Annotated in this window: 50 protein-coding genes and 5 tRNA genes (1 of these 55 running past the window's edge); 28 read left to right on the top strand and 27 right to left on the bottom strand. The window is 43.4% G+C overall.

The window, feature by feature from the left end; genetic code table 11:
* Positions 1 to 2,840, top strand: the 3' portion of a protein-coding gene (gene lacZ / locus KEM09_RS18735) for a beta-galactosidase, LacZ type (protein WP_212230633.1). The gene continues 253 nt to the left of window position 1, outside the view; only the last 2,840 of its 3,093 coding nucleotides appear in the window; its start codon lies off the left edge, out of view; its stop codon occupies positions 2,838 to 2,840.
* A gap of 109 nt (positions 2,841 to 2,949) precedes the next feature.
* Here lacZ and KEM09_RS18730 read toward each other — a convergent pair whose 3' ends face one another.
* Positions 2,950 to 3,540, bottom strand: a complete 591-nt coding sequence (locus tag KEM09_RS18730; RefSeq protein WP_212230632.1) for a hypothetical protein — start codon at positions 3,538 to 3,540, stop codon at positions 2,950 to 2,952.
* 121 nt (positions 3,541 to 3,661) lie between these two features.
* On the opposite strand from KEM09_RS18730, the gene KEM09_RS18725 reads away from it, so the two are divergent.
* From KEM09_RS18725 to KEM09_RS18715, 3 genes are all read left to right on the top strand, one after another.
* Positions 3,662 to 4,216: an NUDIX hydrolase gene (locus KEM09_RS18725; protein ID WP_212230629.1), complete on the top strand. Its 555-nt coding sequence runs from the start codon at positions 3,662 to 3,664 to the stop codon at positions 4,214 to 4,216.
* Between the two features lie 73 nt (positions 4,217 to 4,289).
* The gene (locus tag KEM09_RS18720) at positions 4,290 to 4,937 is read left to right on the top strand and encodes an urease accessory protein UreH domain-containing protein (protein ID WP_212230627.1); all 648 of its coding nucleotides are present in this window, start codon (positions 4,290 to 4,292) and stop codon (positions 4,935 to 4,937) included.
* 143 nt (positions 4,938 to 5,080) lie between these two features.
* Positions 5,081 to 8,458, top strand: a complete 3,378-nt coding sequence (locus KEM09_RS18715; RefSeq protein WP_212230625.1) for a sensor histidine kinase — start codon at positions 5,081 to 5,083, stop codon at positions 8,456 to 8,458.
* A 66-nt stretch (positions 8,459 to 8,524) separates the two neighbouring features.
* Here KEM09_RS18715 and KEM09_RS18710 read toward each other — a convergent pair whose 3' ends face one another.
* Together KEM09_RS18710 and KEM09_RS18705 are read right to left on the bottom strand one after the other, a co-directional pair.
* On the bottom strand, positions 8,525 to 9,091 hold the full coding sequence (locus tag KEM09_RS18710; RefSeq protein WP_212230623.1) for a DUF4251 domain-containing protein: 567 nt from the start codon (positions 9,089 to 9,091) through the stop codon (positions 8,525 to 8,527).
* 49 nt (positions 9,092 to 9,140) lie between these two features.
* Positions 9,141 to 10,355: an acyloxyacyl hydrolase gene (locus KEM09_RS18705; protein ID WP_212230621.1), complete on the bottom strand. Its 1,215-nt coding sequence runs from the start codon at positions 10,353 to 10,355 to the stop codon at positions 9,141 to 9,143.
* Positions 10,356 to 10,527: 172 nt separating this feature from the next.
* On the opposite strand from KEM09_RS18705, the gene KEM09_RS18700 reads away from it, so the two are divergent.
* Positions 10,528 to 11,487, top strand: a complete 960-nt coding sequence (locus KEM09_RS18700) for a lipid A-modifier LpxR family protein (protein ID WP_212230620.1) — start codon at positions 10,528 to 10,530, stop codon at positions 11,485 to 11,487.
* On the opposite strand, the gene KEM09_RS18695 is transcribed toward KEM09_RS18700, so the two are convergent.
* Positions 11,477 to 12,373, bottom strand: a complete 897-nt coding sequence (locus KEM09_RS18695; RefSeq protein WP_212230619.1) for a DMT family transporter — start codon at positions 12,371 to 12,373, stop codon at positions 11,477 to 11,479. The genes KEM09_RS18700 and KEM09_RS18695 overlap by 11 nt on opposite strands.
* Positions 12,374 to 12,605: 232 nt before the next feature.
* On the opposite strand from KEM09_RS18695, the gene KEM09_RS18690 reads away from it, so the two are divergent.
* A complete protein-coding gene (locus KEM09_RS18690; RefSeq protein ID WP_212230618.1) occupies positions 12,606 to 13,313 on the top strand; it encodes a pseudouridine synthase in 708 nt (235 codons plus the stop codon).
* Here KEM09_RS18690 and KEM09_RS18685 read toward each other — a convergent pair.
* Together KEM09_RS18685 and KEM09_RS18680 are read right to left on the bottom strand one after the other, a co-directional pair.
* A complete protein-coding gene (locus KEM09_RS18685; RefSeq protein WP_212230617.1) occupies positions 13,276 to 14,193 on the bottom strand; it encodes a YitT family protein in 918 nt (305 codons plus the stop codon). The genes KEM09_RS18690 and KEM09_RS18685 overlap by 38 nt on opposite strands.
* A 71-nt stretch (positions 14,194 to 14,264) precedes the next feature.
* Positions 14,265 to 15,386 (bottom strand): GNAT family N-acetyltransferase, encoded by a 1,122-nt coding sequence (locus KEM09_RS18680; protein WP_212230615.1) that lies wholly within the window; start codon positions 15,384 to 15,386, stop codon positions 14,265 to 14,267.
* 121 nt (positions 15,387 to 15,507) lie between these two features.
* Between KEM09_RS18680 and KEM09_RS18675 the strand changes: the two genes are divergently transcribed.
* The 4 genes from KEM09_RS18675 (at position 15,508) to KEM09_RS18660 (ending at position 20,333) form a co-directional block, all read left to right on the top strand.
* Positions 15,508 to 16,578: a DUF3810 domain-containing protein gene (locus KEM09_RS18675; RefSeq protein ID WP_212230613.1), complete on the top strand. Its 1,071-nt coding sequence runs from the start codon at positions 15,508 to 15,510 to the stop codon at positions 16,576 to 16,578.
* 97 nt (positions 16,579 to 16,675) lie between these two features.
* Entirely contained in the window at positions 16,676 to 17,053 is a 378-nt protein-coding gene (locus KEM09_RS18670) for a hypothetical protein (protein ID WP_212188153.1), read from the top strand.
* A 317-nt stretch (positions 17,054 to 17,370) separates the two neighbouring features.
* Positions 17,371 to 18,819, top strand: a complete 1,449-nt coding sequence (locus KEM09_RS18665; protein ID WP_212230611.1) for a TrkH family potassium uptake protein — start codon at positions 17,371 to 17,373, stop codon at positions 18,817 to 18,819.
* A gap of 62 nt (positions 18,820 to 18,881) precedes the next feature.
* Positions 18,882 to 20,333 (top strand): TrkH family potassium uptake protein, encoded by a 1,452-nt coding sequence (locus tag KEM09_RS18660; protein WP_212230609.1) that lies wholly within the window; start codon positions 18,882 to 18,884, stop codon positions 20,331 to 20,333.
* Positions 20,334 to 20,339: 6 nt separating this feature from the next.
* Here the strand turns inward: KEM09_RS18660 and KEM09_RS18655 are convergent, their stop codons facing one another.
* The 7 genes from KEM09_RS18655 to KEM09_RS18625 all read right to left on the bottom strand — a co-directional run bounded on the left by KEM09_RS18655 (position 20,340) and on the right by KEM09_RS18625 (position 22,481).
* Positions 20,340 to 20,684, bottom strand: coding sequence for a helix-turn-helix domain-containing protein (locus KEM09_RS18655; protein ID WP_212230605.1), 345 nt, complete (start codon positions 20,682 to 20,684; stop codon positions 20,340 to 20,342).
* A gap of 582 nt (positions 20,685 to 21,266) precedes the next feature.
* Positions 21,267 to 21,881, bottom strand: a complete 615-nt coding sequence (locus KEM09_RS18650; RefSeq protein WP_212230604.1) for an L-threonylcarbamoyladenylate synthase — start codon at positions 21,879 to 21,881, stop codon at positions 21,267 to 21,269.
* 88 nt (positions 21,882 to 21,969) lie between these two features.
* A tRNA-Tyr gene (locus KEM09_RS18645) sits at positions 21,970 to 22,055 on the bottom strand.
* Between the two features lie 45 nt (positions 22,056 to 22,100).
* Positions 22,101 to 22,173 (bottom strand) — tRNA-Gly (locus KEM09_RS18640).
* A 17-nt stretch (positions 22,174 to 22,190) separates the two neighbouring features.
* A tRNA-Thr gene (locus tag KEM09_RS18635) sits at positions 22,191 to 22,264 on the bottom strand.
* A gap of 7 nt (positions 22,265 to 22,271) precedes the next feature.
* Positions 22,272 to 22,354, bottom strand: a tRNA-Tyr gene (locus KEM09_RS18630).
* Between the two features lie 53 nt (positions 22,355 to 22,407).
* Positions 22,408 to 22,481, bottom strand: a tRNA-Thr gene (locus KEM09_RS18625).
* A gap of 322 nt (positions 22,482 to 22,803) precedes the next feature.
* Between KEM09_RS18625 and KEM09_RS18615 the strand changes: the two genes are divergently transcribed.
* The 3 genes from KEM09_RS18615 to KEM09_RS18605 are packed head-to-tail and all read left to right on the top strand — an operon-like array spanning position 22,804 to position 25,020.
* Positions 22,804 to 23,343: a DUF4199 domain-containing protein gene (locus KEM09_RS18615; RefSeq protein ID WP_212230603.1), complete on the top strand. Its 540-nt coding sequence runs from the start codon at positions 22,804 to 22,806 to the stop codon at positions 23,341 to 23,343.
* A 7-nt stretch (positions 23,344 to 23,350) separates the two neighbouring features.
* Positions 23,351 to 24,301: a glycosyltransferase family 2 protein gene (locus tag KEM09_RS18610; protein WP_212230602.1), complete on the top strand. Its 951-nt coding sequence runs from the start codon at positions 23,351 to 23,353 to the stop codon at positions 24,299 to 24,301.
* On the top strand, positions 24,301 to 25,020 hold the full coding sequence (locus KEM09_RS18605) for a class I SAM-dependent methyltransferase (protein ID WP_212230600.1): 720 nt from the start codon (positions 24,301 to 24,303) through the stop codon (positions 25,018 to 25,020). Before KEM09_RS18610 ends, KEM09_RS18605 begins: the two co-directional genes overlap by 1 nt.
* On the opposite strand, the gene KEM09_RS18600 is transcribed toward KEM09_RS18605, so the two are convergent.
* The 3 genes from KEM09_RS18600 to KEM09_RS18590 form a co-directional block, all read right to left on the bottom strand.
* A complete protein-coding gene (locus KEM09_RS18600; protein WP_212230598.1) occupies positions 25,010 to 25,459 on the bottom strand; it encodes an NUDIX hydrolase in 450 nt (149 codons plus the stop codon). The genes KEM09_RS18605 and KEM09_RS18600 overlap by 11 nt on opposite strands.
* Positions 25,460 to 25,528: 69 nt before the next feature.
* Positions 25,529 to 26,437 carry a tRNA (adenosine(37)-N6)-dimethylallyltransferase MiaA gene (miaA, locus tag KEM09_RS18595; protein WP_212230597.1) on the bottom strand — a complete coding sequence of 303 codons (909 nt, stop codon included), beginning with the start codon at positions 26,435 to 26,437 and terminating at the stop codon, positions 25,529 to 25,531.
* 7 nt (positions 26,438 to 26,444) lie between these two features.
* Complete coding sequence (locus tag KEM09_RS18590) at positions 26,445 to 26,993, bottom strand: IS1096 element passenger TnpR family protein (protein ID WP_212230594.1); 549 nt, start codon at positions 26,991 to 26,993, stop codon at positions 26,445 to 26,447.
* Positions 26,994 to 27,134: 141 nt separating this feature from the next.
* On the opposite strand from KEM09_RS18590, the gene KEM09_RS18585 reads away from it, so the two are divergent.
* From KEM09_RS18585 to cobA, 11 genes are all read left to right on the top strand, one after another.
* Entirely contained in the window at positions 27,135 to 27,611 is a 477-nt protein-coding gene (locus tag KEM09_RS18585; protein WP_212230593.1) for a DUF302 domain-containing protein, read from the top strand.
* 34 nt (positions 27,612 to 27,645) lie between these two features.
* A complete protein-coding gene (locus tag KEM09_RS18580) occupies positions 27,646 to 28,065 on the top strand; it encodes a c-type cytochrome (RefSeq protein ID WP_212230592.1) in 420 nt (139 codons plus the stop codon).
* Positions 28,066 to 28,122: 57 nt separating this feature from the next.
* Complete coding sequence (locus KEM09_RS18575) at positions 28,123 to 29,358, top strand: PLP-dependent transferase (RefSeq protein WP_212230584.1); 1,236 nt, start codon at positions 28,123 to 28,125, stop codon at positions 29,356 to 29,358.
* A 9-nt stretch (positions 29,359 to 29,367) separates the two neighbouring features.
* A complete protein-coding gene (locus KEM09_RS18570; RefSeq protein ID WP_212230582.1) occupies positions 29,368 to 30,534 on the top strand; it encodes a BamA/TamA family outer membrane protein in 1,167 nt (388 codons plus the stop codon).
* Positions 30,535 to 30,742: 208 nt separating this feature from the next.
* Complete coding sequence (locus KEM09_RS18565; protein ID WP_212230580.1) at positions 30,743 to 31,162, top strand: RrF2 family transcriptional regulator; 420 nt, start codon at positions 30,743 to 30,745, stop codon at positions 31,160 to 31,162.
* Between the two features lie 19 nt (positions 31,163 to 31,181).
* A complete protein-coding gene (gene cysK, locus KEM09_RS18560) occupies positions 31,182 to 32,105 on the top strand; it encodes a cysteine synthase A (RefSeq protein WP_212230578.1) in 924 nt (307 codons plus the stop codon).
* Positions 32,106 to 32,380: 275 nt separating this feature from the next.
* Positions 32,381 to 34,180 carry a diflavin oxidoreductase gene (locus KEM09_RS18555; RefSeq protein ID WP_212230576.1) on the top strand — a complete coding sequence of 600 codons (1,800 nt, stop codon included), beginning with the start codon at positions 32,381 to 32,383 and terminating at the stop codon, positions 34,178 to 34,180.
* 18 nt (positions 34,181 to 34,198) lie between these two features.
* Positions 34,199 to 35,917 carry an NADPH-dependent assimilatory sulfite reductase hemoprotein subunit gene (locus tag KEM09_RS18550; protein WP_212230575.1) on the top strand — a complete coding sequence of 573 codons (1,719 nt, stop codon included), beginning with the start codon at positions 34,199 to 34,201 and terminating at the stop codon, positions 35,915 to 35,917.
* A gap of 6 nt (positions 35,918 to 35,923) precedes the next feature.
* On the top strand, positions 35,924 to 36,151 hold the full coding sequence (locus tag KEM09_RS18545) for a DUF2061 domain-containing protein (RefSeq protein WP_212188133.1): 228 nt from the start codon (positions 35,924 to 35,926) through the stop codon (positions 36,149 to 36,151).
* A gap of 11 nt (positions 36,152 to 36,162) precedes the next feature.
* A complete protein-coding gene (locus KEM09_RS18540; protein ID WP_212230574.1) occupies positions 36,163 to 36,672 on the top strand; it encodes a precorrin-2 dehydrogenase/sirohydrochlorin ferrochelatase family protein in 510 nt (169 codons plus the stop codon).
* A 19-nt stretch (positions 36,673 to 36,691) separates the two neighbouring features.
* On the top strand, positions 36,692 to 38,407 hold the full coding sequence (gene cobA / locus KEM09_RS18535; protein WP_212230573.1) for a uroporphyrinogen-III C-methyltransferase: 1,716 nt from the start codon (positions 36,692 to 36,694) through the stop codon (positions 38,405 to 38,407).
* 87 nt (positions 38,408 to 38,494) lie between these two features.
* Here cobA and KEM09_RS18530 read toward each other — a convergent pair whose 3' ends face one another.
* From KEM09_RS18530 to KEM09_RS18505, 6 genes are all read right to left on the bottom strand, one after another.
* Entirely contained in the window at positions 38,495 to 40,558 is a 2,064-nt protein-coding gene (locus KEM09_RS18530; RefSeq protein WP_212230572.1) for a peptidylprolyl isomerase, read from the bottom strand.
* Positions 40,559 to 40,674: 116 nt separating this feature from the next.
* On the bottom strand, positions 40,675 to 41,937 hold the full coding sequence (locus KEM09_RS18525; protein ID WP_212230571.1) for a hemolysin family protein: 1,263 nt from the start codon (positions 41,935 to 41,937) through the stop codon (positions 40,675 to 40,677).
* Positions 41,938 to 41,990: 53 nt separating this feature from the next.
* On the bottom strand, positions 41,991 to 42,572 hold the full coding sequence (gene lptC / locus KEM09_RS18520; RefSeq protein WP_212230570.1) for an LPS export ABC transporter periplasmic protein LptC: 582 nt from the start codon (positions 42,570 to 42,572) through the stop codon (positions 41,991 to 41,993).
* 4 nt (positions 42,573 to 42,576) lie between these two features.
* Positions 42,577 to 43,932, bottom strand: a complete 1,356-nt coding sequence (locus KEM09_RS18515) for a tetratricopeptide repeat protein (protein WP_244825104.1) — start codon at positions 43,930 to 43,932, stop codon at positions 42,577 to 42,579.
* Between the two features lie 25 nt (positions 43,933 to 43,957).
* Complete coding sequence (gene bamG, locus KEM09_RS18510; protein ID WP_212230568.1) at positions 43,958 to 45,301, bottom strand: BamG family beta-barrel-assembly machinery protein; 1,344 nt, start codon at positions 45,299 to 45,301, stop codon at positions 43,958 to 43,960.
* Positions 45,285 to 46,016 carry a type III pantothenate kinase gene (locus KEM09_RS18505; protein WP_212230566.1) on the bottom strand — a complete coding sequence of 244 codons (732 nt, stop codon included), beginning with the start codon at positions 46,014 to 46,016 and terminating at the stop codon, positions 45,285 to 45,287. Before KEM09_RS18505 ends, bamG begins: the two co-directional genes overlap by 17 nt.
* A gap of 99 nt (positions 46,017 to 46,115) precedes the next feature.
* On the opposite strand from KEM09_RS18505, the gene KEM09_RS18500 reads away from it, so the two are divergent.
* Entirely contained in the window at positions 46,116 to 47,150 is a 1,035-nt protein-coding gene (locus KEM09_RS18500; RefSeq protein ID WP_212230564.1) for a response regulator, read from the top strand.
* On the opposite strand, the gene mfd is transcribed toward KEM09_RS18500, so the two are convergent.
* Positions 47,151 to 50,507: a transcription-repair coupling factor gene (mfd, locus tag KEM09_RS18495; protein WP_342344013.1), complete on the bottom strand. Its 3,357-nt coding sequence runs from the start codon at positions 50,505 to 50,507 to the stop codon at positions 47,151 to 47,153.
* A 135-nt stretch (positions 50,508 to 50,642) separates the two neighbouring features.
* Positions 50,643 to 51,668, bottom strand: coding sequence for a class 1 fructose-bisphosphatase (fbp, locus tag KEM09_RS18490; protein WP_212188122.1), 1,026 nt, complete (start codon positions 51,666 to 51,668; stop codon positions 50,643 to 50,645).
* A 162-nt stretch (positions 51,669 to 51,830) separates the two neighbouring features.
* Between fbp and KEM09_RS18485 the strand changes: the two genes are divergently transcribed.
* Positions 51,831 to 53,090, top strand: coding sequence for an aspartate kinase (locus KEM09_RS18485; protein WP_212230562.1), 1,260 nt, complete (start codon positions 51,831 to 51,833; stop codon positions 53,088 to 53,090).
* Positions 53,091 to 53,219: 129 nt separating this feature from the next.
* Here KEM09_RS18485 and KEM09_RS18480 read toward each other — a convergent pair whose 3' ends face one another.
* From KEM09_RS18480 to KEM09_RS18470, 3 genes are all read right to left on the bottom strand, one after another.
* Entirely contained in the window at positions 53,220 to 53,735 is a 516-nt protein-coding gene (locus KEM09_RS18480) for a hypothetical protein (RefSeq protein ID WP_212230561.1), read from the bottom strand.
* A gap of 169 nt (positions 53,736 to 53,904) precedes the next feature.
* Positions 53,905 to 55,242, bottom strand: a complete 1,338-nt coding sequence (locus KEM09_RS18475; protein WP_212230560.1) for a dihydroorotase — start codon at positions 55,240 to 55,242, stop codon at positions 53,905 to 53,907.
* 165 nt (positions 55,243 to 55,407) lie between these two features.
* Positions 55,408 to 56,142, bottom strand: a complete 735-nt coding sequence (locus KEM09_RS18470; RefSeq protein ID WP_212230559.1) for a polyprenol monophosphomannose synthase — start codon at positions 56,140 to 56,142, stop codon at positions 55,408 to 55,410.
* Positions 56,143 to 56,604: 462 nt separating this feature from the next.
* Here KEM09_RS18470 and KEM09_RS18465 point away from each other — a divergent pair, with 462 nt between their 5' ends.
* Both KEM09_RS18465 and KEM09_RS18460 read left to right on the top strand, forming a co-directional pair.
* Entirely contained in the window at positions 56,605 to 56,862 is a 258-nt protein-coding gene (locus KEM09_RS18465; protein WP_212230558.1) for a hypothetical protein, read from the top strand.
* A 252-nt stretch (positions 56,863 to 57,114) separates the two neighbouring features.
* Positions 57,115 to 57,390 carry a hypothetical protein gene (locus tag KEM09_RS18460; protein WP_212230557.1) on the top strand — a complete coding sequence of 92 codons (276 nt, stop codon included), beginning with the start codon at positions 57,115 to 57,117 and terminating at the stop codon, positions 57,388 to 57,390.
* The last annotated feature ends 281 nt before the right edge of the window (positions 57,391 to 57,671 follow it).

The following is a 57,671-nucleotide window of genomic DNA, read 5'->3' as shown; positions in this document are numbered from 1 at the left end:
TCTACCGCAGCGATTACGATGTTTCAAAGTGGGACAGCATTAAGGTACCCTCTAACTGGGAGGTCGAAGGCTATGGCATTCCTATTTATGTGAATACCACCTATCCCTTTGCCATGCGCAACCCGCAGCCACCCACCATCCCTGATGGCTGGAACCCGGTTGGCTCCTATAAGCATCACTTTACTATTGATGCTAATTGGAAGAGTAAGCGGGTCTTTATCCATCTGGGAGCTGTTAAATCGGCCATGTACCTGTGGGTAAACGGGCAGAAGGTGGGCTACTCGCAAGGCTCCAAGCTGCCCACTGAGTTTGAAATTACCAACTACATCAAGGAAGGTATGAATGACCTGGCACTGGAGGTGTACCGCTGGAGTGATGGTTCCTACCTGGAGTGTCAGGATTTCTGGCGCCTGTCGGGTATCGAACGTGATGTGTACCTCTATGCCACCAACGATGTGCGCATGCGCGATATACGCTTTAACAGTGAGCTCGACTCGGATTATAAAGATGCCACCATTGATGTTGAGGTGGAGCTGTCGGCCCGACAATCTGCCGGTGCCTACAATGTAGAGGTGGTGCTAAAAGATGGCAATAAAATTCTGTTTACAGGTAAGGAACAGGTGCAGGTGGCAGATAAGCAGGCAGCCATCAAGGTGAAGGGCCAGGTCGGTAATCCCTTGAAGTGGACGGCCGAAACGCCTTATCTCTATGATTTGCAGGTGGCCTTGAAAGATGCGAATAATACAACTATTGAAGCAACCGCCATTAAGGTGGGCTTCAGAAAGGTGGAAATAAGAGGCGGTCAGCTGCTGGTGAATGGGAAAGCTGTTTACCTCAAAGGCGTCAACCGTCATGAACACGACGAATTTAAGGGGCATGTGGTGAGTCGCGAATCCATGATACAGGATATCCGTTTGATGAAAGAGCATAACATCAATGCGGTGCGTACCTGTCATTACCCCAATGATCCGCTGTGGTATCAGCTCTGCGATCAGTACGGCTTATACCTGGTTGACGAGGCCAATATTGAGTCGCACGGCATGGGCTATGGCGAGCGTTCACTGGCCAAAGATACCGTTTGGAAAGCTGCTCATATCGACCGGGTGCAGCGCATGGTGCAGCGTGATAAAAACCATCCTTCAGTCATTATCTGGTCGCTGGGTAACGAGGCCGGCGATGGCGTCAATTTTGAGGCGTGCTACAATTGGATTAAGCAGTACGATACATCGCGTCCGGTGCAGTATGAACGTGCCGAACGACGCGCCCATACGGATATTGTTTGCCCCATGTATTCACCCATCGACCATTTGGTGAGTTACGGGCGCAGTGTGCAGGCACGGCCTTTTATTCTTTGTGAATATGCTCATGCCATGGGTAACAGTGTGGGCAACCTGCAGGACTATTGGGATGTGATGGAGAAATACGATAATCTGCAAGGCGGCTTTATCTGGGACTGGGTGGACCAGGGACTGGTAAAATATACCAAAGATGGTCAGAAATACTGGGCCTATGGTGGTGACTATGGGCCGGATGATATCCCCAGCGATCGCAACTTCTGTATGAACGGACTGGTGAATCCCGACCGCACCTTGCATCCGTCCATCTACGAAGTGAAGAAGGTGTACCAGAATGTAGCGTTTGAAGCGGTTTCATTTAGTAGTAACACCATCCGCATTCGCAATAAGTACGAAGCCATTACATTGGATCGTTTCGAACTCAACTGGGAGCTGCTTGAGAACGGACAGGTCGTATCTACCGGCCAATCGAAGTTGGATGCTATTGCACCGGGCATGGAGCAGGTAGTGCCATTCTATTTGAATGGCTGGAAGAAGAAAGACGGGGCGGAGTATCTGCTCAATATAAATGCTGTGCTAAAGAAGGATTGGGGACTGGTAAAGGCAGGTACGATTTTGGCCAGCGAGCAGTTTAAGATGGGTGATGATTACAAGCTGGACTTAAAGGAAAGTCAGATACCGCTTCAGGTGTATCAAAGCGATGAGAGTTATGTGGTAGGTGGCGATCGCTTCCTGGCTCAGTTCGATATCGAGTCGGGCACTCTGTATTCCTATTCATACAAAAAGGAGGAGCTACTGGCTGAACCGCTTCAACCTGATTTTTGGAAGGCACCCAACGACAACGACCATGGCTTTAACATGGTGAAGGAACTGGGCATATGGCGTCATGTTATGGACAAAGCCAAAGTGGTGGACTCACGCCTCTCGCGCATTGGTAACCTGGAGGCCGAAGTATTCTTCCGCATTTTTTTACCGGATGTGGACTCGCACATTAACCTTAGCTACATCGTGTCGGGCGATGGACAGATAGTGGTTAATTATGCGTTTGAGCTAGGACAAAAATCATTGCCAATGCTGCCACGCATCGGGCTAAAACTGGCTTTGCAACCGGCTTATCAGCACTTGGAATGGTACGGTCGCGGGCCATGGGAGAACTATCCTGATCGCAACACGGCCTCTTTTATCGGGCTTTACAACAGTTCTGTTAAAGAGCAGTATTTTGCCTATGCCAGTCCGCAGGATAATGGCTATAAAACCGATACGCGCTGGATGAAATTAAGTAATCAATCGGGCACAGGACTGCAGATTTTGAGTGAAAAGCCCTTCGGGTTCTCAGCGCTGCATTATACGGCTGAAGATTTTACCACTGACGAACGGGGAGTACAGCATCCTTTTGATATTAAGGAGCGCAAAGAGGTATATGTGCACATCGATCGGGCAATTATGGGTGTTGGTGGCGATAATTCCTGGGGAGCGCGTCCACATGCCAACTATTCGGTAGTGCCCAATAATTACAAGTTTAAGGTGGTGCTCAAGCCATTTTAAAGGATAGTCAGTTGCATTGTTTATGCTGGGATTTTGATTGGAGCAAGTCTTTAATCTTGTATCTGGAGTCGTATAGCTTCAATCATTATCCTGCTAGGGTGTAAATCAACTAGTGAACTTTCTCAGAGGCTTCAGATGGTTGAAGCTTCTCTTTGAGTTCATGCAGGGCTGCTTGAAGGGCGTTAATCTGGTTTTTTTGCTGTCTGCTTTTGTCGGTCAGCTGGTAATTCTGCTCCAGCAGGTTGTCTTTTGTTTTTCTGAGTTTCTCAATTTGTTGCAGCAGGTTTTCTTCCTGTTTGAGCATGCGCTCCATGCGTTTGTCAAGCGACAGGTTTTTGTCAAGCACCTCTTTGAGGTGTCTTTTTAAGAATCCCTTATCTTTTTTACTTTGTCTTAATTGCTGATTGAGTAAATCAAAATGCTTCAGCAATCCGGTTTTTCGTCTCAGGAGCTGGTCATATTCATTGCTCAAATTGTTGAACTTGTCTTCTAGTTCATCATATTGCCTCTCCTTATGCTTAAGCTCTAACTGTAAATTAAATCGTTCGGCCTTTTCAAATCCCCACTTGGTTCTTCTGTAAAGTGTTTTGTTCTTATCAGTATAGATATTTGGGAGGGTAGGATGGGGGCTTAGTTTTAAAGCAAAGGCCAGTATATCGTAGGCAGAAAAGCTCAGGCGGGATTTATAGTCTTCAGGCATTGGGTAAGTTTCGGATTAGTTATGTACTTTTAGTGTCAACAAAGATAAGGTGGTATTTATGAATATATCAAATGTTTTAAAGCATTATTAAGTAAGTACCAAGATTAAATCAATATTTGTTATGGAAATAATAAAGGATAAAACGCATCCGGGCAATGTTATCAGGTATTGTCCACGCTGTGGTTCAGAATATTTTCTTTTTGATGGCGAGAAAGCTTTTAAATGCCAGATTTGCCGGTTTCATTTCTTTATAAATTCGGCCTGTGCTGTGGCGGTTATTATTCTTAATGCAGAGGGAGATATGCTGTTTACCAGGCGCGCAGTAGATCCACACAAGGGGATGCTCGATTTGCCAGGCGGTTTTGTTGATCCGCTCGAAAGTGCAGAGGAATCTGTGATGAGGGAGATAAAGGAAGAGTTGAATCTGGATGTTGTTTCAATGCAGTACATGGCTTCTTTTCCCAATGATTATGTCTTCTCAAACTATTCGGTTTTTACTACAGATCTATGCTTCTTATGTGAAGTTAGCTCGTTTGAGCATATTCATGCAAAAGATGATATCAGCGGCTATGAGTTTATTCATCCTGGCGATGTAGATTATAATCAGATAGGCTCAGAATCGATAAAGAATATAGTGAGAGCCTATATTAGAACGGTTTCAAGTGATTTAGATTAAAAATAAATTAGCAGTAATGGTGGCGCAGGGCAGATTATTTGCGTCAATATTTTACTAATTTTAAAAGAAAAAAATGAGTCACGAGCTTCAAGTTTTGCTAATCAGCGCAGCATCCATCGGTTTTTTTCACACCTTACTAGGACCTGATCATTACTTGCCATTTATCATGATTGGAAAGGCTCGTGAATGGAAACTCAGGAAGGTGATTGCATTAACCATTCTTTGTGGTATTGGCCATATCTTAAGCTCTGTTGTGGTTGGGTTAATTGGTATCGCACTGGAGATGCAGGTAGAAAAGCTCAACTGGTTCGAGTCCTTCAGGGGAAACCTGGCAGCCTGGGCTTTAATTGCCTTTGGATTGCTATATGCCTTATGGGGCATTCGCCGTATGTATAAAAAGCACCACCATGGCCATATGGATAAATTGCAGGATTCGAGAAATATTACACCCTGGATTCTGTTTATAATATTTGCACTTGGTCCTTGTGAGCCGCTTATTCCGATACTAATGTATCCTGCAGCTATTGAAAGTGTGGGAGCACTTGTGCTGGTCACCAGTGTATTTGGTTTAACAACGCTGTTAACCATGACAGGAGCTGTTTTGGCGGTAACCTACGGGCTTTCATTTGTCAATATCAGACGCTATGAGCACCTGGGGCATCCAATTGCCGGATTTGTTATATTTCTTTCTGGTTTGGCTATTCAGGTTCTTGGCTTGTAAACTAAAAAGTTAGGCCAAAAGTTTAGTCCAAAATATGTAACTTTTAAAGGGATGTTACGTTTTATACTTCATGTGTTAAAAATCGTGCAATTAGGTTGTTTAAACTTAAATAGCACATCGGGAACAATGTAAACAGGACTGTGTTGAAGAGGATTGTATTTGGGGTAATTTTACTGGTAGTGATATTCAACGGATTGGTTGCTCAGGGGTTCGCCTTTGAGAACTATGGTGTTGATCATGGGCTTGAGCACCCGTTCATTGAATGTGTGGCGCAAGACTCAACAGGTTATGTCTGGATTGGTACTTCAGAAGGATTATACCTGTATGATGGAAACTTCTTTGATGGTTTCAGGCATCAGCCTGATGATTCAACTTCTATTTCTGATAATCTTATTAATGCCCTGTACGTTGATCCCAATAAGGATTTTCTGTGGATTGGAACTCGCTTTGGCGGAGTCAATAAGTTAAACCTTAAAACCTTTAAGGCAGAGCAAATTCAACGTCCGGTTGATGAAGAGCATAAAAGCGGAATTGGTACTGTTCAGACTTTATCCCGATTTAATGATTGGTTATTTATCGGTACTGAGGAGAATGGTCTTCAAGCCTACAATCTTAATAGCAGCACGTTCATTGATTTTACGTTTACCGATCGTCAACAAAGTTTTGAAGTATTGGATTTGCAGCATAATAACGAAATACTATATGTTGCCACCCATAGTGGAATCTTCTATTATCCGCTTGAAGGGCTGGATGAGCAAAACCATCACCTGAGGAAACTCACCTCATATAAAGGAGGTAAACACGTTAACTCCATAAGCTTCTTAGATGACACATCGTTGTTGGCTTGTTCAAGCTCCATGCTGGTTAAGTATGATATTAGAAAGCATGCTACAACTGTTATTCATGAAAAGTTGCCGGAAAATGAAATGCTCACCAGGCACCTGGTAGATGGGCATGGGAATATATGGGTGGGCACCTATGGCGATGGATTGCTTCAATTGAATGGTGATGGTAAGTTGCTCAACTGGCATAAGGCCATTGATAGAGACAATGCCCTGGTAAATAATTGGGTTACTTCTTTGTGCTATTCACCAAGGCATAAGGTGCTGTGGGTAGGAACAAAGGATGGTTTTTCGGAGTATAGTGAAGATAAGTTAAGGTTCAGGCATATACAAACTAGCTCTCAGAAAGGGCGTATGACGGATAATGTGTTTTTCCTGTTTAAAGACTCTAAAAAACGTTATTGGTGGTGGACCCATACAGAGTTGTTGATTAAGGAAGGAGAGGCTGATTCGAAAGTTTTTGATTTGGTCAACTCGCACGGTGTTAATAAAGATACAGTTAATTGTGGCTATGAAGATAAGTATCAAAATATGTGGTTGGGTACTTATGAGGGCTTGCTAAAAGTGGACTTGAATAAGAATACCTATAAACGCTTATTATTTCAAAAAGAAGGAAGCGATCATAAACAACTCAATGTTATATATGCTGTAATACCAGGTAATAATGCGCTTTGGCTGGTTTCTTTCGGAGGGGTTATTCATTTGAAAAAGAGTGGTAAATACACTGTTTATCCATTTCCTGATTATGGAGAGCAAAACGGATTGCGGACAACCACCGCTTGCTTTGATACAAAAGGTATACTGTGGATTGGGAATAAGGATGGCACACTCATTTCTTTCAATCCAGTAGATAAGTCCTTTAAGCGCTTTTCGTCGACCATTGTTAATCAGCAAGGTAATGTCAGGATGAATGCCATCATGGATTTGCATGTGCAAAATGATAGCACCATCTTTTTGGCTACCTATGGTATGGGCTTGCTAAGTTTTAATACACTTAAGCAAGAGTTTAGTCAGGTACTGGATAGCGAACTGCTCACAACAAACATTTATTCGATACATGAAGATGCACAAGGTTATTTGTGGATGAATAATAATTCTCAGATTATTCGATACAATTGTGAGGATAAAAGCCTGCTCAGCTTCGGCAAGTATGATGGAATAATGTGTCGCGAATTTAACCAGACGTCCCATTTTCAGGGGAAAGATGGTACAATATTGATGGGAGGTTTCGGCGGCTTTGTCGAATATAATCCCAATACGTTCAGGTATAATACATCCATTCCTGAGGTTGATTTGGGCTCCTACTCGGTTTATGACGATCGTGAGGTGATTGGTGGTCAGGTATATACCAATTGGGAGTATTTTGGGGAGGATACCCTAACGATTCGTACCGGGCATAAGCCAATATCATTTTATGCAACAGTTTTCAACTACCAGAATTCATACCGTAATATGGTTGCCTGGCAACTCGAAGGCTATGAAACAACCTGGGATACCTTAATGTCTTTTAATTCTAAAACTTACCTGTCAATTCCTGAAGGAAAATATGTTTTGAGGGTAAAAGGCTCAAACAATGATCAGGTGTGGAATAATGAAGGCGATAGCATGGTGCTTATTGTTAAGCCTACCTTTATTAATAGCCGACTGTTCAAGGGCTTGGTGGTATTATTGGCTGCTATAGCTATATACTTGATGTATATAACAAGGATCAGGTATCTGACGAGTCAGAGAAAACGGTTGGAAGCCAAAGTGCTTGAGCGTACGCAGCAGTTGCAACAGGTGAATCATGATTTGGAAGAAAGTCGGGAAGAGATTTTGAATCAAAAGAAGGAACTGGAACGGCACCGTTACTACCTCGAAGATTTAGTGAATGAGCGTACAACGGATTTAGAGTCGGCCAAGCAGAAAGCAGAAGAAGCTGACCGCTTGAAGACAGCTTTTTTGGCAAATCTGTCGCATGAGATACGCACCCCAATGAATTCGATTATTGGCTTTTCAACCTTACTGGCCAGTGATGTTTATAACGAATCAGAGCGAAAGGAATTTGCTAATGTGGTGCAAAAGAGTAGTGATAGTTTATTGGTGCTCATCAACGATATCATCGATATATCCAGGATTGAAACCGGACAGATATTGCTGGTTAAAAAATGGGTGGATATCTATTCAATTTGCAAAGAAGCCTATAAGTCGCTTGAACTAAACGTTAGTGAAGGAGTGAGCTATTTATTGGACATCAGTGTTGAGGAAAGCGAATTGATGGTGCATACAGATGGGGAACGCTTAAAACAGGTAATTATCAACCTGCTAAATAATGCCATTAAATTTACGACGCAAGGGCACGTGAAGTTTAAGGTAAGAACAGGAGAACAGGCACTGGCCTTATTAAACGGCTCAATTGATCGGGCCTTAGTTCCTGAACAGATTGTGCTGTTTGCAGTTGAAGACAGCGGTATTGGTATTTCGAAGGAGCAGCATGAGGAGATTTTCTCTCCTTTCCAAAAAGTGCAGAACGGTAAGGATATACATGGAGGCATAGGCCTTGGACTTAGTATTGTAAGGCAACTGGTTGAAATGCTAGGAGGTAAGGTGTGGCTCAAATCCGATCTGAATGAAGGCACTACGTTCTACTTTTATATCCCCCAACAGCATGAATCCAATATGCTGAAAACCAAGAGTTGAAAGTACTAGTGAAAAAAAGCCAGGCATTAACCTGGCTTATTATTCATTGTTACTTGTGATGCCTCATTAAATTATTGGAGTTCCTTTGTATACCGATGATTCGGACATTGGCACAAGTATGCCCCGGTACTGAATGCGTTTGGCTGTATTACCTTGAACCGATGCATTGGCTATTTGGCCATCTGAGTTACAGTCGAGCCGAATGTCAAATGAACCTAAAGCTGAAGAAATATAAAGAGTGATGAAATAAGTACCCTTTTTCTCATTTTTCTTCACTTCATACTTGTTAACATTACCCCTTACTGAAACGCCTCCAACACCATTTTGTCCCATGCCTGTATTGGAACCCAGCTGCACAAAGGCTTCATCGCCTTCAACCGCAATAAAATTGAGGGTGCTGTTGACAACAACCGATGCACCTCGTTTACCGGCCAGCGTGTTGGCTTCTAATACCCACATTTGTTCATCAATGGCAGCAGCAAGTAATTTAGCCATCGCTTCTGATTGCTCTTTCTGCTCTTGCTTTTTAATTTCCCGACGTTCCTTACGAGTGAGCTCCTTGCTTTCATTTTCCTGTCCAAATACAGACAGTGAAAGGCCAAGAACTAAAGTTATTAAGACTAGTTTTCTCATAGCTGTTTCTTTAAATTAATTACCAGGATGTATAGGTTTGCAAACAATATTAATGCCACTTTATGCGGTAGCCAATATTCCATTCAATGACTTCGGCCACCGAAAAGTTATGGGTCCTCACTAAAAGTCCCAGGTACAAGTCGTTCTTAAAATGGTATTTCAATCCAAACTTCTGATAAAGATAAGGGTTGGAGTTGTTGTCTTTTTTGCGCAATGCTAATACACCCAGATAGGATGCTACCGAAAGACGATCGATAGTAAACTCATAGGTGCCATACACACCAAGCATCAGTTTGTCGGAGAATTTGTCTGCAAACTCAACAATGGGTTCTTCACTGCCATCCTCTGGGTTGGTTACAACAACGTTAGCCTTCTCATCGTAGGTTAAATCAATACCTGCACCAAATTTATTTTTCCAGGTGGTTTGCTTTAAAACGGCCGCCGATAAGTTTAAGTAAGAGTGCATAACGTCTGCTGTACCTTTTGAGTCACCAGGGTTGCTTGGTTCGTTTCGGTTATCGTATAACACGTTGCTGGAGCCTGAACCAAGCTGAATAGCCACCTCATAATGCTGTCCATAGGCTGGTTGTGGTTGTTTAATCAGCAAGGGCCTGTCCTTAAAGCTATAGCTTACTTCAATGGCTGGCGACAGAAGATTGATGCCGCTGTTCGGTTTCTTAGTTCCGCCATTTGAAAAGTGGGTGAATCCGAATGAGCCACGAACAGCCCAGCGTGAGCTCAAGTAATACTCGTAAAATAGGTTGGCATCGATATAAACCGTACGATAGGAACCAATAGCAACATTAAAAGGATTGTCGTACTTGTTATATGGTTCCCAGTTGTAGGTTAGTCCAAAGCCCAGTTCATACCCCCACATGCTTCTTTCCTTCCTTTTAAACGGAAAGCCCATGAAACCGTATAGGGCAGTAGGTGTTCCCAATTCATCCACATTAAAAAAGTTGGCATTGTAGAAGCCCACGCCATAGTATGGGAAATTAAAGATGTGATGCCATTCTTTACTGCCATCCGTCTGCACGCTATAGGCAATACTCAGCGCCTGGTAATAATCAATCACCTGGTTTGACTCATTCTCTCCCTTTAAAAAGTCGTTGGTCTGAAGCACCCGGCCGGCATGGTAGCGCATGGAAAGCGCATTGTAGCGTTTGGGTTTCTTTTTTGATGCTAATGAATCATTTTGTTGTACTTCCTGCGCACTTAGCTGAAGGCAGATAGTCATTAGGATGGTTAGTGCGATAGTTCTCATATGTTAGTAATTATTGAAATGCTGCGATATTGATTAATAGCAATTATGATCCAAAAATAGTTCTTTTGAACTGGTTAACTGAATGTTTGTGAGCGATAAGTTAATAATATTATTTAGCATTTGTTAATACATTCTGGAACTGAATTTGTTGTGCATGGTGCTAAAAATAATTGTGTATAGGTTAAAACATATTATTTGTGGCGTATTGTTGGTGTTTATGGCAACCTGGGGACTAAGCGCACAGCAGCCATTAAGCAGTAAATTCTACCAGCTGCAGTGGGATAATGATGTGTTTATGATGACCGATTATTATTATACCCAGGGCATGTCATTTACATCCTACCATCCTTTATTCGATCGAAATCCTGTCAATCTTATCCTGCTGAAGCCTAAAGGATATGTGGAGGTCATTAATGGGATTTCCATTTTTCAGAGAACATACACCCCAAAGGATATAAAGAGTGATGAGATACAATATGCCGACAGGCCTTATGCCGGCGTATTAGTACTGACATCTCATTCGAGGGCTGTTAACAGGAATAGTGGATGGATGTACCATAGTGAGCTGGATTTAGGTGTGATGGGGCCTGCTTCGGGAGCCGGGCAGGTGCAGTATAAGTATCATGACTTAACTGAGAACCAGCTGCCCAACGGGTGGCAGTATCAGCAATACAACTGGCCGATTGTTAATTACAACCTGAAGGTATATAAAGAAGTGTATCAATCTCGGGGACTGGGCTTGTATGCATTGGGTAAAGCCCGCATTGGTACTTTGCACGACGATGCTTCAGTTGGAGCACTTTTCAGACTAGGTAAGATGGATGACTATTACGAGAGTCTGGGTTTGCCCTTGCTCAATAGCGGTAGTCAGTGGCAGTTATTCTTTGAAACAGAGCCAAATATAACGGCCGTTGCTTACAACGGTACAATGATGGGAGGCTGGCACCGAAATCCGAAGATACATTACATCGAATTTGACGAAATGAGTAAATTAATTGGTACCTGGCGCTCAGGTATCGGCGCCCATTTCAGGTCTTTTGGGCTTAGTTTTGATGTTTATCTACAGTCAAAAGAATTTAAATCAGGTTCTCACCATTGGTACACCAGCACCAAGCTGTTTCTTAACTTTTAGCAGTCAGGCTATATAGTACCACTGAAGCGCCAATAATCAACATACCTGCGATGGAGATAATATCGGGTGATTCGTCTGGCAAAATCAGCCAGCTGAGGGTAGCACCAAATACCGGGATGATGAACTTGAAGATATTCAAATCAGACACCTTAATATTGGGCTTTTGCAGCAGGAAAAACCATATGGAGAAGGCAGTAGCTGATAAAAAGCTCAGCCAGCCCAAGGCTGCATAATATTCGCCTGGAAAAACAAAGCCGGAAAACGGTTCAGTGAACAGCGATGCTACAAACAAAAGTAAGCCGCCAAATATCATCTGAGAAGCATTTAATACCACAGGGGATATGCTTTGACGGTTTTTACTGACTACCACATTACCAATGCCAGAGGCGATGTTGGCTAATACCAGCAAGGCCATGCCCAGTAGCTCTGTCCATTCATTGGGGCCGTTAATGCCTTTTGGCAAAGCTATTAATACAATGCCGCCAATACCTGATGAAATAATAAGCAATTTACGAAGGCTCATTTTATCATTTTGCATCATCACATGAGCAGTAAGGGCAGCAAATAAGGGTTGCGAACCAATGATAATGGCTGCCAGCGCCCCATCAATCATATCAACTCCCCAATAAAAGAGGGCATAAAGAATAAACGTCTGAAAGGCTGAAACTTTCAGAATTAGCCAGAGATTTTGCCTGATGGCACTTATCAGTTTGGAAAATGATGGCACAAGGGGTAGTAATAATAGCCCCGAAATGAAAAAACGTAACCCTGCAAACTGCAATGGCGTTGTGTATTTGAGACCTATCTTAATGCCTACAAAGGCAGTTGACCATAGTAAGCAGGCGATAATGGCCAATAGGGTATTTTTAACTATTTCTTTTTGCATCAGTTGGTAATTATGGCGCACAAAAGTAGTAAGTATTTTTGATATAGTTTGTTGGTCAGTAGTCAGTAGTCAGTGGTTGGTGGTGCTGCTGACTAAGGTATCTGGTTGGTACATTAATGAAGGTATTTAAGCACTCGGCAAACTTTGCAAGGGATGTATGAACCTGATGGCTGATTGTCATTAGCTAAACGCACAAAGCTCTTTATCGTTAGAATAAAGCTATCTTTGCTCCATGCTTATAACACCAAATGACATTATCTACCAGGATGAGGCGATAATCGCGGTTAATAAACCCGTTGACTTGCCTGTTCATAAAAATGATTTTATGCCGGCTGATGCAGCTTATCTGACCAAGGAAGTAGGCCAATTAACCGGCAAAGCGGTTTTCCCGGTGCATCGGCTGGATGCTAAAACATCCGGTGTGATTGTTTTGGCATTGTCAAGAGAAATAGCCGCCATTCTTAGTCATCAGTTTGAGCAGCGAGAAGTGAAAAAGACCTACTTACTGGTGAGTAAAGGTTTACCTGGTGAGGGAGTGTTTGATTCCCCTGTATTGATTAAGAAAAAGAAGAAGCGACAAGCTGCGGAAACAGCCTATAAAACCCTTTCAACTGTAGAAACAGGTATTTGCTACAAGCAGGAGGTGAATGTGCCTGTCAGCCTGGTAAGAGCCATGCCTCAAACAGGTCGGTGGCACCAGTTGCGGCAGCATTTTGCCATGAATAGAACAGATATATTGGGCGATACACAGCATGGCGACTGGACCCTCAATAAAATTATGACCGAGGTGACAGGTGTAAAGCGCCTCTTATTACACGCGGCTTCACTGGAGTTTCAACATCCGCAAAACGGCCAAAAAATAAGCCTCGAAGCAATTGTGCCTGAGGCTTTTGATAGGGTGCTTACTCAACTGGCCGGACTTCAGTATTCTTTGGCTTAGCACTCTTTTTGCTGTTCAAAGGTGGCTTATACTGATCAAAACCAGCGCCGTAAACCGCCATCACATTGGCCACCGATATAAACGCATCGGGATCGGTTTCTTTAATGATTTGAAACACCATGTGTGATTCCGACTTTTTAACGATGGTGATGATGAATTCGCGATCGCCGGCATAGTAATAGCCACGCCCTTTTAAAAAGCTGAGGCCACGGTTGATTTGTGACGATAGCTTATCGGCTATTTCCTTTGGTTTTTGCGAGATGATTAATATCTGTACCGACTGACGCGAGCCTGTCAGTAACATATCTGCAATGTAGGACATCAGGCCAACTACTACAAAACCAAACACCATAGTTTCCAGCGATTCAAATACAATAAATGAAGAGCTGATGATGAAGATATCGCAGAATACCATAATGCGGCCCGGGCTGATGTTATGGTTTTTATTAATCATCATGGCAATGATCTCGGTGCCCCCGGTGCTACCACCCTGCACAAACAAGATGCCGATGCTGGCCCCCACTAAACCACCACCAATAATTGCCGCCATAAAACGATCGGTTACAATGGGTTCGGTTATAAAATAGGGAAACACGGTGATAAAAACCGACAGGGTTACCAGCGAGTAGATGGTTTTAATACCAAAACCTTTACCCAGAATCCTCATCGATAAAAGGATAAGAACACCGTTGAGCACCAGGTTGGTAGGACCAACAGGCAAATCAAAAATGAAATACAATAATGAGGATAACCCCATTACACCACCACCAACAATATCGGATGGGATAATAAACCCGGTCCAGCCAATGGCACTTACCATCAGGCCCAGGGTTATAATGGCATAGCTCTTTGCTTCTTTTAAAATAACTGATTTTGTCATCACTTTCATCCATTAAAAAAGGTGCCTGTTAAACAAGCACCTTTTCATCTAAAATCTTCTTTATTGTATTTTTATAGTGCTTTTTTGTAACAACGCTTTCTCTTATGCTGGATATGTTCAAATGACTTCCACATCTGAATAGCCACATGGTTATTTTCTAACATACCCGTGGTTTCCACGTACTTGACGCCATCCTCCTTGGCTGTTTTCCAAAGATCATTCATCAACAGGGCAGCGACACCCATTTTTTGTAATTCAGGCTTTACACCAGTCAACATCAAATCCATCTCTTTTGGTTTTTTAAGCGCTTTCATAATGTGCCACCAGCCAAATGGCAGCAGTTTGCCTTTAGCTTTTTGCATGGCTTCTGAAAGCGATGGGAGCGCTATCAAAAAGCCTGCCAATTCATCCTCTTTATCCAGGATGATTTTAACATAGCGCGGATTTAATATGGGAAAGTACTTATTAATGTAGAATTGCACCAGCTTATCGGGCAGCTGGAATGTGCCAAATAATTCGGCAAAGGCCTTATTAAATAAAGCGAATACTTTTTGCTTGTAGGGTTCGAGCTCTTTGCCCGATTTAAAATTCAAGGCTTGCAAGCCATAGCGCTTCGTTAGCATATCGGCCACCTTGAACGCTTTTTCGGGCAGTGCATCCGGAAAGGTAATACGAAATTCCACCCAGTCAATCTCTTTTTCGTAGCCCAGTGCATCAAAATGCTGCTGGTAATAGGCCATGTGATAGTCAGAGGCTACTGACGGCAACCAGTCATGCCCTTCAATTAAACAGCCCTGATGATCAAGGTTAGAGAAACCTAATGGTCCCTGCATCTCCACCATGCCTTCTGCTTTGAACCACTGTTCAACAGTTTCAAACAGCTGCTGGCTAACCGCCTTATCGTTGATGAACTCAGGACGGGTAAAACGCCCAATGTTCTGGCCTTTCTTCTCAATCCACAGTGAGTTGATGATACCGCCGATGCGCCCCACGCATTTGCCATCCTGGTAGGCTACCCACATTTTTACCTTGCAAAATTCAAAGGCCGGATTCTTATCGGGCAACAGGGCATGCAGCTCGTCTTTTTTCATAGGAGGCACCCAGTTAGCCTCGTTTTTATAAAGTATATATGGAAGATTAACGAAGTCGTTAAGTGTCTTATTGTCAATTACCTCTTTTATCTCAATAGCCATATTGAAAACGTTTAGATTATTGCCGCGAAGTTAATACATTAAATTGGGTTAATCCTGAAAAAAAGTGACAATAGGGGCAAGAGTTTTCTGTTTTAGGACATAGAATGTGTATTTTAGTGTTATGATAAAGAAGTTGCTGAAGAAATATGTCTTGACGACAATAAGCTTTTCGCTGGTGCTGGCCCTGATGGTATTTGCATTCACGCGAATGGGCTTGCATTATCCCGCCTGGATGGAGCGTTGGTATTCGCAAGGCCTTTATCCGGTGATGATTACCGGTCTTTCGGCCTTCAGTAATCTGTTTCCCTTTTCGCTGGATGATTTGTTTTATGGCACGCTGCTTAGTGGCGGATTATTCATTACTATCTTAGTCGTTTTCAAACGCATTGGTTGGCTACAGTATTTTAGATACCTGGTTATTACGCTGGCGCTCACCTATAGTTTGTTTAATATCCTGTGGGGATTTAACTATTACCGTAATGACTTAACTACACGCCTTGAGCTGCAAGCGGCCGAGGCCAATGTTGAGGAACTGATGGACGTGTTTGGCTGGCTCATAGAGGAGGTGAATAGTAGTTATACCCCTATATATACTATTGACGAAACAGAAGTGCGTGATTTATTGGCGAATGCTTACCATGAGCATGCCGAGTTTTTGAAGATTGATCGCATTTCAGCCCAAAGTCATCCCAAAGCTATTACACTCAGTCGCCTGTTTGCTTCCGCCACTATATCGGGCTACTATGGACCTTTCTTTGGAGAGGTACATGTCAACCAGTATATGTTACCGCTGGAAGTGCCGGCTGTAATGGCTCACGAGATGGCGCATCAGCTGGGGATTACCAGCGAGGCCGAAGCCAATTTTTATGCCTGGTATGTTTGTTCTCATTCTGCAGATAAACGTTTAGCCTACAGTGCTAACCTATATTTACTCCGCTATTTCGCGTATGCCTGTTACCGTTATGACGGTTTCAGGGAGTTGGTAAAGAACATCCGTTATGAGGTGCGGCATGATTTTTATAAATCGCAGTTCCACTGGATGCAACTGATGGACAGGAGGGTGGATATGGTGGCTGGTAAGGTGAATGACGCCTACCTGAAAACCAACAGTGTTGAAGCCGGTATCGAAGATTATGAAGGTGTAGTAAAGTATGTCATGGATTTAAAAACATCAGAATTATCAGGTCAATGAGTCTGAATGCTTTGATAAAAAGCACTTTATTGTTGATTAATGGAAGAAAAGTTGTTGTGGTGCTCACTATTTTTGTATGAGTTAAAACCAACACAAAATGAGAAAGCCTGAAATTATTCATCACGATGGTAAACGTATTTTTTATATGGACTTTACCGGCATCCGCTCCACTCCTGAAGTGGAAGCACTGATTAAAGAAAGTAAAGATTATATTCGAATGCAGCCCGAAAAGTCAGTAATAACCCTGACTAATATTCAAGGGATGCACTTCAATTCAGAGATTAAAAATGCGTTTTCCGAATTTATTGGCGGCAACAAAGCCTACGTAAGTCATGGTGCTGTGGTGGGCTTATCGGGCTTGCAGCGCATAGTATATAATGGTATTATGAAGATAACAGGGCGGGATATTCGTTCGTTCGAAACCCTTGATATGGCCAAAGACTGGCTGGTGTCGAAGGATGCTGTTGAAGTTTAATTAGTTGTTTTTTGAAAGAGATGGGGGCACTAGCCCCTTTTTTTTGTCCGAATGTTGAGAGTTGCGAGTTCACAGTTTCGGGTTCTGGGTTACAGGTTAGGGGTTCTAGTGAAGGGATCGCATCTTTATGAAAAGCATGGACATAGAGATGCGATCCTTTTCATGGTTTAGGGTTGCTTTTTATCAGCTTGGGGGTTCCCATCATCTTCCGTCATCCGTCCTCTGTCATCCATCTCTTCATAAAATCTTAATGCCTATTATTTACTATAACGCCAAAAAAATATCAACTTTGCAGCTTGTTCTATTTATTACGGGGAATGTTAAATTATCGTTTTATAGGTAAGGTGCTGGGGCATATCCTTCTGGCATTGAGTGTGTTTATGTTTGTGTGTGCCTTGGTGGCCTATTTGTACGGAGAAGATGATGTACAGGCGCACCTGATTTCGGCCATCACCTGTCTGGTAATTGGTGGTATATCAAGTTGGGTGTGGCGCTCTAAAACGGTTGATGTAGGCCGGCGCGAAGGTTTCGTGATTGTGACATTTGTGTGGATCATCATGTCCTTATTTGGTAGTTTACCTTATATACTAAGCGGCACTATTCCTGGTTTTACCAATGCCTTCTTTGAAACTATTTCGGGTTTTACCACCACCGGAGCATCTGTAGTGACTGATATTGAGGCTTTACCTCATGGCATATTGCTTTGGCGTAGCATTACCCATTTAATTGGAGGGATGGGCATTGTGGTATTGGCCGTGGCTATTTTACCCTATTTTGGTTTTGGCGGTATGTCATTATACAATGCCGAGGCAGCCGGTATTACCAATGATAAGCTGCATCCGCGAGTGAAACATACAGCCAAGTTGCTGTGGCGCATCTATGTGGTGCTGATACTGCTCGAGACTGGTTTTCTGGTAATTGGTGGCATGCCGGTTTTTGATGCTTTCTGCCATAGTTTTGCCACCATAGCCTCCGGTGGTTTCTCCACTAAGAATGATAGTATTGCAGGTTATTCGCCCTATATTCAATACGTCATCATTGTGTTTATGCTATTTGCCGGTACCAATTTTACGCTGTTCTATTTTGTGTGGAAGGGTAAACTCAAGAAAGTATTCGAAAATCAGGAGTTCAGGGTGTACCTGACTGTGATTGCAATTGTAACTGCTATTGTTACGGTGACACTGGTGTTTTTGGATCATCACAATGGCGAAGAATCATTGCGTAAAGCCTTGTTTCAGGTGGTAAGCCTGGTGACCAGCACGGGTTTTGCAACGGCTGACTATACAGCCTGGCATCCCTATCTGACCTATCTGATGTTTCTGTTGCTGTTTAGTGGAGCCTGTGCGGGTAGTACCTCTGGTGGTATCAAAATCATGCGGCACTCCATCCTGTTCAGAAATACCTTGCTGGAGTTTAAGCGCATGGTGCATCCGCATGCCGTTCTTCCGCTTCGTATCCAGGATAAAGTGATAGCGTCCGAAACGGTTTATAAGGTGTTGGCTTTTGTAATGTTGTACATGACTATTTTTTCTATTGGTACTTTTGCCCTCACATTTTTTGGTATGGATATGGATTCAGCCATGGGTGCTGCCGCCACTACCATGGGTGGTATAGGCCCGGGAATTGGCACTGTAGGCCCGGTTAATAACTTTTTTGCAGTGCCTCAGGCTGCTAAGTGGGTGCTGTCGTTGCTAATGCTCCTTGGTCGCCTCGAATTGTTTACAGTGCTCATATTGTTCTCGCCCAATTTTTGGAAGAATAATTAAAATAGACACACATATTAATTGAAAAAGTAACATCTTTGCTACTGAAATTTCTGTGAGAAATAATGCTTAACACTCGATTTATAGTCCTGGTACTCGGTCTGCTTTTAGTTGTTGAAGGCGTGTTTATGTTACTGTCGGCCGGCGTATCATTGTTGTATGGCGAATACGATTTGCCCTATCATCTTATTTCAGCTGCTATTTGTATTGCTTTGGGAGGCACAGCGAGTGCTCTATTGTGGAAGGCGCCAAAGAATATTGGTAAGCGTGAAGGTTACCTGATTGTAGCCCTGGTGTGGGTGGTGTTCTCCTTTTTTGGCTTATTGCCCTTTTACCTGAGTGGCGCTATCCCATCTTATACCGATGCTTTTTTTGAAACGATCTCGGGCTTTACCACTACTGGTAGTAGTATACTAAATGATATTGAAGCCTTACCCCACGGCTTATTGTTTTGGCGAAGCCTGATTCAATGGCTGGGAGGTATGGGAATCATCGTATTATCGTTGGCCATATTACCGGTATTGGGTGTAGGAGGTATGCAGATGTTTATTGCAGAAGTGCCCGGGCCCGCACCTGATAAGCTGCATCCGCGCATTACCGAAACAGCCAAGCGATTGTATGGCATCTATGTGCTGTTCACCATCAGTGAAGCTATTCTGTTGGTAATAGGAGGTATGACCCCTTTTGATGCCATCTGTCACTCGTTTACCACCATGGCAACCGGTGGTTATTCCACCAAGCAAGCCAGTGTAGCCTATTTTTCATCACCCTATATTCAGTATGTAATTATCCTGTTTATGTTTATTGCAGGCGCCAATTTTACCTTGTCCTACAGTGTTCTGCGGGGTAAGTTGAAAAAGGTGGTGAAGGATGAGGAGTTTCAGGCTTATACCGGTATCATTATTGGCGTTAGTGCATTGGTGGCAGCTGTGCTCTATTTTACCGAAGGCCATGCATTATTTGAAAAAGCCTGGCGCGATGGTTTGTTTCAGGTGGTGTCGATTATAACCACAACCGGTTATGCTACCGCCGATTATCTGCTTTGGGTGCCCTTTTTAAGTATCGTCATCTTTCTGTTGATGTTTACAGGAGGTTCGGCTGGTTCTACAGGCGGAGGTATTAAGATTGTGCGTATTGTGCTGCTGATGAAAAATAGTTTCTTTGAACTGAAGCGATTGGTTCACCCCAATGCGGTGATTCCGGTACGATATAACAACCGGGCCGTTAATCAGGGCATCATTACCAACGTACTGGCTTTTATCGTTATTTACATGATGACGGTGGGTATTGCCATGATTATCATGAGTATCATGGGCTTTGACCTGGATACAGCCCTGGGTGCTGTGGCCACCTCCATAGGTAATATAGGTCCGGGACTGGGCGATGTGGGGCCGGCCCTCAACTTCTACGAAGTGCCGGCTTTTGGTAAGTGGTTTCTGTCTTTCCTGATGCTGATAGGTCGTTTAGAACTGTTCACTATCATCGTATTGTTTTCACCTTATTTTTGGAAAGAGTAGTCGTTTTTACTCCTTACGGCTTTTGATTAGCTGCTCTACTTCTTCCAATGTTGAAAGAGGTAAGGAGTTGAGTTCCCGGGTTAGGTCAAACACTTTTTCTGTTCGGCGCAGTTCGTTTAAGGGGTGATTGGCCGGTATTGACTCGTTTCTTGGCGTCCATTCCATAAAGTCGTTGGGCGTGCAGCCTATGCATATGCACAAGCGCTCCAGTAAATCCAGATTCAGGCGGTTAACGCGGTTGTTCTTTACTTTACTGGCAAAGCTTTCAGAAAAGCCGGCTTTACGAAGAAAGGTAAATGGGCGGTCGATGGCTTTGGCCTTAAAAATGCGGGTAAAATTGTATCGTAACATGCCTGAAGAGGTTTAGTTTGGTGTTGGTTGATTTTAATTGTGTCAATAGTATTTTTAATTGTTTAAAAAGCAAGGTAATTGATTTTGTCTACAATGTAAATAGTGTCAACCAATATGTATTTGTTCAGAATAGTATCAAAACATTTTATAACTAAAATGTAATTGCTTCAAATAGTATTCAAGTTAGCTAAAATCAAAATGTAATTGCTTCAAATAGTATATAAGTTAGCTATAAATGAAATGTAATTGTTTTAATCAGAAGTAAAATTGGTTAAAACACATTTGTAATTGCTTCAAGCAGTATTTAGTAGTGTATTGTAAGTAATAACTTGTGTCAAACAGAAAGTAATTGATGAATCACCAAAGGCAGGTGATGTGTTTTGTAGAAAAGTGAGGTCGTATTATGATATGAAGCGCTACCAGAACGTCAAATGGTTCGAATATGCATGTACACTTCACAAGTTGATTCTTGTTTCCCGTAGATAGCGCAGATTTAAGCAGGGAAAGCGTCCATTTCTTAAAGAGAAGACCTTTTCCAAAGTTCTCAACTTTGGAAAAGTTTTAGGAAATCGTCAGGCGCAGCTAGAGTTCGATTTCTCCCTTTCCATACCTTACAACTTCCAGTTCATCGTTGGTGCAGTCAATAATGGTTGAAGGTTCGTTATCGCCATAGCCGCCATCAATCACCACATCCACCAGGTCAGCAAATTTCTCATAAATGAGTTCAGGATCGGTGGTATATTCAATCACATCATCTTCATCCCTCACCGAAGTGGATAGGATAGGGTTACCCAGTTCTTTTACCAGTTCGCGTATAATATTATTATCTGGCACCCTGATACCAATGGTCTTTTTATTGTTCTTAAACAGTTTGGGTACATTGCTGTTGGCTGGCAATATAAAGGTGTAAGGTCCCGGCAGGTGTTTTTTCATCAGCTTAAACACATGGTTGTTTAAGGGCTTTGTAAAATCTGAAATATGACTCAGATCGTAGCAGATGAACGAAAGGTTGGCTTTTTTCAGGTTGATATCCTTGATGCGGGCCACCTTTTCAACAGCCTTAGCGTTGTTAATGTCGCAGCCAATACCGTATATGGTGTCGGTAGGGTAAATAACGATACCACCATTGCGCAGCACATCAACTATTTTGTGAATTTCTTTTTCGTTCGGATTTTCCGGGTAGAGCTTGACAAACATGATAATTGCTTAGTTTGCTTAAAAGTAGCAAATAAAATCTAAATAAGGGATACAAAAAAAGGTTCTGCTATTACTAACAGAACCTCATTGGTGGGGAGAGCAGGATTCGAACCTACGAAGACATAAGTCAGCGGAGTTACAGTCCGCCCCAGTTGGCCACTTTGGTATCTCCCCAACTGAAAAACTTCAATAAAAAAGCCATTCTTCAGAATGGCTTAGAGCGGAAGACGGGGCTCAAACCCGCGACCCTCAGCTTGGAAGGCTGATGCTCTATCAACTGAGCTACTTCCGCAATAATAAAAAATATTGAGCCTGTGGAGGGACTCGAACCCCCGACCTGCTGATTACAAATCAGCTGCTCTAGCCAGCTGAGCTACACAGGCAATTTTGTGGGGAGAGCAGGATTCGAACCTACGAAGACATAAGTCAGCGGAGTTACAGTCCGCCCCAGTTGGCCACTTTGGTATCTCCCCATCAATTACTTTCAATATTTTTAATTCTTTCTCACAACGCGTTTGTTGTTGAGAGCCTGTGGAGGGACTCGAACCCCCGACCTGCTGATTACAAATCAGCTGCTCTAGCCAGCTGAGCTACACAGGCAAGGTGGGTAAGCTACCCATATCGCACTGCTACAACCGTCTACCCTTGCTGCCGCCAGGCCCTGGGGGAATTCAACAGGAGCTAGTCGTATGGGACTTACCCGTGTTTCTTTGTGATTGCGGATGCAAAAGTATAACATTTCCTTTTACGTGCAAATATTACAGCGCACTTTTTTTGTCTGAAATATCTAAAGTGGTGAAAATGACAAACAAAAATTTTCGTTTTTTTTCTTTGCAAGCTCCCGATAAATAATTTGAGGCTCTATTCGGCGTGTTTAAAAGGATATTTGTACTTTAGTTGACGATAACTTAAAAACTAAATTATGGAAAATCAAACACCATCTGTAGGAAAAAGTGCGATGACCTATGGCTTGTATATGGGACTGGCACTTGTTGTTTATTCACTTATCATTTATCTGGTAGGGTTAACAGGCAATAAAGCGGCCGGTTGGGTGTCCTATATTATTATCATTGCCATGCTGGCATTTGCTATGATGAATTTCAGAGATAAAGTAAATGGCGGATACCTGAGATATGGCCAGGGGGTTGGCTTAGGTATATTAACTGCTCTTTACGGCGGGATACTGTCAAGTATTTTCACTTTTATTTTGGTGAAGTATATTGATCCTGGAGTAATTGAGCAGATTGTTAATCAGGCAATGGAAGAGGCTATGGCCGGAGGAGCCAATGAGGAAGCTTTAGCCATGGCAGAGAAAATGGTGAGAATGTTTACCAGTCCTATAGCCATGTTATTAATGGGTATAGTAGGTAGTGCTTTTATAGGAGCCATTATTTCTCTTATCTTAGCAGCAATATTTAAAAAAGAGCCTCCGGTATTTGAACCTACCGAAGCAGCAGAGTAAGCAAATTATGGATTTATCAATTGTCGTTCCGTTATTCAACGAAGAGGAGTCAATTAAGGAATTATATAACTGGATTCAGCGGGTGGTGAGCCCGCTGAACTGGTCTTACGAGGTCATTTTTGTTGATGATGGCAGTACCGACACCTCCTGGCAGGTGATTGAGGGGCTGCGTCAGGAGTCGGCTCATGTAAAGGGTATTCGCTTTCGTCGCAATTATGGTAAGTCGGCCGGCCTGTATTGTGGCTTTGACGCCGCACAGGGTGATGTGGTGATTACCATGGATGCCGATTTGCAGGATAGCCCCGAAGAGATTCCTGAATTGGTGCGTATGGTTAAGGAAGAAGGGTACGACATTGTAAGTGGCTGGAAAAAGAAACGCTACGATCCCTTGGGAAAAACCCTGCCCAGTAAGCTGTTCAACCGCACGGTGCGCATGGTGTCGGGCATTAAATTGCACGATTTTAACTGTGGACTGAAAGCTTATAAGCTGGATGTGGTAAAAAACATTGAGGTATATGGCGAAATGCACCGCTATATTCCACTCATTGCCAAGCAGGCTGGTTTTAGCCGAATAGGTGAGAAGGTGGTGCAACACCAGGAACGTAAATACGGTGTTTCGAAATTTGGTATTGAACGCACCATTAAGGGCTTTCTGGACTTGTTGTCGGTCACTTTTATTTCCAAGTTCGGTAAGCGCCCCATGCATCTCTTTGGCGCGTTGGGTACGCTCATGTTTGTGGTTGGATTTTTGTCGGCTTTGTGGTTAGGTTTAAGTAAGCTGTGGTATGTCTATCACAATATAACAGCACGATTGGTAACGGATAGTCCGTATTTCTACATTGCCTTGGCCAGCATGATTATTGGTACGCAGCTGTTTTTAGCAGGCTTTTTAGCTGAGCTTGTTTCACGCAATGGACACGAAAGAAATAATTACCAAATTTCAGAACGAATAGACTAATGGCATTTTACAGTGAACTGGTAGAGGCTTACGATGCGGTATTTCCGCTTAATCCCAAACAGCTCGAGTTTGTGCAGCAAGCATGTGGTGGTTCGCTGGCTGCAAAAAGTGTGCTGGATATGGGTTGCGGTACGGGCTCTTTATCTATAGCTATGGCCCGCCAGAGTGCTAAGGTGCGCGCTTTCGATTTTGATGCTGAAATGGTGGCTAAGGCCGGGGAGAAGCGTCCTCAGGCACTTGATTTACAGTTTCAGCAGGGTGATATGCGACTGGTGGATACCTATTTTCTACCCATGCTGTTTGATGCTGTCTTGTGTTTTGGCAATACGCTGGTACATTTAGATTCGTCCGATGAAGTAGCGTTAACCATTGAAAAAGTGGCTGGCAGACTAAACGCAGGAGGCAAGTTAATGCTGCAAATCGTGAGTTACGATCGTGTACTTGATAATCAGGTGACGAGTCTGCCTACGATCAATACTGCTGAATATTCATTTGTACGTCATTATAAGCACCGTACTGATGGTAAAATTGATTTCTCAACATTGTTGGAGACACCTACTGCAAAAATTGAGAACTCAGTACCTTTACTGGCACTTCGAAAAGAACAGCTGGAAGCCATTCTAAAAGAATACTTTTCTGAAATCAATTGTTTTGGGGGTTTTGACCGTTCGCAGTGGTCGCCAAATACTTTTCATTTGGTTGTAGAGGCTATAAAGTAGCTTTTAACAGCTCAAGTACTTTTTGATCTATCGGAAATGTAAATTTATCAGGAGTCAGGCTTTCAATTGCTACCCACCTGAATGCTTGCGCACCTTCAACTTTTGGTATTTGATTAATAACGGAGGTGGTGGGTATTTTATCAATATCAGTACTCTCCACAAGGTAGTAAATGCTTATTAGTTGCATGTCTTTAAAGAAGAGGGCTTTCTGAAAATAGTCAGTGGTGTAAAAATGTGCCTTTATGCTCACGTTTATGTCGAGTTCCTCTTTGAATTCACGTTTCAAACACTCAATAGTGCCCTCGCCATATTCGAGTCCGCCGCCCGGAAACTTTGTCATGTACATACCCATCCGATATTCATCAGTAATCAATACTTGTTTTAGCGTATTGATGAGCAAACCGTAAACGCGAATATTGAAATGGCCAGAAGGATTCATATTAGAAGAAAAACACCGGGCCATTAAGTGTGTAAACCGCGAGCAAGGATTTGCTACTGGCCCGGTGGGTTAAACTAATTCGATTTGTTTATCAACAAATTTAATGATTTCTGCCACTTGTGAAGGGTGAAACCAATTTATTTCTTTGTCGCGCCTGAACCACGATAGCTGGCGCTTGGCATAGCGACGCGAATTGCGTTTGATTAGCTCAATGGCTTTATCGGCATCGTACTCGCCATCCCAATGGGCAAATATTTCTTTATAACCAACCGTATTGAGTGAATTACTTTCCTTAAGGTGATAAAAGTTTTTGGCTTCCTCAAACAGGCCATCTTCAATCATCATGTCCACCCGCTGATTGATGCGCGAGTATAGTTCGTTGCGGTCCATGTCCAGACCAATTTTTATGATGTTAAAGGGGCGCTTTCGGCTCGAATTGGTGCGCAGAGAGCTATAGGGCTGACCCGTCATCAGGCACACTTCAACGGCATGCATCACTCGCTTGTGGTTCTTTAAATCCACCTGATCATAAAATACAGGGTCCAGCATTTTCAGCTGTCTTCTGACGGCCTCCAGTCCTTCGTTGTTATATAAGTCCATCACCTCCTGACGCAGTTCCGGATCGATGGTGGGCAGCTCATCAATGCCTTTACAAACCGCATCAACATACATCATAGAACCGCCTGTCATTAACACCTGCTGATGCGATTGAAACAGGTTGTCCAATAATTTAAGCACATCCTGTTCGAACTGGTAGGCATTGTAATAGTCGTTGACTGAATGGGTGGCCACCATGTGGTGTTTTACCCGTTGGAGTTGCTCTTCGGTAGGAGCAGCAGTGCCTATCTTTAGTTCTTTAAATATTTGCCGACTGTCCGATGATATTATTTCTGTATTCAGATGCTCGGCCAGTTGCAGACATAGTTCTGTTTTGCCAATGCCTGTTGGTCCAATTAAAACAATAAGAGAATGTGTCATTGCGGGTTTAGTATTGATCGGCTAGATCGTCCAGATTCAGATCGGTGTCCAGATCATCTAATTCATTAAATTTCATTGAGTCGAGTGAGCCATCAAATTCGTCATCAAACTGGTCGATAGCCGGCTTGGAAATATCTTCACTGAAATCGCTGATTTTAATTTGTTCTGGCGCTTCACCCTCCAGTCGGTAGCTGTTTGGTTGTTCGAGTTGACCTTTGGCTGTTTGTATCACTTCAATAAAAAAGGCTCTCTCAGAGAAGAAATCAAAAACATACAGCATGCGCTGCCCCTCTTCAAACAGATGATCGGCCAGCAGAGTGTCCTGCATGACCTTTATATTATCCGAGTTGTCATCGGCCATATCAAACAAGGTTATTTCAGTTTCCTTATTCCATTGGCTATCGGTTATGACAAAAGAAGCCATCTGTGTGGCATCATAGTTTAATGTGCTCTGGATAAATGAATGTAAATTGGCAAATGACATACTATCATCTATGGCCATCTCATTCACAAAATTATCGACCTCACTCGATAATATCCTCAGATATATAATCATCGTGCTTGTTTTTGGTTGTTGGAGTCCGATCTGCAAAAGTATTAAAAATAACGTTTACCTGATGCATTTTGTTATCCATTTGGTTTAAACATTGCTCAACGATGATTTGTTACTTAAGCGATGAAATTAATCTTATTAATTATGAAGCAAATGATTTATGTTATTATCGGATTAATAGTTGGTGCACTGGTAATGCTTTTTGTTGTAAGAAGCCTCGCACCTAAAATGATGCTGGTAGAAAGCCAAAGCATGTATTCTTTTGAAGAAACACTGGAACGCCTGCAGGCGGCCGTTGATGAAAAAGGCTGGAAAACCCCTCATGTTCATGATTTACAAGCTACCATGGCTAAATTTAACTATGATGTTAATAAAGTCAAGGTAATGGAAGTGTGTAAGCCTGATATAGCTCAGTTAATATTATCGAAAGATGACGAACGTATTGCCTCAACCTTGATGCCATGCCGTATTTCGGTGTATGAAAAGAGTGATGGAAATGTTTATGTTTCGCGGCTGAATAGTGTTAAGATGGGCGGTTTGTTTGGCGGCATCATTAAGCAGGCCATGGATGTGGCCGGTAATGAGAGTGAGCAGATTATTCAAACCGTTGTTGCTCAATAATAATTCAAACAACCTAATAATTTAAAGATACCTAATGCAGAAGTTAGCAGTACTTGTTTTGGCCATTCTGTTTATGGCCTGTAGTTCTTCGTCCAATAAAAAGGAGCAAAGTCAAGAAGTGAAAGCTGTTGAAAAAACACAGCACCCCGGAGAAATTCAATATAAGCGTCATTGCTTATCGTGCCATCAAAAGAATGCTGGCGGTATACCTGGTATGTATCCGCCGCTGGCAGATAATAAAGTGGTATCGGGCGAAAAGGAGCCATTAATCAATATAGTGCTTCATGGTTTAAGTGGTGAGATTGAGGTAAATGGCGAAAAATACAATGGAGTGATGGCCAGTTATAAAAATTTGTCTGATAAGGATATTGCAGATGTTTTGAATTATTTGCGCTCTGGCTTTGGTAATTCAGGCGAGGCCATAACGCCAGCCGAAGTTAAAAGCCTGCGGTAGTTGAGCTTGATATTATTTATCTATTTTTACAAGCTGAACAGTCAAAACATACCATAAATGAATAATCACAAAAAGGGATTTATTACCCGTTCGTTGCATGCCCGCTTTCCTAAGGGTGATGCCTACAATGCGTTACATATGCCTGTATACGATGGTGTTGCCTATGAATTTGACTCGGCTGAGGATATTGCCGAAACGTTTGCAGGGAAAAAGTTTGCTCATGCTTACTCGCGTACATCCAATCCAACTGTGGAGTATTTTGAACAGAAAATGAAGGCGGTGACTGATGCGCATGCTGTTGTGGCACTGGCATCGGGTATGGCTGCTATCTCTAATGTTTTGCTCAGTCTTGTTGAAAGTGGAGGAAATATTGTAGCATCTAATCAGTTGTTTGGGCATTCGTACGCTTTGCTCAAACAAACATTGCCGGCTCTGGGTATTGACGTTCGATTTGTGGATATGACTAACCTGGAAGCAGTACAGCAAGCCACTGATGATAAAACCAGGGCTTATTTCTTTGAGACCATTACCAATCCCCAGTTGGAGATTGTTGATTTGAAGCAACTTAGTGAGCTGGCTAAGTCCAATGGGGTGGCAGTAGTGTGTGATAGTACCATCACACCTCCATATGTGTTTAATTCAAAAATATTTGGGGTCGATGTGGAGGTGATGTCAACTACTAAGTTTATATCGGGTGGAGCAGCTGCATTTGGGGGTGTAGTGCTTGATAATGGTACTTTTGATTATTCAGTATTGCCGGCGCTGAAGCAATGGTCCGGTAAATTTGGAAAGGATGCTTTAGTAGCGCGAATACGTAAAGAAATATTCAGGCATTTGGGCGGTACAATGACAGCTCATACGGCTCATTTTATGAATTTGGGGCTTGATATTATGCCTCTACGAGTTGATCGTTGCGTTGATAATTGCAAACAGCTGGCAGCCTTTTTTGAGGCCCATCATGGCATTGTGTCGTATAACTATCCGGGTGTAACAGGCAATCAAGGTTATGATTTAGCCCAAACACAGTTTGGTGGCAAGCCAGGTGCTGTTATGACCTTTGATTTAGCATCTAAAGAAGCCTGTTTTCAATTGTATAATCGCTTAAAGGTGATGCGCCGGGCAACTAATCTCAACGATAACAAAACGCTCATCATTCATCCGGAGTCCACCATATATGCCGAGTTCTCCGACGAAGAAAAGATGGCTATGGATATCCGACCAACCATGATGCGTTTGTCCGTGGGCATTGAAGAAGTTCAGGATTTGATCGCTGATTTTACACAAGCTTTGTAAATTTGCATCATGCGTAAAATTCATCATCTTATTGGGGGCTTATTATTATGCTTAAGCTGGCCTGTATTTGCTCAGGAAGACGCTCAGGCTGATTCGACTAATAGAACCCTGGTAGAGCAGGCTGCCGTGCTGGTAGAGGATATGATTGATATGGTAACCGTTGAGCGCGGGCGTTCCACTTTATCTTTCTATCCAATGGCAGGCTATTCACCCCGTACAGGTTTTGAAATAGGAGTGATGCCGGTATGGCGTATTAAACCCCGTCATACAGATGAATGTCGCTTTTATCGCCCAACTACATTTGCACCATCTATAAAGGTTTCTACCAAGGGAATGTACGAGGTGGAGCTCGATGCACTGGCTTTTACTGCCAATCGCTGGATGTTTATTTCAAAGTTTCAATACCTTTATCTGCCCGATGAGTTTTATGGTATTGGTAACCAGGTCAAGCAACCTCCGTTTTCGAGCTACGACATCAATCGTTTCGCATTTAATTCAAATATTCTTAAGGGTATAAATGAGAGTTTGTTTTTGGGGGTTAGGTTGGATGTTAACTATGACAGATATTCAAATTTTGAAGGCGATCTCCTGAATCCGTCCGTCCTTGGTTATGAAGGTGGATGGGTCAATGGTATCGGGCCGGGCATGGCTTTCGATAATCGCGATGATCAACTGTATCCTACGAAAGGTTGGTTTGTTATTTTTACGTCCACCGCATACGATAACTTTACTGGTAGCGATTATAGTTTTGTGTCAGGAAATCTTGATGTGCGTAAGTTCTGTTCAATCAATGGGGATAAATCTATCCTTGGCTTTCAGGTCGTTGTCAACTCTACTTCAGGCGATGTGCCTTTTTATAAATTATCTTCCATTGGAGGAAAGCGCATGTTGAGAGGTATTGCACATCCATACCGTTATATCGATAAGCACTCTTGGTTTACCCAGGCAGAGTGGCGTCAGCATATCTGGTGGCGATTAGGAGGTGTCTTGTTCTCTGGTGTGGGTAAAGTGTCTCCTGAATTCATGCAGCGTCCACTGGCCGATTTACACGTTGTTGGTGGTGCCGGGCTCCGTTTTAGGGTATTGCCAAAAGAAGGACTTAACTTCAGAATGGACTTTGGTATGACTAATAAAGGTGATAACGGCGTTTATTTCACTATTCGTGAAGCTTTCTAAAATGTGTACTGCATATTATCTCTGAATACCTATAAAACAAGTAGGAATACTAGGTTTTTTGTGGTTTTTTTATTTCTTGTTAATTGTCACATAATCAGCTTTTAACGTAAAATCCTATTAGATATATAGGATAAAAAGGTATTTTATTTCTTGGAGTTACTAATAAACTGATTCATATTTGCTAACAGAAAAAGCAAAATAGTAGGATATGTTTCCAAAGAAAGTACATTATGGCTTACGTTTTTTATTGACCTTATCGGGTCTGGCAGAAGGTACTCACCTTGGAGTAGCTGAGATTGCCGAGCGCGAACAGTTGTCGGTGAAATTTTTAGAAGCTATTGCAGTGACCCTTCGTAAAGAAGGTATTGTGGATGTGCGACGCGGAGCAGGAGGAGGTTATAGTCTGGCGCGACCTCTAAAAGACATAACGCTTTACCAGATTGTATTGGCTTTGGATGAGAAACTGGATAAAGAAATATCAACAGAAGGGCATAATACTGAAAAAGCTGTAGGACGGTTTTTGGTAAGTGTGCGTAACGATTATGGACGCCTGTTACGACGTGTTACTTTGGAGAAGCTGAAGAACTACTATGCTGAAGAGAATGAAAGAATAATGTATTATATATAAAAATTAAACCGTAGAAACCATGAGTAAGATTGCACAGAATGTTACCGAGTTAATTGGAAAAACCCCTCTTGTAAAAATTAACAGGCTAGCTAATGGAGCCAGTGCCGAAGTAGTAGCCAAATTAGAGTATTTTAATCCGGCCAGCTCGGTGAAGGATCGTATCGCCTATGCTATGATTAGTGATGCCGAACAAAAAGGGTTGCTGGATGCAGAAACAGTAATTGTAGAGCCTACCAGTGGTAATACCGGAGTTGGATTAGCTTTTGTAGCAGCAGTTAAAGGCTATCGTTTGATTTTAACCATGCCTGAAAGCATGAGCATTGAGCGTCGTAAGCTGCTTATTAAGTTCGGTGCCGAGTTGGTGCTGACTCCAGCTGAAAAGGGCATGAAGGGTGCAATTGAGCGGGCTGATGAAATTGCCGCCGAATTACCGAAGGCTTTTATCCCCCAGCAGTTTAACAATGCAGCTAATCCGGCTATTCACAGGTGCACAACTGCCGAAGAAATTTGGGAAGATACCGATGGTAAAGTAGATATCTTTGTAGCAGGCATAGGAACAGGTGGTACGATTACCGGTGTTGGTGAGATTCTTAAGCAACGTAATCCAAATGTGAAGATTGTGGCTGTTGAACCTGAGGCTTCTCCGGTATTGTCCGGAGGTCAGCCAGGGCCACATAAAATTCAGGGTATTGGTGCTGGTTTTGTGCCTAATGTGTTAAATACCGATGTATTTGATGAGGTGGTGAAGGTAAGCAATGAAGATGCCATTGAAACAGCACACAAAGCAGCCAAGAAAGAAGGTATACTATGTGGTTATTCTTCAGGAGCAGCACTATTTGCAGCTATTAGCGTGGCACAACGCCCTGAAAATACCGGTAAGCGCATTGTGGTGGTGTTGCCTGATACCGGGGAGCGTTACCTGAGCAGCTTCAACATCGACTAAAAAAACTTCGGAATAACTTGAGATATTAAATGGATGTAATCCGTGTGGTGGTGATAAACCACCTCACGGCCCGGCATTCAACACCCTAAATTTTCAGAGTGATGCTACAGTATAAGTGTTTGCTTACAAGCTTATCTTGCCGAATGCCCGGCCGGGCTTGATATCATTCTTCAGGCCGGAATATATTTTCGGTTACCTAATAAATATTTAATAGTGTTTTTTATTGGCAGCAGATTGCTGCAATTGATTGTATTACAAGATAAATACGATTTAGGATGTCACAGCATATAACAACCGGTGTTTTATCGGAAACATTACTGGGAGAAGCCAATCACCTGGTGAATAAACTCTCTAAGGAACAGTTGCTTTGGTTAGGTGGATACCTGTCGGGCATTGGGCTAAACGGACAGCAGGATACTGCAGTTGCATGTCAGCAGGAGGTTACTAATGGAACAGGATTAAATGGCAATCAAACAGCAACCGCTAGTCTTAAGGTGCTGGTAGGTTCACATTCGGGCAATGGCAAGTTAATTGCCAGGCAGCTGGCAGAGCAGGCTAAAAGCAACGGGCTGCAATTGGAAGTGAGTAGTATGGGTGATTTTCGTCCAAAACATCTGCAAAAAGAAGACAATGTAATTTTTATTGTTTCCACCCATGGGGAAGGAGAGCCGCCGGTTGAAGCAGCCGACTTGCATAAGTTTCTCGGTGGTAAGCGGGTGGGCGATATCTCGCAGCTGAACTATGCCGTTGTAGCATTGGGCGATAGCAGTTATCAGTTCTTTTGTCAAACTGGTTTGGATTTTCATAATCGGTTAAAAGCACATGGTGCCAATGCCTTAAGTGAACCTTTACTCCTGGATGTTGACTTTAAGGATCAACTCGATAATTTGCCCGATACTGTTTTGACACTTTTCGGCAATTTAAAAAGTTCTTCCTCAGAAACAGTTACTTCAGCGGTAGGTGCACGTAATATTACAGACGGTTTAGTGGAGGCTGAGCTGATTGATAAGGTGCTGCTGAACGGACGTGGTTCCAATAAGGAAACCTATCATATAGAGCTCGATATTGAAGGAACAGGCTTAAGCTACCAACCTGGTGATGCGCTGGAAGTGTATGCCGTAAATAATGATGAACTGGTGCAGCAGCTCCTCACCAGGCTTAATTACTCAGGTGATGAGCCGGTCGAACATAAAGGAACAACCTATACGATTAGTGAGCTCTTGAAATTCCATAAGGAGATCACAGTCGTTACAATTCCTGTGTTAAAGAAATTATCAGCTTTTGTAAAAGAGCCGGATTTGAATCGTTTATTGGATAAGCGCGATGAGTTGGACAGCTTCCTGTATGGTAGCGATTTACTGGATGTTTTGTCCGACTTTAGCTTATCTGTTCAACCGCAGGAGTTGGCTGATGCCTTACGGACCTTGCCACCCAGGGCTTATTCCATCGCTTCCTCGCAGGCCGAAGTGGGCGATGAAGTACATCTCACGGTAGGTGCTGTCCGCTACGAGAAGAATGAACGCCCTCACCAGGGTGTGTGTTCATCCTTTCTAATTGATCAACTGGAAGAAGGAGAAAAAGTAGCGGTGCAGATTAAATCCAATGAGGGTTTTCGCCTGCCAGCCAATGAAAAGGATGTCATACTGATAGGTGCCGGAACAGGCATCGCACCCTACCGGGCTTTTTTACAAGAGCGAGAAGCTGCTGAAGCCACCGGTAAAAACTGGCTGTTCTTTGGTGACCAGCATTTCGAAACAGATTTCTTATACCAGGCTGAGTGGCTGAAATACCGTCAAAAAGGCTTGTTGTCAAAAGTTGATGTGGCTTTTTCACGCGATCAGCAGGAGAAAGTTTACGTGCAGCATCGGGTAAAAGCACAGGCTGACGAAGTATATGCATGGCTGCAGAATGGGGCAACCATTTATGTGTGTGGCGATCGTAAGACTTTGGCCAGAGATCTACAACAAGCTTTTATTGAAATACTGCAGGAGCAAGAGAATATCTCTTTTGAGCAGGCTGAAGAGCGCCTGGTGCAACTGAAAAAAGAAGGTCGTTATCAGGAAGATGTTTACTAACCAACCAAAAATAAACACATGACATTGAAGCAAAACAATCTGCCTCAGCCACAGGCCTGGAAGCCTTCTGAGGTGGAGACCATAAAAACCAATAGTAATTATTTGCGCGGAACACTTGAGCAAAGCCTCAACGATGCCATTACAGGTGCTATTGCTCCTGATGATACCCAACTGATTAAATTTCATGGGAGCTATCAGCAAACCGATCGGGATTTGGATGAGGAGCGAAAGAATCAGAAGTTAGAGCCGCTGTACAGTTTTATGATTCGCGCCAGAGTGCCGGCCGGTATTGCCACTGCAGCTCAATGGCTGGCAATGGATGAGCTGGCTGATAAATATGGCAATGGTACATTGAAACTAACAACACGTCAGGCTTTTCAGTTGCATGGAATTGTGAAAAAGAACCTGCGACAAACCATACAGGGAATTAATGATGCGCTGTTGGATAGCATAGCAGCCTGTGGTGATGTCAACCGCAATGTGATGAGTACTTCCAATGAAGGGTTGTCGCCTGTGGTAGGTGAGCTGGCCGGCTTCGCAAAAGCCATTAGTGAGCATTTGTTGCCTAAAACAACAGCCTACCACGAAATATGGTTGAACAAGCAACTGGTTACAGGCGGGCAACAGGATGAGGAGCCTATCTATGGCAAAACGTACCTGCCGCGAAAATTTAAGATTGCCATTGCGGTGCCGCCTTACAACGATACGGATGTATTTGCCAATGATATTGGGTTGATTGCAATTGTTAAAGACAATCAGTTGCTGGGCTACAATGTGGCAGTTGGGGGTGGTATGGGCAAAACCTATGGTATGCCCGAAACCTATCCTCGCCTGGCCGATGTGATTGGTTTTGTGCCAAAAGACAAAGCGCTTGCGGTAGTGGAGGAAATAGTGAAAGTGCAGCGCGATTTCGGGAACCGGGAGAATCGTAAGCTCGCCCGTCTTAAATATACGCTCGACCGGATTGGTTCAGAGGTCTTTGTGGAATTGTTGCAGGCCCGACTGGGATTCGAGTTGGAGGATTCTAAACCTTATGTGTTTGAGTCTAATGGTGACGTGTTTGGGTGGAAGAAAGCGGCTGATGGCAAATGGTTTTTAGGGTTGCACATTGAGCACGGACGTATTAAAGACACGGATGCTTTACAATTGAAGCAGGCTTTGAAAGAGGTGGCGCAGCTTGAAGTGTGTGACTTCCGCCTGACTGGTAATCAAGGTCTGGTGCTGGGGAACGTTATTACACGGAATAAGCTGAAAATACAGGAAATATTAGGGCGTTATGCCGCAGGTGATGCACAAGAACTATCCGGATTGCGAAAGCATGCCATTGCCTGTGTGGCTCTTAATACTTGTACTATGGCCTTCGCCGAAGCAGAACGCTACCTGCCTTCCCTGGTGACTAAGCTGGAGTCGTTGTTGGAAAAGTTTGGTTTGTCAAATGAAGATATTCTCATACGAATGACGGGCTGCCCCAACGGGTGCGGACGACCATTCCTTGGTGAGATAGGCCTGGTGGGACGTGCCATGGGTAAGTATAACCTTTACCTGGGAGCTGGTTTTGCTGGCGAACGTCTGAATACCTTGTATAAGGAGATGGTATCGGAAGCAGATATACTGCAATTACTGGAGCCTTTATTTGAAAGTTATGCTGGTGAGCGAGCAGTGAAGGAACGCTTTGGTGATTTTCTGGTTCGCACAGGTGTGATTGTAGCATCACAGCAAGTTCAAACCATCAAATAGGCGACCATGAAAGACAAACGATACCGAAGCATCATCAAAACCATATCGTGGCGGGTGACAGGTACCATCGACACCTTTCTGGTCTCGTGGCTGGTTACAGGACGCATTGGCTTGGCGGCCTCCATCAGCATGGTGGAGGTGTTTACCAAGCTCTTGCTCTATTACCTGCACGAACGACTCTGGAATCGCATAAAAATAGGGCAGGAAAAGATTGAACCAGACTACCAGATATAAAATAGGCACATATGAATTTTTTACCCATTAGTATCAATATCGAAGACGAGACCATCCTGATAATAGGTGGGGGTAAAGTGGCCATTCATAAAATTGAATCGCTTGAGCGCTTTACTCATCAGATTAAGATCATTGCCAAAGAGGTGGTGCCCGAAATTCGACAGCGCAGTTTTATAGAGGTTGTTGAAAAGGAATATGAACCGAGCGACCTGGATGGCCATCTTTTGGTGTATGCCGCCACTAATGACAGTGCTTTGAACAGCCGGATTCGTGAAGATGGCAAAGCCAGACGTTCCATTGTTAATGTGGTGGATAAGCCCGGGAATTGTGACTTTGTTTCGCCGGCCATTTATAAACAGGATAATATGACTGTAGCAGTGAGCTCTAATGGTGAGAATGTGTTTGCCGCCATTCACTGGCGCAACCAGATTCGTGATTTGGCGCAAAGCAATCAGATTGGCAGCTCGAAAACCAAGGAAATTTTTCGGCAGGAGTTTCATGCTGCCAGTCAAAAGTCTTAACCTTTAAAGAAATAATCAGATGCAAATACAGGTACAGATACTAGCACCCGTTTTCAATAGTATATATCACCAGCTAAATACGGTGTTGCCCAAGGGGACAGAGATCATGGTGAGTAGTCATCGGTATGAGAATCGACTGGATACGCAACAGTTGATGGCTATGCTGATGAAAGGAGTTGACTGTATCGTTGTGCCAACTGATAAGGTGCATTATCCCATTCATGACGAGGTAAGTGTTGTGGCTGTATTGGCTAATGAGACCGATATGCTCAATCCGCTTCTGTTACTTGGTCTGAATCAGGAGAAGGCACAATTATTTTCACAGCTGGAGAGCGACTTACGCATAGGATATGGGCGTGTAGCTATTGCTGGTTTTGGCCCCGGAAACCCGGAGTTGCTCACTATCAAAACGCAGCGTTTAATTGAGGAGGCTGATATTATTTTTCATGATGATTTGCTGGACGATGCTTACCTGAGTGCATACAAAGCGGAGAAAATATATGTGGGGAAGCGAAAGGGAAAGCACAGTGCGCACCAGGGAACCATTAATGCGCTCTTGTACAAGGCTGTGCTGGAAGGAAAAAAGGTGTTGCGTCTGAAGGGTGGTGATCCTTTAATTTTTGGAAGAGGAGGTGAGGAGTATCACTATCTAAGACAGCGTCTGGTGGATGTAGAAATTGTTCCCGGCATAACATCTGCTTTGGCTGCAGCTGCTGATGCGGTTGTACCGCTCACGTCGCGTGGGACCAGCACCTCAGTGGCTTTTACGCTTGGTCATGATGCCCTGTATAACCAGCTGCCTAAGGCCGATACACTGGTTTTTTATATGGGCGCCTCTCAGCAGAAGTCCTGGGCAAGGCGATTGGTCAAAGAAGGATGGCCTGGTAATACACCTGTTGTTTGTGTACGAAATGCTTCATTACCCGATAAGGAAATCCGGCGCTATACGCTTGACGAGTTATTGACCAGCAAAACAGTATTGCCTGCACCAGCATTATTGCTTGTTGGACAATCGGCTGGACAGAATGGTTATTTGCCGGCCAAAAAATGGTTGTACACAGGTCTGGATCTGAAGTATTTTAAGGAAGAAGGAAGTGTAGTGCACAATCCTTTGACAGAATTGCAGCCATTAACTCTGGATGAGAAATCCACTCGGATGCTTCAGAATATAAAGGCTTTTGACCGCATTGTGTTTGCATCGCCCTATGCTGTGCATCATTTTATACAAGCACTCTTCTCGCTCGGGTTAGATACCAGAGTCTTATACAGGAATGAGTTAACATCCATTGGAGTTTCAACGTCTGAGGCACTGATGCAGTATGGATTGAACGTAAAGCCTGCTTCTGGAGGAAACTCATGGCAAGGTATTCTAGAAGCCTTGAAAGAAGCTAAGGTCAGTAATGAGTCGGTATTATTGCCGTGCTCCGATAAGGGACTGGCTAAATTACCAAAGGGCATTGAGAGCATCGGGTGTCATCCATATGAGTTAAAGCTTTACAAAAGTGTTTTGCCCGATAAGGCGGTAAGGCATAATCTGGAAGATTTTTATGGGGTGGTATTTACTTCGCCCGCTTCAGTTCATCACTTTTTTCAGCTGTATGGTACTATTCCTGCAGAGCTGGTTTTGCGTGTCAGGGGTAATTATACTCAAAAAGTGGTCGAAGAGTACATCAGTCAGTTAGGTTTATCAAACCAGGTGTTGGTTTGTAAGGATGCTTCTGAGGTGGAAGTCTGAGTACTTAAAACCTGATTGAACTTTTACGAAGGAATAAAAAAAGCGGAGCTTTTAGGCTCCGCTTCCTCTTTGTGCTTTTATTATAGATTAAAAGAATTTACTTCTTTCGTCAGTAATCTCAGCTTTGCTACGGATTGCTTCAGTAGCTTGGTAATCTACTTTGAATCCAACGCTTTGTGATAATTGAGCTTTTTCATCTTCTACAGTCACAGTGTTGTTGGTAACGTTATTTACCTTAACAGCATAAACGCCATTGTTTCCGGCTACCGGAGTGCTTACTTCACCTACTTTTGAGCTTGTGGCAAGGGCAACCAATGCAGGCTCAACACCAGCTCCTGGTACCTGGAAAGCTCCAAAATCAATTTGGCTGGCAGTCATCACTTCACTGTCAATAGCAGATGCTAAAGCAGCAATGTCATTACCTTGTTTTTTGTTATTCAACTCAGTAATTAATACTTCAGCTTTCTTGTCGTTACGCAGGCGGCGCTCAATAGAGCTCTTAACAGCAGCTACTGATTGATAACCTTCTTCTTTAGCTCCTGTAACAAAAGCAATGATATATGAATCACCAAACTCGAAGATTGGAGACATTTCGTTCATGCCAGCTTCAAAAGCCCAACGTACCATTTCGCGCGAGTGTTGCATATTATTTACAGTGCGGTCATTAGCTTTTATGCTTCTGCCATAACGCTTCACTAGATTATCAGCTGTAATGGCTTCGTCAAACTTCTCAAAAGTGTTGTTCATTGAAGCAAATTTGGCTGCCTGAGCATACACCTGCTGGTTAGTTTTTGAACTGTAGGTAATATTACGCTCTAAGGTGGCAATGTTGTATTTAGTAACCGGCTTGCCTTTATCCTGAACGTTAATGATGTGAATACCGAATTGTGACTCTACTTTTACGATTGCCCCCTTTGGATTTTCAAAGCAAGCATCATTAAAAGGCTGAACCATGGTTCCTTCAGCAAACCAACCTAAGTCACCGCCGTTAATAGCTGAACCTTGATCCGCTGAATTGGCACGGGCAATCTCAGCAAAATTGGCTCCACCTTTAACCAAGGCAAATAAACTATCAGCCAATGCCGGATCATTCACTAAAATATGACGGGCTTTAACTGAATCAGGCATTTGCTTAATAGCTACAATGCGCGACAGTTTGTATGTTTCGTTTTCCAGGTATGGACCATAAACCTCATTTTCTGAAGCACCCTGCACAAATCCCTGAAGCGTTGAGCTTAATTGCTCAAACTTGAGGTTGCGAGGGATGTAGTTTGACTCCGAGTTCATGTTTACATACTGGATAGCGTCGGTCTGTGGGTTAGCGAATTCAACTTTTGAGTTCTCAATCCACTCTTTAGCCATTTGACGGTCTTCATCTGAAGGCACCACATCAAAAGAAATGTAAGCCACTTCTCTGGTTGCTTCTTGCTTGTAGTTTTCTTTGTGAGCGTTATAGTAGTTCTTTACATCGCTTTCTGATACTGTAACAGCTGAATCAGGAACTGCAGAGTAACGCTTTACTACAAAATCAAAGTCCACCTTATTTGCTTTAGCTTCAGCTTCAGCTTTTGCCTGAGCTGTTGTTACATACATACCCTTCTTGATTAATTCACGGTATTTAGCAAATAAACGCTCTTTCTTGATTTGTTTTTCAAGGAATAACCAGTAAAAGTTAGCGTTGGGATCTAAGTTCTTTTGCTGTAGGAAGTTAATTACCTGCGCTCTGTCAAAAACACCGGTTTGTGGGTTGGTAAACATTTGACGAATCTGAGGGTGAACATTCTTACCGGTTGCCATCTCAAAAATTTCGTCAGACGTTACTGCAATACCTAAGTCGTCATATTTTTCGTTCATGATAATATCCTGAACCATTTGGTTCCAGGCTTGCTCACGAATCTGGTATGATGTGTTTTCATCCAATGCTGATGAACGAGAGTTCAGCTTATAATAATCCTCAAGTTCAGTTACATAGTTTTGATATTCAGGATAAGATACAGATGTTCCATTAATTTCTGCAATCTGCATGTTACGTCTTCTAAAAATGGAATCTCCCGAACTCATTAAGTCTCCCAGGAGGAAGGCCAAAAGTCCAATCGCAATGACGATGATGAGTAATCCAGATTTATTTCTAATTCTCTCTAATGTTGCCATTCTGTTATTACTTAAAAAATTATGTAGATTTCAAAATCAGGTTACGAATATACAAAAAAATGAGACACACGAAGAGTTGCATTCATCTTTGCAACAATAAAGTTTTTGCTGCTTGTTTAATCTTGCTGATAACTGACTTTTACCAGTTCAATTTTGGCATTGCTGGCTTCTATAATTTCAAAAGTAAAGTGTTCGATGCTGATAATGTCCTCCACTTCAGGTATCGACTGATTATGGAAAAGTATCAGTCCGGCAATGGTTTCGTATTCCTCCGATTGAGGTAGCTGAAACGGGTATTTCTCATTGAGGTAGTCTATCTCCAGTCGGGCAGAAAACAGGTAGTCATTGTCGCCCACCTGTTCCTCGATGTGTTCCATTACATCGTGCTCATCGTTAATCTCCCCGAAAATCTCCTCCAAAATATCCTCCAGTGTTACAATGCCGGCTGTTCCACCAAACTCGTCCACCACCAGCGCAATACTTTTGTGTTCTTTGGTAAATAGTTCCAATGCCTGATTGGCCGTCATGGTTTCCGGTATGATGGAAATGGGGCTAACGATGTTGCGTAATTTCTTTGGGTGCTTAAACAGCGAGGAGACATGCACATAACCGATAATGTTGTCAATACTGTCTTTGTAAACCAGTATTTTTGATAAGCCTGTTTCCATAAACTGCTTACGCAGCGGCTCAATTTCTTCGTTTACTTCAATTACCTGAAGGTCGGTACGCGGTATAATACACTCTCTAATCTTTAGTTTGGTAAAGTCCAGTGCGTTTTTAAGCAGCTTAATTTCGTTGGCTCCCTGGTCGTCTTTATCACTTTTTTCGTGGTGCTCGGTGAGAAGATCATCCAGATCTACTTTTCCCAGCATCCATTGACCTTGCTCTGGACTGGTCCTGGCTTTTAGCACCTTCTTAATAATAAAGCGTGAAATGCCCATGGTGAGGCTGCTGATTGGGTAAAAAAGCGCATAAAATACCAGCAGTGGCACTGCAAAAACGTTTAAGATGAAGGTTGGGTGTATTCTGAATAGCGTTTTGGGTAGGAACTCTGCTGTTATCAGGATGATAAGGGTTGAAAAGGTGGTTTGAATCAGTAGCAGGGCAATATTTGATTCGATATACTGACTAATGATCGGTTCTATTAAATCGGCCATATACAAACCGTAAATTACCAGTGCAACGTTGTTACCTATCAGTATGGTTGATAAAAACATGCCGGGATTCCTTACAAATCGATCAATGATTCCGGCGGGTATCGGGTGTTTCTTTTTATTAAGCTCTAGTAGCAGCTTGTTGGAGCTGAAAAAAGCCATCTCACATCCTGAAAAGAAAGCGGATAATACAAGAGTGAGTGTGATGATGAGATATTCGTTCATTTAAGTCGCAGACTTCTTAGACAGGCAAGTTAGAAAAAAGCAATGATATAAGGTTATTCTTCCAGTTCCAAATCACCGGTCAGGTTCTTTATCCGCCAGTTATCCATATTCTGGTCAGCTTCCATACCAGTACCTGTATATACATTGGGCCCTTGTGTGATGGTCACAAATTTCTCCGAATAGATCTTTTTTGTTTTCATATCCCAGAAAAGCTGCTCAGTACTTAGTACCTCTCCTTTTTGGTTGATGGCTTCCACATCAATGTTTAGTTCCCAGAGCTCTTCTTTATCGTAGTAGATAGCGTTGCGACATTTTATCTGGGCATCAATTTCTCCGTTACTCTGGTACATAATGCAGTGCAAACCCTTGGGGAAGTCCCGGTAAGGTTCTTTTTTGCGATCGTATTGGAGCATCTCAGGGGTTATAAACCGAATCTTCACTTTACCTGAATCGGTAATTGTAGTTTCCAGCTCTTCTACTATTAGTGACGGAATATCTTCGCGGTTAGTGATGGCAGCAATCGCCTCCGGCTTGTTAGACTGGCAGGCTGATAGCAAAAAATAAACAGCAAGCAGTACTGCACTGCTTGCTGTTTGTATTGATTGAATTCTATTTTTTTTAAATAAAGGTATCAAAGCTTTACTTTTTAACTCTAACAGTTGTAGTTACGCCAATCCATCCTTCAATCTTATAGCTGTCACCAGCTTTCAGTCCCTGGAAGAATACTTCTTCGGTGTTAGGGAAATACTGTGAATACAAGGCGATGTTTTCGTTGGCTTCAGCCACTGCTTCAGCATCTACTGATTTGGCTTTTGCAAACTGATCAACGGCTGCCCAGTATACTGTTTTGTGTTCGAACTCGGTAGAACCGTAGCTGGCAGCGCTTGCAGCATAGGCTTTTCCAATTAAGATGTAAGGAGCACCCCAGTCTCCACGTAAGGCAATAGCCTTGTTGGCTTCTGAACGAGTCAAGCTGTATTTCTTCTGTGACATGTAGATTAAACCAAGTGTGTTGTGATACTTAGCTTTGCTATACGCATCTTCTTCTAAAGAAATTGCTTCGTTAAGGTAGCTAACTGCTTTATCCAAATCACCAGTTTTCATGTACATACGTGATAAACCGAATGCAGATGATGACGATGGTTCAATACGGTGCAGGTATTCTGATGACTGGTAGAATAACTCTGACTCACCACAATCACCTTTGGCTAATAATCGGTTAACACGCTTCAACCAGGCCAAATCATCTGTATGATCAGCCAGCTGAGGACCGAAAATTTCAGCTAAAGTTTCGCAGTTGGCAGCACCGCTCTGCGCAAAAATCTTTTCAACATTTACAATGGTTTCCTGAATTTTGTCAGCATACTTAGGCAATGCTGTTTTTTGAGTATTCAGTGTTTCAGTCACATTTGTGTAAATGTCAACCAGTTTCTCACCCGACAGCTCATTCAGCTTATACATAGCTGCACTGTTAATCATGTATGTCAGCAATGCAGGGTACTGTGTTTTAACACCTAACTCTTTGTATGAGCTTTCCAGTAAAGGCTGAGCTTCTTTGATGACGTCAGTGTTGTCGCGGTTGTGGCGTAGCATTGTAATGGCTTTTTTACCCATGATGTAAGCAGTTGGGTATTTTTTGTCATTACCAAAATATTTGGCACGCTGGTCGTATACTTTCATCAAAAGGTTGTAGTAGTCAGCTTTTTTAGCTGCATCCTTTTCTTTCATGTATAAGGCCTCAACTATTCTTTCACCGTGCGAATATAAGTTCTTATTCGAAGCAGGACACTCGTTAAAAGCGATCTCCCATTTAGGGAAAGCCTCGGCATAGTTTTTTTGTTTATAGTACTCGTAGTAAAGTGAAAGATTTTCCAAACATCTTAAACTATCTTCTCCATGGCCGAATTTCGACCCATCTTCTACTCCTTTTTGAGCAAATGCAGAACCTGTAAATAAGAGCCCTGCGATTAATAATGTAGCAATTTTCATTGGCATGGTATTCTGGTTTTTCGTATTAGTGTTAATCAAATTTCCGTTTCATGAACCAATATTCGTGTAACGTCAGGTTCATTGATAAGCGCATATAGTTTTCTTTAATTAAACTATTATCTGTTGTACCTCGTTGACCCCATTCGAATGCAAGGTTGAAAGACGTTTTACTTCTTTTTAATGGTAATCCCATTCCAAAAGTTATGCCAAAGTCTCTCAGGTGATCACCTCCTGCACTCTGTGGTGTAACCAAATACTCTTGTGTATAGGATGTACCGATGCGGTATTTAATTCTGCTAGGGTAGAAGCTGGCGCTCCGGTAGTTTGGTATAAATTCTACTCCAAATGCAAATTTTTGCTCATCGCCAACGGTGAAAGCATCAGGATCATTAGTTGATGTTGATAAAGTTGGGAATTGGGCATCGCTCCAGCGTGCTAACGAGTAATCCGCTGTAATAGTCATTAAATCGTCTATGTTGTATGCAACTCCCACACCTATCTTTTCTGGTAGCTCTAACGCATTACCACCAAATTTTGTTTCAGTAAAACGCAATGTATCAGCGTTAATGATGGTTGTTCCGTCACGATCGAAATTTGTTCCGGCGGTTACCAGTTTCTTCACTTTCCCTTTAATGCCTGTTTGCGGATGATAAACGGCTCCTATCACCATGTTATGTCTTTCCTTCAGGTTGAATTTGTACTGCGCACCAAAATCCATGTAAAAATCATTAATGGAAATTCGTTCCGAGGTAGCTAGCTTAAAAGCAAACGGATCATTGGGGAATTGCGCTATTGAGTAATGATCAACGCTTCCGAAAACGAAGGAGAAATGAGCTCCAAATGATAAATTTTTAATTGGGCTAAGGGCCAAGCCGGCGTATGCTTTCGTGGTATTTCCGCTGCCGATGTAGTCCGATTTTGTGTAATTTCCATCACTTACCAGAATGTCATCGGAAGCATTGTCATCAAAAAACTGATAGCCCGCCAAAGACTCAGGCTTCACACCTATCGACATAAATCCCCATTTTGATACCGGATAACCAATGGCAAAATAGGAAAAGTTGATGTCCGAAAAACGTGCAGATGAGTTTTCTGACATTATTTTTTGGTCAAAACCTGTTAATCCTCCTTCGAAAAAGAATGAAACGGAGTCCATACTGAAGTATGAAGCAGGGTTTATATTGTTCAAATTGTATGAGCTGGTCAGCGCTATTCCGGTGTGCCCCATTGCTGCATTACGACCGAATCCTCCTGATTGCAGGTCTCCCAGTCCGTAGCGCGAATATGGTGAATATGTTCTGTTTTGAGCAGTAGCTAAATGAGATGCAAAAGCTACGAGTAAGAAAGTTACAACAACCTTATATATATTGTGCATTGTATTCTAGTATTCTGTTAAGTCCAATAAGTACTAAATTAGGATGTACAAAGATGGGATTTTTTAATTTCCTTGCAAAAAATTCTGCATCACCACCTGTTATAATTGTTTTTAGGCTTTCATATTGTGGCGACAGCTCTTCAATCAAACCATCTATTTCAAACGTAAGACCATTCTGCACACCTGCTGTAATAGCTTCAGTGGTAGATGATCCAATGAGAGGTGTGTTGTCTTCTTTTGACAAAAGCGGCAGGCGACTGGTAAAGTGATTAAGTGCCTTAAAGCGCATGCTTAAGCCTGGTGATATATTTCCGCCCATGTAAATACCATCTCTGACCAGTTCATAAGTGATGGCGGTGCCTGCATCAATGACCAGCAGATCGTTGTTGGGATACAAACTGATGGCCCCGGCCACTGCAGCCAGTCTGTCCTTTCCGATTGTTTCTTTTGTGTTATACTGCCAATCAAATGGCAGGGGAGTATTGTATTCAAGGTCAATAACAGTTGGAGTAATGGCCGACAGGTTTGTTAGCAGTTCATCATGTCTTTCTTTAACGACCGATGATATGATGATGCGCTGGATATGAAATCTTTCATTCAGGTGCTTGATGTTTTTTTTATCAAGAAAATCAGATAAATCGGAGTGGATAAGCTGACACTGGTCAAAAATCCCATATTTCAACTGTGTATTTCCCCGGTCAATAACTAAATTCACGTTACAAAGTGTATTGGTAATCAGTATTTCGTTTTAATTTTTTAATCGGCTGCAAGATACAAAACAATGTGCAGCTTGTTTAGTAACTCAGATGCTTTTATGAGAAAAGTCCTTGTTGTAGAAGACGATAAGTTTATCTCGGCAATTTTCACCATGTTCCTGCGTGAGTTAGGTCATGAGTTAATTGGTAAATGTGCTGACGGAAAGGACGCTATTGAGTTGTGTCACCGCCTAAGGCCCGACGTGGTATTGATGGATATTCACCTGGAAGGGGAGATGGATGGGATTCAAACAGCTGAACAGTTGCGGCGCGAGTTGGATATACCTGTTATATATGTTTCGTCAGATACGAGCAGTCAGGTCATAAAACGGGCGATTGTTTCCAATTCCTATGGTTTTTTGGTGAAGCCTGTTAATCGCAAAGAGCTGGGTATCGCCATTGATTTGGCTTACTACAAGCACAAGGTCGATCAGGAGCAGCGCGAGCGCGAACGGGGCTATCGTCAGTTTATCAGCGAAGCATCCATGCCGCTAATGATATTGAGTGAGGGGCGTATTCAGTATCTTAATAACCTGGCGCTTGATCTGTTTAAAACCCATTACATGGAGGATGTATTGCTATCGCCCTATCTTAATTATGTGCACAAAGAAGATCAGGAGCAGGTAGAATCATTGCTTGATAACTTCAAGGCTCACGGGCATGGCTTCGACCAGATTAATATTGCCATGCAGGATGTGCACGGACAATCCTTTTTTGCTTTGATTTCGGGTTCTTCCATCATCTTTAATAAAAAGAAGTCGCTGCAGGTTACTTTGGTTGATAATTCCAAAGCTGTATATGCGCATAAACGGGTAGAGTTATTGCTCGATTACCTGAATAAGCTTGGGCAGCCCTATTTTATCACCGATGCCCGGCATAAAGTGAAAGGAGTGGCGCCTCACCACCTGTTTGATAATACGAAATTACTAGGACTGCGAATTAACCAGTTAGATGAGTGGTTTAGTTCAGCCGGGGATGGTGTTTTAACCTTTACCAATGGCGATAAACAGCAGGTGTTTATGGCAGAGGAGGTGCTTGATGCCACTGGTGAGGTATACGAACTGCTGTATGTGCCTAAAATAATGCCTCAATAGCTATTGCAGTATTTTTTCGTGCATATCACTTACTAAATCTTTTACTTCTTTGATGGATTGGATATCTCTGACCATGAGGTATAACTTGCTTTTGCCCTCTTTCATGGTGGCTTTCTTCGAGTTATGCTGAATCCACATTAAGGTATTGCTAAACAAGGCCGATTGGTAGAATGGTGAATCCTGGTTGGACACAAAGTACAGGTACAACAAATTATTCTTGAAGATGATTTTCTCAATGCCCAGCTGTTTGGCCATGCGGCGGATGCGAACCAGTTCAAACAAACGCTGGCCGGCTTCGGGAATAGGGCCAAAGCGATCAATCAGGTTGTTTTCAAAGGCAAGCACATCGGCCTCTTCCTCCATGTTATCCAGCTCTCTGTACAGGTGCATGCGTTCAGCTACGTTTTCAATGTAGCTTTCAGGTAGCCTGAGCTCTGTATCAGTTTCAATCAGACAGTCGGTAACAAAAACAGTTGGAGTAGCAGTGTTTTCTTCATCTTCGAAGGTCTCCTTGTACTCTGTTTCTCTCAGTTCCAGCAATGCCTCGTTAAGGATGCGCTGGTAGGTTTCGTAGCCTATGTCAGAGATGAAACCGCTCTGTTCGCCACCCAGCACATCGCCGGCACCCCGGATGTCCAAATCCTGCATGGCAATGTTAAAGCCACTGCCCAGGTCTGAGAATTCTTCAACAATCTTCAGACGACGACGAGCCTCCTGTGTTAATGTCGACAGCGGGGGCGCCATCAGGTAGCAAAAGGCCTTTTTGTTGGAGCGACCCACCCGACCTCGCAGCTGGTGCAATTCACTTAGGCCGAAGTTGTGTGCATTGTTGATGATGATGGTGTTGGCGTTGGGTATATCAAGGCCCGATTCAATGATGGTGGTGGCAATTAATACATCGTATTCCCCTTCAATAAAGTCGAGCATAATCCTTTCGAGCTTAGGCCCTTCCATTTGTCCGTGTGCTACTACGGTCTTAATCTCAGGTAAGATGCGGTTAACCATCGCTTCAACTTCCTGGATGTTTTGCACCCGGTTATTGATGAAGAAGACCTGGCCGCCTCGCTCGACCTCATAAAGAATGGCTTCTTTGATGATCTCTTCATTCATCACATGCAGTTCGGTGATGATGGGATGACGGTTGGGTGGTGCCGTGTTGAGGATGGACAAATCACGGGCTCCCATCAATGAGAACTGCAAGGTTCGCGGAATAGGAGTGGCCGTTAAAGTCAGTGTATCCACATTCACCTTCAGTTGTTTCAGCTTTTCTTTAATGGCAACACCAAAACGCTGTTCCTCATCGATGATAAGAAGGCCAAGATCTTTAAACTCCACATCCTTTCCGGTTAGACGATGGGTGCCTATCAAAATATCGACTTGCCCTTCTTTCAGTTTCTTGAGGGCAGCCTTGGTGTCTTTGGGTTTGCGCAGTCGACTGACGTATTCAATATTAGCCGGAAAATCTTTAAGACGTTCCTTAAACGTTTGATAGTGCTGCAGTGCCAGTATGGTGGTAGGTACCAGTACGGCCACCTGCTTGTTATCCGCTATTGCTTTGAAAGCGGCACGTATGGCAATTTCGGTTTTGCCAAAGCCCACATCACCACATACCAGGCGATCCATGGGTGTTGTTTTCTCCATGTCGTCTTTAACGGCTACCGTTGCTTTGGTTTGGTCGGGTGTGTCTTCAAAAAAGAAGGAGGCTTCCAGCTCGGTCTGCAGGTAGGTGTCGGGTGAGTATCGGAAGCCAGGCTCTGCTTTTCGCTTGGCATACAAGGCGATTAGCTCGCGGGCAATGTCCTTTACCTTGCTTTTGGTTTTCTCTTTTAGCTTTTGCCAGGCGGCTGTACCCAGCTTATTGATTTTTGGAGGCGTACCATCTTTACCTTTGAATTTACTGATGCGGTGCAGCGAATGGAGGTTAACCAGCAGTACATCGTTATCGCGGTATACCAGGCGGATGGCTTCCTGCGGTTGTCCATTGATGTTTTGTGTTACCAGGCCACCAAAGCGTCCTACACCATGATCGATATGCACCACAAAGTCGCCGGGATTAAGTCGGTTAAGTTCTTTTAGCGAGATGGCTTGCTGGGCTGCCTTGGCTTTCTCGGTGCGTAACGAGAACTTATGGTAACGCTCAAAAATCTGGTGGTCGGTATAGAAGCATAGCGAGGCATCATGGTCTATAAAACCCTCGTGCAGGCTGTGGTTTATTTCGTCGTACTTAAGTTTTATGCCCCGATCGTGAAAGATGGCTTTGAGGCGTTCAAACTGTTTCGGATTATCTGATAAGATGTAGCAATCGTATTGTTCGCTTTGCTTCTCTTTCAGGTTTTGTTCGAGCAGCTCAAAGTTCTTGTGGAATACTGGTTGTGGCGATGTATTAAACTCAATGGTTGTTGCATCATCCAATAATGAAGGTTTACTCATTGCCACAATCGGGTAGCTTTGACAGCCTTTGAAAAACTCCCGGAAAAGACAAATGTCTTCAGGTGCCAGGAAGTGGTAGATTTTGTCATCATCCTCATCCACCTCGTAGGTTTGCTCAGCAATTTTATCAGCTATCAGGCTCATGCGCTGCTCAATAAAATCAAAATCATCTACCCAAAGCTTGCAGTTATCGGGCAGGTATTCGGATAGGGCAGTGAGCGATTTGTTGTTTTGATTTTCGGTGAGGTTAGGCACAATGGTCACCTGCTCCAGCTTTTCTTTTGATAGCTGATTCTCCAGGTTGAACTTACGTATGCTGTCAACTTCATCACCAAAAAAATCGATGCGATAGGGATCTTCATCCGAAAATGAATAGACATCAATAATGCTGCCGCGTACCGAATACTGTCCGGGTTCAAACACAAAATCAACCCGTTGAAAATGGTACTCGTTAAGTACATCGGTGATGAAGGAGATATTCAGCTGATCGCCTTTGTTAATGATGAGTCGGTTCTCATCGAGCAGCTCGGCCGAGAGCACCTTTTCTACCAAAGCTTCGGGGTAGGTGAAGACGAACAGCTCTTTGCGGCCACTTTGCAACTGGCTCAATGCTTCGGTGCGGAGCAGTACATTCTGGCTGTCTTTTTGCCCATATTCGGGTGAACGTTTATAGGAAGAAGGCAGGAAGGAAACAAGTTGAGAGCCGCAGAGTTGTGCAATGTCGTTATATAGATAGGCGGCCTCTTCGCGGTCGTTGAGAATCACCAGGTGTGGCCCTTCTGCAGCAGCTGAAACCAGCATCACCGCTTTTAAACTTCCGCTCAGTCCTTTCAGGCAGCTACGGCTTTGTTTGCTGTTAAGTGCTGCTTTTAATGTGTGTACCCGTTCGCTTTGCTGGTATAACTCAAGTATCTGACTAACTTCCACGATCTACTGTTTTGCTGCAAAAGTAGTTGAAAATATCAGGAGAGAAAAACTAAGTATTGTACAATAAAAAACAGGTTTCCCCGGCAGTGATGCTCAGGAAAACCTGCTTCTCTAACAAATAAACGCGTATTTTTATCAGCTGTCTTTGCCGTATTTCTTAAGGTAGTTCTCCACTTTTTCCACCATGTTTTTTGAACCGGTATAAAAAGGTGTGCGCTGATGAAGCGATGATGGTTTTAGTTCCATAATGCGCTGTTCGCCATTGGTAGCCATGCCGCCCGCCTGCTCGGCCAGGAAGGCGATGGGGTTGCACTCGTACAAGAGGCGCAGCTTACCGGTGGGTGCGTTTTCAAACTCAGGGTAAATAAAAATACCACCTTTTAGCAGGTTACGATGGAAGTCAGATACCAGCGAACCAATATAGCGCGATGAATAGGGGCGGTGACTTTTGGAGTCGCGCTCCTGACAGAATTTGATGTATTTCTTTACCCCTTTCGGGAACTTCTTGTAGTTGCCTTCATTGATGGAATAGATGGTGCCATCTTCAGGTGTTTTAATGAGCTGGTGCGACAAACAGAATTCGCCAATTGAGGGGTCGAGGGTGAAACCATTTACGCCATTACCGGTGGTGTATACCAGCATGGTTGAGCTGCCATATAGTATATAACCGGCTGCTACCTGTTCGGTGCCTCTTTGAAGAAAATCTTCCATGGTAGCTTTGGAGCCTTCCGGAGTGATGCGCTTGTAGATGGAGAAGATGGTACCTATTGATACGTTCACATCAATGTTGGACGAGCCATCCAATGGGTCCATCATGAACACATACTTGGCATTTTTAGCTATCTCATCATCAAAAAACACAAAGCTTTCGTTCTCCTCCGATGCAATGGCGCATATCTCACCACAGCTGTGCATGGCATCAATGAAATACTCATTGGCAATGATGTCCAGCTTTTTCTGGTCTTCTCCCTGCACATTGGTGTTACCTGCTTCGCCAAGTATATCTACCAGGCCGGCCTTATTCACTTCGCGGTTAACAATTCGTGCGGCAGTGCCAACGTGATGCAGCATATGTGAGAAGCCTCCGTCGGCCTTGTAATCAAGCTCCATCTGGCTTTTGAGGATGAATTCGTTAAGTGTGGTTACTTCAAATTTTGTCATGTAAATTGGAATTAGATATTAGTTTGAAAGATACGCTAATGCTTGATAATTAACAATGACAGCCCTCGGTTGTTGTGCATTGAAAGGAAATAGTTATAAATTGAAAGTAATTATTTGTGGCGAGTGCTTTTGCGAAACCATGTGAAGATGTAATTTTATAGCATGAGAGTATTTAAGTTTGGAGGTGCATCGGTAAAGGATGCAGCAGGTGTTAAAAACCTGGCTCAGATAATCAAGCGGTATGCCGACCAGCTGGTGGTGGTGGTGTCGGCCATGGGAAAAACAACCAATGCGATGGAGACCATTGTGGAGGCCTACATGAATAACCAGGCTGTTGAGTTGGCTAAGCGACTCAATGAGGTGAAGGTGTATCATCTGCAGATTGTTGAAGAGCTGTTTGGGCAGGATAATGCCTGCCTGCAGGAGTTGTTTAACCAACTGGAGCAGAAGCTGGAGTCTGAACCCTCGTTGAATTACGACTTCGAATACGATCAGATTGTGCCTTTTGGCGAATTGATGAGCACCACCATTATCAGTACCTATCTCAATGAAACGGGCATGACTAATAAGTGGCTGGATATTCGCAAGTACATACGTACGGATGATTGCTACCGCAGTGCTAATATTGACTGGCCGTTAACACAGGAACTCTTATCGCGAAAAATAAAAGCCACAGACGCCCCGCTGGTGATTACACAGGGATTTATTGGTTCAACTGAAACCAACCTGACAACAACCCTGGGGCGTGAGGGCTCTGATTTTACCGGTGCCATTATTGCCCATGTGCTGGATGCCGAGAGCCTGGCTATATGGAAAGATGTGCCGGGTGTGCTGAATGCTGACCCAAGGTGGTATCCGCGTGCTGTTAAAATTGATGAACTCTCGTATTGGGAAGCCATTGAGTTAACCTATTATGGTGCGCAGGTGATTCATCCAAAAACACTGAAGCCACTACAGAATAAGCAGATACCACTATTGGTGAATTCTTTTATTGAGCCTGAAAAGCGCGGTACAGTTATTCAGAGTAGTGAACAAAGCGGTGAGCTGCAGCCAATATTTGTGCTGAAACCGAACCAGGTGTTAATATCTATGTCGCCAAAGGACTTCTCGTTTATTATTGAAGAGAGCCTGAGCGATATCTTTCATATTTTCTCGGAGCACCGGATAAAGCTGAATATGATGCAAACCTCGGCGCTTAACTTTTCGGTGTGTGTAGATGATTCGAAACGACTGAAAGCAGCTATTGATGAATTGCAGATACAGTTTGATGTGCGTTACAACGAAGATATGGAGCTGGTAACCATCCGTCATTATACCGATGCGGCTATTGAAGAAATTATAGCCAGCAAAGAGGTGGTTGATTCGCAGGTGAGCCGTAAAACGGCCCGCTATGTGTTAAAGGCTTCGGAGTGGCAGTTTTAAAATATTATTATCTCCCGCAGATGACGCTGATTGTCGCAGGTTTTAATTTGTTGGAATAGATAAGGTCAATAAATCTTCCCCATGGGAAAGTGCCGAAGTTGATGGGGGAATGGGTTTATATCTATTTATCTACTCCTTTAGCTTAATGTAAAAAGCAGCTTTGTAGCCACGTAGCTCTCCGTCTTCAGAAAGGTATTCGTAGGCCAGCAATATGGCTTGTACCTTTTTGGTCATGATAAGCTGTTGCTCATCGAAATGCCAGGTTTCCCAGAACTGTAGCTTAGCCACTTTATCCCGGCTGAAATCGGGCTGCTTTTCAATGTCTTTCACCTCACTTATCGATAATTCTTCGTGGGTGTTGTAGCTGTAGGCTTTGGCCTTGTGCTTATACACAGCGTCAAATATCTGCTCTACAAACTTCTCCCGTTCGAGGCGGCTCAGGCACTGCTCAGTCCAGGTGTCGTAAGGATCATTGTTCTTAATCAGTACCGGGTAGATGATGGTATCGGCCAGGCATATGCCGGGAGCTTCATCTGATGAACCAGAACCTGATGCTGCTGAAGGACTCTGCTTACAAGCCTGTAGTATTGTAAAAAAGCACATAGCCGCTACGACTATGTGCTTTATGTATTGTTGCTTTTTCATTAATTGCTTTAATGCTAACTTTCAACATTCAACCCTATTCAGGGTTGTTTATTATTGTGTGTTGTACCCCGCGCTGCGCACGGGGTTATTATTGTTAATGTCCTTCAGACATTGTTTCAATCGTAGAGAGTTACTCATTATAACCACGAGTTAATCATGGAAAACAGACTCAGCGATCGAATGACAGGCGTTCGCCTCTGATGGACTCATTCACTTTGTCGTTGGTGTAGGCCAGTTGACCATTCACCAGGGTGTGCATCACTTTGTGCGAGAAGGTAGTGCCTTCAAACGGCGACCAGCCGCACTTGTAAAGTATGTTTTCGGGCTTCACTTCCCAGCTGCTGTTGGGGTCCACCAGTACCAGGTCGGCCTTGTAGCCTTCGCGTATGAAACCACGCTTATCTATCTGGAACAATATAGCCGGGTTGTGACTCATCTTTTGCGTTACCAGCTCGTAGGAGAAGATGCCTTGTTTCACCATTTCCAGCATCGATACCAGGGCGTGTTGTACCAGTGGGCCACCCGATGGGGCACTGAAGTACTTGTTGTTTTTTTCTTCGATGGTATGCGGTGCGTGGTCGGTAGCTACCACATCCAGAATATCGTTTAGCAGACCTTTGCGCAGCGCGTTGCGGTCACTTTCCGCTTTAACGGCCGGGTTCCATTTAATGCGCGATCCATACTTATCGTAGTCGGCATCGGTAAACCACAGGTGGTGCACACACACCTCACCGGTTACTTTCTTTTCGCTTAGTGGCATTCCCTGATCCAACAGCTCCAGCTCTTCGGCTGAGCTCAGGTGCAGGATGTGGAGACGGGCACCGTGCTTACGCGCCAGATCCGAGGCTTTCTTTGAAGATTTATAACAGGCTTCCGCCGAACGAATAACCGGGTGGTATTTGAACGGCATATCTTCGCCAAACTTGTTTTTATAAATGGTGGTATTCTCCTGGATAGTATCCTCGTCTTCGCAGTGCGTGGCAATAAGGGTGGGGCACTCGGCAAAAATGCGGCTTAGTATGGCTTCGTTATCCACCAGCATGTTACCGGTTGATGAACCCATAAACACTTTTACACCACATACGGTTTGCGGATTGGTTTTGAGTATCTCATCAATATTGTCGTTGGTGGCACCCAGAAAAAACGAGTAGTTGGCAGCTGAGCTGGCGGCTGCTATCTTGTATTTTTCTTCCAGCACCTCATGTGTGGTCGCCTGTGGCTTGGTGTTGGGCATCTCCATAAACGAGGTGATACCACCTGCCACAGCAGCTCTCGATTCACTTTTGATATTGGCCTTATGGGTCAATCCGGGTTCGCGAAAGTGTACCTGGTCATCAATGGCACCCGGCAGCAACAGCAGTCCAGTGGCATCCATCTGCTTATCGGCAGCAGGCAGTTCGTCATTGGTGATGATTTGTTTAATCACGTCGTTCTCGATTAAAACACTTCCGTTGAATTTCTTGCCCTCGTTAACGATGGTGGCATTTTTTATTAATAGCGTCGACATATTTATAAGTTGATGAGTTTACAGTTTAAATGGTTGATGTGCTAATTGTCAAACACACCTAAGCGGATTTGGTTGGCTGATTTGTAAAGTTCTTAAGAATTCTTTCCAAAATCCAATGTTAGAACCTATGTGTACAGATGGATGGTTAGTTCCGGCTGCTTTATATTATCGTTTGTAGGATTTAAACCAGCTGGCTATCTTCATTTTGATAACGCCCCACACGGCTTCATTAAATATACCGCCACTCATTTTGGATGTGCCCTGTGTGCGATCGGTAAATACGATAGGTACCTCCACAATGTTAAAACCAAATTTCCAGGTGGTAAACTTCATTTCAATCTGAAAGGAGTAGCCTTTGAGCTTAATGTTATCCAGGTCGATAGTTTCTAATACCTTTCGGGTATAACACTTGAAACCGGCCGTGGTATCCATTATTTTCATGCCGGTGATAAAGCGCACATACACCGATGCAAAATAAGACATGAGTACACGTCCCATGGGCCAGTTCACCACATTAACACCTGAGATGTAGCGCGAGCCAATGGCCAGGTCGGCGCCATTCAGGCAGGCATCGTGCAGACTAATCAGGTCCTTTGGCGGATGGGAGAAGTCGGCATCCATCTCAAAAATATAGTCATAACCTTGCTCCACGGCCCACTTAAAACCGGTGATGTAGGCAGTACCCAGACCCAGTTTTCCAGCCCGCTCCAGTATGTGCAGCTGGCCCTCGTGCTGTTGCATCAGTTGCTTCACGATGCCGGCTGTGCCATCGGGCGAATTATCGTCGATAATCAGCACCTCGAAACGGCGAGGCAGGCTGAAGACAGCGGCAATAATCGCTTCAATATTTTCTTTCTCGTTGTAGGTGGGTATGATAACCAGGTTTCTTGTATTCTCCATATGGCTTGCTCAAGCGTGCGTGGGTGACCCCATGTTTATTTTGAAGGCTAAAGGTAATAAGAATATTGATTGGACGGGTATTATTGGTGAGTAGTCAGTGGTCAGTGGTGAGTGGTCAGTGGTGAGTGGTCAGTGGAGAGTAGTCAGTAGTGAGGCAGAAGGCAGAAGAATTGAGTCCGAAGCCCGAAAGTCCGCAGTCCGTAAAAGGAGCGCCGCTTTGATTGCGAGAATTCAAGTAAGGTGCGAGCCGGAGATTAAAAGTCCGAAAGCCTGTAGCTAGTGCCCGGTGCATAGTGCGCAGTGCTCAAAAAAAAGGATCGCATATTTGATTGCATCGATACAAATAAGATGCGAGTCCGAGCATCAACTCCTAAATCCTCAACCCTACGCTCCTATAATTTGCAATCCTTTTTAAGTGACTATTTCAATCTGAGTATTAAAATTTAAATCAAACACAGGGTAATGAATTCAAACAATGGCAGGGGGCATCAATGGCCCGGGAGGGTACTTCAGAAGTACCCCCTTTATGTGTTAAACAGCAGGCAGGTGCAGCTAAATATCAATAGGGTGCTTGCATATACCATTAATGGGCAGAATACTACCAATGATATGTACTCGCATATGATAAGTGGGCTGTTTGGTACAATTGGCGGGCAATTTTTAGTGATGTGCATGCAGTACTGGTGCTATAGGGTACAGCAAAGGCTAAGTCTTCAATAACAGTAGGTGAGTGAAAAGCCGTGCATGTACCCCAGTGCGTAAAATGGGCACGTGCATGCTAGTATAATACTCATTACTCATCCAAAAGCGGTGGTTAATCTGGGAATTATGCTCATTGATAATACTAATGGGCCCATGGTTGGGTTGTGAGTTGAGGCCGTTGTAAGTACGCCTGCGCTCCTGTATTAGAAAAGTAGTAGTATGCCTAAATAAAGACCACATGTGTTGCATCAGGCCAATTTTTTTAACAAAGTGCAGGCATTAATTAATCATTTGTCTCAGGGCTTTGCACTGAGCAGTGTGGAGATGAGTGGTGTGCTATCGGCAGCCAATGGTTATCTGTATCGCGACGACGAAGGTAAGCTGATTCGCGACAAAGCCTACACCCTGCTTAAAGAAGTGGTGGACGAGGTACGCGATTACGGTAAATTTGCCTTCCGCAACGCTCCCGAGCATGCTAAAGGCTATTCGAGTAAGTACGAGCGCGACAGAGCCAAAGCGTATCGCCGATCGTTAAAGGAAGAATAGGTGTAAGAGCGTATTGACACTAAATCATTGGGGTGCTTCGGCATCCCTTTTTTGTAGCTTATCTCGTGACCGGACGTTCTACTTTGGCGACCGGAAAGGGTATAGTACCAACCGGACATAGTAGTTGTGCGACCGGAAGCCCTACTTGCACGACCGGAAGGGGTATTTCACCGACCGGAGACAGTTCTTATGCGACCGGAAGCTCTACTTGCACGACCGGAAGGGGTATATCACCGACCGGAGACAGTACTTATGCGACCGGAAGCTCTACTTGCACGACC

Origin of the sequence: Carboxylicivirga mesophila (genome assembly GCF_018271975.1) — a bacterium.
GTDB lineage: Bacteria > Bacteroidota > Bacteroidia > Bacteroidales > Marinilabiliaceae > Carboxylicivirga > Carboxylicivirga mesophila.
This window is presented reverse-complemented; position numbering and strand designations above follow the sequence as displayed.

Excerpts from the sequence above, each read along its gene's own strand:
- KEM09_RS18730 (WP_212230632.1), bottom strand. The coding sequence starts at position 3,540 with ATGCCTGAAGACTATAAATCCCGCCTGAGCTTTTCTGCCTACGATATA.
- KEM09_RS18725 (WP_212230629.1), top strand. The coding sequence starts at position 3,662 with ATGGAAATAATAAAGGATAAAACGCATCCGGGCAATGTTATCAGGTAT.
- KEM09_RS18720 (WP_212230627.1), top strand. The coding sequence starts at position 4,290 with ATGAGTCACGAGCTTCAAGTTTTGCTAATCAGCGCAGCATCCATCGGT.
- KEM09_RS18710 (WP_212230623.1), bottom strand. The coding sequence starts at position 9,091 with ATGAGAAAACTAGTCTTAATAACTTTAGTTCTTGGCCTTTCACTGTCT.
- KEM09_RS18705 (WP_212230621.1), bottom strand. The coding sequence starts at position 10,355 with ATGAGAACTATCGCACTAACCATCCTAATGACTATCTGCCTTCAGCTA.
- KEM09_RS18695 (WP_212230619.1), bottom strand. The coding sequence starts at position 12,373 with ATGCAAAAAGAAATAGTTAAAAATACCCTATTGGCCATTATCGCCTGC.
- KEM09_RS18690 (WP_212230618.1), top strand. The coding sequence starts at position 12,606 with ATGCTTATAACACCAAATGACATTATCTACCAGGATGAGGCGATAATC.
- KEM09_RS18685 (WP_212230617.1), bottom strand. The coding sequence starts at position 14,193 with ATGACAAAATCAGTTATTTTAAAAGAAGCAAAGAGCTATGCCATTATA.
- KEM09_RS18680 (WP_212230615.1), bottom strand. The coding sequence starts at position 15,386 with ATGGCTATTGAGATAAAAGAGGTAATTGACAATAAGACACTTAACGAC.
- KEM09_RS18675 (WP_212230613.1), top strand. The coding sequence starts at position 15,508 with ATGATAAAGAAGTTGCTGAAGAAATATGTCTTGACGACAATAAGCTTT.
- KEM09_RS18670 (WP_212188153.1), top strand. The coding sequence starts at position 16,676 with ATGAGAAAGCCTGAAATTATTCATCACGATGGTAAACGTATTTTTTAT.
- KEM09_RS18665 (WP_212230611.1), top strand. The coding sequence starts at position 17,371 with ATGTTAAATTATCGTTTTATAGGTAAGGTGCTGGGGCATATCCTTCTG.
- KEM09_RS18660 (WP_212230609.1), top strand. The coding sequence starts at position 18,882 with ATGCTTAACACTCGATTTATAGTCCTGGTACTCGGTCTGCTTTTAGTT.
- KEM09_RS18655 (WP_212230605.1), bottom strand. The coding sequence starts at position 20,684 with ATGTTACGATACAATTTTACCCGCATTTTTAAGGCCAAAGCCATCGAC.
- KEM09_RS18650 (WP_212230604.1), bottom strand. The coding sequence starts at position 21,881 with ATGTTTGTCAAGCTCTACCCGGAAAATCCGAACGAAAAAGAAATTCAC.
- KEM09_RS18615 (WP_212230603.1), top strand. The coding sequence starts at position 22,804 with ATGGAAAATCAAACACCATCTGTAGGAAAAAGTGCGATGACCTATGGC.
- KEM09_RS18610 (WP_212230602.1), top strand. The coding sequence starts at position 23,351 with ATGGATTTATCAATTGTCGTTCCGTTATTCAACGAAGAGGAGTCAATT.
- KEM09_RS18605 (WP_212230600.1), top strand. The coding sequence starts at position 24,301 with ATGGCATTTTACAGTGAACTGGTAGAGGCTTACGATGCGGTATTTCCG.
- KEM09_RS18600 (WP_212230598.1), bottom strand. The coding sequence starts at position 25,459 with ATGAATCCTTCTGGCCATTTCAATATTCGCGTTTACGGTTTGCTCATC.
- miaA (WP_212230597.1), bottom strand. The coding sequence starts at position 26,437 with ATGACACATTCTCTTATTGTTTTAATTGGACCAACAGGCATTGGCAAA.
- KEM09_RS18590 (WP_212230594.1), bottom strand. The coding sequence starts at position 26,993 with ATGATTATATATCTGAGGATATTATCGAGTGAGGTCGATAATTTTGTG.
- KEM09_RS18585 (WP_212230593.1), top strand. The coding sequence starts at position 27,135 with ATGAAGCAAATGATTTATGTTATTATCGGATTAATAGTTGGTGCACTG.
- KEM09_RS18580 (WP_212230592.1), top strand. The coding sequence starts at position 27,646 with ATGCAGAAGTTAGCAGTACTTGTTTTGGCCATTCTGTTTATGGCCTGT.
- KEM09_RS18575 (WP_212230584.1), top strand. The coding sequence starts at position 28,123 with ATGAATAATCACAAAAAGGGATTTATTACCCGTTCGTTGCATGCCCGC.
- KEM09_RS18570 (WP_212230582.1), top strand. The coding sequence starts at position 29,368 with ATGCGTAAAATTCATCATCTTATTGGGGGCTTATTATTATGCTTAAGC.
- KEM09_RS18565 (WP_212230580.1), top strand. The coding sequence starts at position 30,743 with ATGTTTCCAAAGAAAGTACATTATGGCTTACGTTTTTTATTGACCTTA.
- cysK (WP_212230578.1), top strand. The coding sequence starts at position 31,182 with ATGAGTAAGATTGCACAGAATGTTACCGAGTTAATTGGAAAAACCCCT.
- KEM09_RS18555 (WP_212230576.1), top strand. The coding sequence starts at position 32,381 with ATGTCACAGCATATAACAACCGGTGTTTTATCGGAAACATTACTGGGA.
- KEM09_RS18550 (WP_212230575.1), top strand. The coding sequence starts at position 34,199 with ATGACATTGAAGCAAAACAATCTGCCTCAGCCACAGGCCTGGAAGCCT.
- KEM09_RS18545 (WP_212188133.1), top strand. The coding sequence starts at position 35,924 with ATGAAAGACAAACGATACCGAAGCATCATCAAAACCATATCGTGGCGG.
- KEM09_RS18540 (WP_212230574.1), top strand. The coding sequence starts at position 36,163 with ATGAATTTTTTACCCATTAGTATCAATATCGAAGACGAGACCATCCTG.
- cobA (WP_212230573.1), top strand. The coding sequence starts at position 36,692 with ATGCAAATACAGGTACAGATACTAGCACCCGTTTTCAATAGTATATAT.
- KEM09_RS18530 (WP_212230572.1), bottom strand. The coding sequence starts at position 40,558 with ATGGCAACATTAGAGAGAATTAGAAATAAATCTGGATTACTCATCATC.
- KEM09_RS18525 (WP_212230571.1), bottom strand. The coding sequence starts at position 41,937 with ATGAACGAATATCTCATCATCACACTCACTCTTGTATTATCCGCTTTC.
- KEM09_RS18515 (WP_244825104.1), bottom strand. The coding sequence starts at position 43,932 with ATGCCAATGAAAATTGCTACATTATTAATCGCAGGGCTCTTATTTACA.
- bamG (WP_212230568.1), bottom strand. The coding sequence starts at position 45,301 with ATGCACAATATATATAAGGTTGTTGTAACTTTCTTACTCGTAGCTTTT.
- KEM09_RS18500 (WP_212230564.1), top strand. The coding sequence starts at position 46,116 with ATGAGAAAAGTCCTTGTTGTAGAAGACGATAAGTTTATCTCGGCAATT.
- fbp (WP_212188122.1), bottom strand. The coding sequence starts at position 51,668 with ATGACAAAATTTGAAGTAACCACACTTAACGAATTCATCCTCAAAAGC.
- KEM09_RS18485 (WP_212230562.1), top strand. The coding sequence starts at position 51,831 with ATGAGAGTATTTAAGTTTGGAGGTGCATCGGTAAAGGATGCAGCAGGT.
- KEM09_RS18480 (WP_212230561.1), bottom strand. The coding sequence starts at position 53,735 with ATGAAAAAGCAACAATACATAAAGCACATAGTCGTAGCGGCTATGTGC.
- KEM09_RS18475 (WP_212230560.1), bottom strand. The coding sequence starts at position 55,242 with ATGTCGACGCTATTAATAAAAAATGCCACCATCGTTAACGAGGGCAAG.
- KEM09_RS18470 (WP_212230559.1), bottom strand. The coding sequence starts at position 56,142 with ATGGAGAATACAAGAAACCTGGTTATCATACCCACCTACAACGAGAAA.
- KEM09_RS18465 (WP_212230558.1), top strand. The coding sequence starts at position 56,605 with ATGAATTCAAACAATGGCAGGGGGCATCAATGGCCCGGGAGGGTACTT.